The organism is Gordonia sp. B8661-1 (assembly GCF_059427765.1).
Genome location: NZ_JCAHRL010000002.1, coordinates 455,071 through 512,741, shown reverse-complemented (window position 1 = coordinate 512,741; position 57,671 = coordinate 455,071). Strand labels below are relative to the sequence as shown.

At 67.8% G+C, this 57,671-nt stretch carries 53 protein-coding genes (1 of these 53 running past the window's edge); 17 read left to right on the top strand and 36 right to left on the bottom strand.

Translation table 11 applies throughout. From position 1 onward, the window contains the following. A protein-coding gene (locus AC4JJG_RS06390) for an MFS transporter (protein ID WP_495400091.1) crosses the window boundary here: on the top strand, positions 1–433 show its 3' portion. Its footprint begins 767 nt before the window's first position; 433 of the gene's 1,200 nt are visible here — the last part of the coding sequence; the start codon falls outside the window, past its left edge; its stop codon occupies positions 431–433. Here the strand turns inward: AC4JJG_RS06390 and AC4JJG_RS06385 are convergent. From AC4JJG_RS06385 to AC4JJG_RS06375, 3 genes are read right to left on the bottom strand one after another with little or no spacing between them, the layout of a single operon-like run. After that, a complete protein-coding gene (locus AC4JJG_RS06385) occupies positions 381–1,412 on the bottom strand; it encodes a hypothetical protein (protein ID WP_495400090.1) in 1,032 nt (343 codons plus the stop codon). The genes AC4JJG_RS06390 and AC4JJG_RS06385 overlap by 53 nt on opposite strands. Next, positions 1,409–1,762, bottom strand: coding sequence for a GntR family transcriptional regulator (locus AC4JJG_RS06380; RefSeq protein ID WP_495400089.1), 354 nt, complete (start codon positions 1,760–1,762; stop codon positions 1,409–1,411). The genes AC4JJG_RS06385 and AC4JJG_RS06380 overlap by 4 nt, the downstream gene beginning before the upstream one ends. A gap of 43 nt (positions 1,763–1,805) precedes the next feature. Then, complete coding sequence (locus AC4JJG_RS06375; RefSeq protein ID WP_495400088.1) at positions 1,806–2,981, bottom strand: NAD(P)/FAD-dependent oxidoreductase; 1,176 nt, start codon at positions 2,979–2,981, stop codon at positions 1,806–1,808. A 213-nt stretch (positions 2,982–3,194) separates the two neighbouring features. Between AC4JJG_RS06375 and sigJ the strand changes: the two genes are divergently transcribed. Together sigJ and AC4JJG_RS06365 are read left to right on the top strand one after the other, a co-directional pair. Then, on the top strand, positions 3,195–4,142 hold the full coding sequence (gene sigJ, locus AC4JJG_RS06370; RefSeq protein WP_495400087.1) for an RNA polymerase sigma factor SigJ: 948 nt from the start codon (positions 3,195–3,197) through the stop codon (positions 4,140–4,142). 83 nt (positions 4,143–4,225) lie between these two features. Continuing rightward, on the top strand, positions 4,226–4,618 hold the full coding sequence (locus AC4JJG_RS06365) for a nuclear transport factor 2 family protein (RefSeq protein ID WP_495400086.1): 393 nt from the start codon (positions 4,226–4,228) through the stop codon (positions 4,616–4,618). On the opposite strand, the gene AC4JJG_RS06360 is transcribed toward AC4JJG_RS06365, so the two are convergent. Continuing rightward, positions 4,615–5,628 carry a 3-isopropylmalate dehydrogenase gene (locus tag AC4JJG_RS06360; RefSeq protein WP_495400085.1) on the bottom strand — a complete coding sequence of 338 codons (1,014 nt, stop codon included), beginning with the start codon at positions 5,626–5,628 and terminating at the stop codon, positions 4,615–4,617. The two genes, AC4JJG_RS06365 and AC4JJG_RS06360, sit on opposite strands and share 4 nt — an antisense overlap. Beyond that, positions 5,625–7,220, bottom strand: a complete 1,596-nt coding sequence (gene serA, locus AC4JJG_RS06355) for a phosphoglycerate dehydrogenase (RefSeq protein ID WP_495400084.1) — start codon at positions 7,218–7,220, stop codon at positions 5,625–5,627. The genes AC4JJG_RS06360 and serA overlap by 4 nt, the downstream gene beginning before the upstream one ends. Positions 7,221–7,608: 388 nt before the next feature. On the opposite strand from serA, the gene AC4JJG_RS06350 reads away from it, so the two are divergent. Further along, on the top strand, positions 7,609–8,274 hold the full coding sequence (locus AC4JJG_RS06350) for a chymotrypsin family serine protease (RefSeq protein WP_495400083.1): 666 nt from the start codon (positions 7,609–7,611) through the stop codon (positions 8,272–8,274). A gap of 356 nt (positions 8,275–8,630) precedes the next feature. Here the strand turns inward: AC4JJG_RS06350 and ilvC are convergent, their stop codons facing one another. The 3 genes from ilvC to AC4JJG_RS06335 all read right to left on the bottom strand — a co-directional run bounded on the left by ilvC (position 8,631) and on the right by AC4JJG_RS06335 (position 12,145). Continuing rightward, the gene (ilvC, locus tag AC4JJG_RS06345; protein ID WP_495400082.1) at positions 8,631–9,644 is read right to left on the bottom strand and encodes a ketol-acid reductoisomerase; all 1,014 of its coding nucleotides are present in this window, start codon (positions 9,642–9,644) and stop codon (positions 8,631–8,633) included. A 78-nt stretch (positions 9,645–9,722) separates the two neighbouring features. Further along, complete coding sequence (gene ilvN, locus AC4JJG_RS06340; RefSeq protein WP_495400081.1) at positions 9,723–10,226, bottom strand: acetolactate synthase small subunit; 504 nt, start codon at positions 10,224–10,226, stop codon at positions 9,723–9,725. After that, entirely contained in the window at positions 10,223–12,145 is a 1,923-nt protein-coding gene (locus AC4JJG_RS06335; protein WP_495400080.1) for an acetolactate synthase large subunit, read from the bottom strand. The genes ilvN and AC4JJG_RS06335 overlap by 4 nt, the downstream gene beginning before the upstream one ends. Before the next feature lie 275 nt (positions 12,146–12,420). Here AC4JJG_RS06335 and AC4JJG_RS06330 point away from each other — a divergent pair, with 275 nt between their 5' ends. Together AC4JJG_RS06330 and ilvD are read left to right on the top strand one after the other, a co-directional pair. Further along, positions 12,421–12,912 carry a PH domain-containing protein gene (locus tag AC4JJG_RS06330; protein WP_495400079.1) on the top strand — a complete coding sequence of 164 codons (492 nt, stop codon included), beginning with the start codon at positions 12,421–12,423 and terminating at the stop codon, positions 12,910–12,912. 195 nt (positions 12,913–13,107) lie between these two features. After that, positions 13,108–14,952: a dihydroxy-acid dehydratase gene (ilvD, locus tag AC4JJG_RS06325; protein ID WP_495400078.1), complete on the top strand. Its 1,845-nt coding sequence runs from the start codon at positions 13,108–13,110 to the stop codon at positions 14,950–14,952. Positions 14,953–15,197: 245 nt separating this feature from the next. Here the strand turns inward: ilvD and AC4JJG_RS06320 are convergent, their stop codons facing one another. Next, positions 15,198–16,355, bottom strand: coding sequence for a DoxX family protein (locus tag AC4JJG_RS06320; RefSeq protein ID WP_495400077.1), 1,158 nt, complete (start codon positions 16,353–16,355; stop codon positions 15,198–15,200). A 160-nt stretch (positions 16,356–16,515) separates the two neighbouring features. Here AC4JJG_RS06320 and AC4JJG_RS06315 point away from each other — a divergent pair, with 160 nt between their 5' ends. The 3 genes from AC4JJG_RS06315 (at position 16,516) to gap (ending at position 19,323) form a co-directional block, all read left to right on the top strand. Beyond that, positions 16,516–17,616 (top strand): PQQ-dependent sugar dehydrogenase, encoded by a 1,101-nt coding sequence (locus tag AC4JJG_RS06315; RefSeq protein ID WP_495400499.1) that lies wholly within the window; start codon positions 16,516–16,518, stop codon positions 17,614–17,616. 101 nt (positions 17,617–17,717) lie between these two features. Continuing rightward, positions 17,718–18,296, top strand: coding sequence for a TetR/AcrR family transcriptional regulator (locus AC4JJG_RS06310; protein ID WP_495400076.1), 579 nt, complete (start codon positions 17,718–17,720; stop codon positions 18,294–18,296). 31 nt (positions 18,297–18,327) lie between these two features. Next, complete coding sequence (gene gap, locus AC4JJG_RS06305; RefSeq protein WP_495400075.1) at positions 18,328–19,323, top strand: type I glyceraldehyde-3-phosphate dehydrogenase; 996 nt, start codon at positions 18,328–18,330, stop codon at positions 19,321–19,323. 5 nt (positions 19,324–19,328) lie between these two features. Here the strand turns inward: gap and gatB are convergent, their stop codons facing one another. Continuing rightward, positions 19,329–20,834, bottom strand: a complete 1,506-nt coding sequence (gatB, locus tag AC4JJG_RS06300) for an Asp-tRNA(Asn)/Glu-tRNA(Gln) amidotransferase subunit GatB (RefSeq protein WP_495400074.1) — start codon at positions 20,832–20,834, stop codon at positions 19,329–19,331. Between the two features lie 161 nt (positions 20,835–20,995). On the opposite strand from gatB, the gene AC4JJG_RS06295 reads away from it, so the two are divergent. Then, the gene (locus tag AC4JJG_RS06295) at positions 20,996–21,241 is read left to right on the top strand and encodes a PspC domain-containing protein (protein WP_495400073.1); all 246 of its coding nucleotides are present in this window, start codon (positions 20,996–20,998) and stop codon (positions 21,239–21,241) included. Positions 21,242–21,501: 260 nt separating this feature from the next. Here AC4JJG_RS06295 and AC4JJG_RS06290 read toward each other — a convergent pair whose 3' ends face one another. The 3 genes from AC4JJG_RS06290 to AC4JJG_RS06280 form a co-directional block, all read right to left on the bottom strand. Further along, entirely contained in the window at positions 21,502–22,536 is a 1,035-nt protein-coding gene (locus AC4JJG_RS06290) for a 6-phosphofructokinase (RefSeq protein ID WP_495400072.1), read from the bottom strand. Positions 22,537–22,654: 118 nt separating this feature from the next. Continuing rightward, positions 22,655–23,308 (bottom strand): response regulator, encoded by a 654-nt coding sequence (locus AC4JJG_RS06285; RefSeq protein ID WP_495400071.1) that lies wholly within the window; start codon positions 23,306–23,308, stop codon positions 22,655–22,657. Between the two features lie 10 nt (positions 23,309–23,318). Next, positions 23,319–24,593 (bottom strand): sensor histidine kinase, encoded by a 1,275-nt coding sequence (locus AC4JJG_RS06280; RefSeq protein WP_495400070.1) that lies wholly within the window; start codon positions 24,591–24,593, stop codon positions 23,319–23,321. Between the two features lie 237 nt (positions 24,594–24,830). Here AC4JJG_RS06280 and AC4JJG_RS06275 point away from each other — a divergent pair, with 237 nt between their 5' ends. Then, positions 24,831–25,433, top strand: a complete 603-nt coding sequence (locus AC4JJG_RS06275; RefSeq protein WP_495400069.1) for a hypothetical protein — start codon at positions 24,831–24,833, stop codon at positions 25,431–25,433. Next, a complete protein-coding gene (locus tag AC4JJG_RS06270) occupies positions 25,430–26,638 on the top strand; it encodes an alpha/beta-hydrolase family protein (protein ID WP_495400068.1) in 1,209 nt (402 codons plus the stop codon). The genes AC4JJG_RS06275 and AC4JJG_RS06270 overlap by 4 nt, the downstream gene beginning before the upstream one ends. 79 nt (positions 26,639–26,717) lie before the next feature. Here AC4JJG_RS06270 and gatA read toward each other — a convergent pair whose 3' ends face one another. Together gatA and gatC are read right to left on the bottom strand one after the other, a co-directional pair. Continuing rightward, on the bottom strand, positions 26,718–28,205 hold the full coding sequence (gatA, locus tag AC4JJG_RS06265; protein ID WP_495400067.1) for an Asp-tRNA(Asn)/Glu-tRNA(Gln) amidotransferase subunit GatA: 1,488 nt from the start codon (positions 28,203–28,205) through the stop codon (positions 26,718–26,720). Next, entirely contained in the window at positions 28,202–28,516 is a 315-nt protein-coding gene (gene gatC / locus AC4JJG_RS06260) for an Asp-tRNA(Asn)/Glu-tRNA(Gln) amidotransferase subunit GatC (protein ID WP_495400066.1), read from the bottom strand. The genes gatA and gatC overlap by 4 nt, the downstream gene beginning before the upstream one ends. A 116-nt stretch (positions 28,517–28,632) precedes the next feature. Here gatC and AC4JJG_RS06255 point away from each other — a divergent pair, with 116 nt between their 5' ends. Next, positions 28,633–29,295 carry an ACT domain-containing protein gene (locus tag AC4JJG_RS06255; protein WP_495400065.1) on the top strand — a complete coding sequence of 221 codons (663 nt, stop codon included), beginning with the start codon at positions 28,633–28,635 and terminating at the stop codon, positions 29,293–29,295. On the opposite strand, the gene ligA is transcribed toward AC4JJG_RS06255, so the two are convergent. Beyond that, positions 29,296–31,404 (bottom strand): NAD-dependent DNA ligase LigA, encoded by a 2,109-nt coding sequence (gene ligA, locus AC4JJG_RS06250; protein ID WP_495400064.1) that lies wholly within the window; start codon positions 31,402–31,404, stop codon positions 29,296–29,298. It lies immediately after the preceding gene. Between the two features lie 44 nt (positions 31,405–31,448). On the opposite strand from ligA, the gene AC4JJG_RS06245 reads away from it, so the two are divergent. Continuing rightward, the gene (locus tag AC4JJG_RS06245) at positions 31,449–31,838 is read left to right on the top strand and encodes an MmcQ/YjbR family DNA-binding protein (RefSeq protein ID WP_495400063.1); all 390 of its coding nucleotides are present in this window, start codon (positions 31,449–31,451) and stop codon (positions 31,836–31,838) included. A gap of 241 nt (positions 31,839–32,079) precedes the next feature. Here the strand turns inward: AC4JJG_RS06245 and AC4JJG_RS06240 are convergent, their stop codons facing one another. The 3 genes from AC4JJG_RS06240 to AC4JJG_RS06230 are packed head-to-tail and all read right to left on the bottom strand — an operon-like array spanning position 32,080 to position 35,434. Then, entirely contained in the window at positions 32,080–33,099 is a 1,020-nt protein-coding gene (locus AC4JJG_RS06240; protein ID WP_495400498.1) for a uroporphyrinogen decarboxylase/cobalamine-independent methonine synthase family protein, read from the bottom strand. After that, positions 33,096–34,232, bottom strand: a complete 1,137-nt coding sequence (gene mnmA, locus AC4JJG_RS06235) for a tRNA 2-thiouridine(34) synthase MnmA (protein WP_495400062.1) — start codon at positions 34,230–34,232, stop codon at positions 33,096–33,098. Before mnmA ends, AC4JJG_RS06240 begins: the two co-directional genes overlap by 4 nt. Then, positions 34,232–35,434, bottom strand: coding sequence for a cysteine desulfurase family protein (locus AC4JJG_RS06230; RefSeq protein WP_495400497.1), 1,203 nt, complete (start codon positions 35,432–35,434; stop codon positions 34,232–34,234). The genes mnmA and AC4JJG_RS06230 overlap by 1 nt, the downstream gene beginning before the upstream one ends. A 137-nt stretch (positions 35,435–35,571) precedes the next feature. On the opposite strand from AC4JJG_RS06230, the gene AC4JJG_RS06225 reads away from it, so the two are divergent. Next, complete coding sequence (locus AC4JJG_RS06225) at positions 35,572–36,114, top strand: hypothetical protein (RefSeq protein ID WP_495400061.1); 543 nt, start codon at positions 35,572–35,574, stop codon at positions 36,112–36,114. A 21-nt stretch (positions 36,115–36,135) separates the two neighbouring features. On the opposite strand, the gene AC4JJG_RS06220 is transcribed toward AC4JJG_RS06225, so the two are convergent. Next, positions 36,136–36,405: a Rho termination factor N-terminal domain-containing protein gene (locus AC4JJG_RS06220; protein ID WP_495400060.1), complete on the bottom strand. Its 270-nt coding sequence runs from the start codon at positions 36,403–36,405 to the stop codon at positions 36,136–36,138. A 101-nt stretch (positions 36,406–36,506) separates the two neighbouring features. Beyond that, positions 36,507–37,493, bottom strand: a complete 987-nt coding sequence (locus AC4JJG_RS06215) for a TIGR03557 family F420-dependent LLM class oxidoreductase (protein WP_495400059.1) — start codon at positions 37,491–37,493, stop codon at positions 36,507–36,509. An 87-nt stretch (positions 37,494–37,580) separates the two neighbouring features. On the opposite strand from AC4JJG_RS06215, the gene AC4JJG_RS06210 reads away from it, so the two are divergent. After that, a complete protein-coding gene (locus AC4JJG_RS06210; RefSeq protein ID WP_495400058.1) occupies positions 37,581–38,252 on the top strand; it encodes an HAD family hydrolase in 672 nt (223 codons plus the stop codon). A gap of 97 nt (positions 38,253–38,349) precedes the next feature. Here AC4JJG_RS06210 and AC4JJG_RS06205 read toward each other — a convergent pair whose 3' ends face one another. Genes AC4JJG_RS06205 through AC4JJG_RS06185 form a run of 5 tightly spaced genes read right to left on the bottom strand, consistent with a single transcriptional unit; the run spans position 38,350 to position 43,761 of the window. Next, on the bottom strand, positions 38,350–39,318 hold the full coding sequence (locus tag AC4JJG_RS06205) for a ketopantoate reductase family protein (RefSeq protein ID WP_495400057.1): 969 nt from the start codon (positions 39,316–39,318) through the stop codon (positions 38,350–38,352). Further along, entirely contained in the window at positions 39,315–40,481 is a 1,167-nt protein-coding gene (locus tag AC4JJG_RS06200; protein ID WP_495400056.1) for an enolase C-terminal domain-like protein, read from the bottom strand. Before AC4JJG_RS06200 ends, AC4JJG_RS06205 begins: the two co-directional genes overlap by 4 nt. Further along, the gene (locus tag AC4JJG_RS06195) at positions 40,478–42,046 is read right to left on the bottom strand and encodes a class I adenylate-forming enzyme family protein (protein WP_495400055.1); all 1,569 of its coding nucleotides are present in this window, start codon (positions 42,044–42,046) and stop codon (positions 40,478–40,480) included. The genes AC4JJG_RS06200 and AC4JJG_RS06195 overlap by 4 nt, the downstream gene beginning before the upstream one ends. Beyond that, positions 42,043–43,176 (bottom strand): alpha/beta hydrolase family protein, encoded by a 1,134-nt coding sequence (locus AC4JJG_RS06190; protein ID WP_495400054.1) that lies wholly within the window; start codon positions 43,174–43,176, stop codon positions 42,043–42,045. The genes AC4JJG_RS06195 and AC4JJG_RS06190 overlap by 4 nt, the downstream gene beginning before the upstream one ends. Positions 43,177–43,182: 6 nt before the next feature. Beyond that, positions 43,183–43,761 carry a VOC family protein gene (locus AC4JJG_RS06185; protein WP_495400053.1) on the bottom strand — a complete coding sequence of 193 codons (579 nt, stop codon included), beginning with the start codon at positions 43,759–43,761 and terminating at the stop codon, positions 43,183–43,185. 113 nt (positions 43,762–43,874) lie between these two features. Between AC4JJG_RS06185 and AC4JJG_RS06180 the strand changes: the two genes are divergently transcribed. Then, positions 43,875–44,498: a TetR/AcrR family transcriptional regulator gene (locus AC4JJG_RS06180; protein ID WP_495400052.1), complete on the top strand. Its 624-nt coding sequence runs from the start codon at positions 43,875–43,877 to the stop codon at positions 44,496–44,498. A 10-nt stretch (positions 44,499–44,508) separates the two neighbouring features. Here the strand turns inward: AC4JJG_RS06180 and AC4JJG_RS06175 are convergent, their stop codons facing one another. The 10 genes from AC4JJG_RS06175 to AC4JJG_RS06130 all read right to left on the bottom strand — a co-directional run bounded on the left by AC4JJG_RS06175 (position 44,509) and on the right by AC4JJG_RS06130 (position 57,635). Further along, positions 44,509–45,522, bottom strand: coding sequence for an NADP-dependent oxidoreductase (locus AC4JJG_RS06175; RefSeq protein ID WP_495400051.1), 1,014 nt, complete (start codon positions 45,520–45,522; stop codon positions 44,509–44,511). A 136-nt stretch (positions 45,523–45,658) separates the two neighbouring features. Further along, positions 45,659–47,029: an FAD-binding oxidoreductase gene (locus tag AC4JJG_RS06170; RefSeq protein ID WP_495400050.1), complete on the bottom strand. Its 1,371-nt coding sequence runs from the start codon at positions 47,027–47,029 to the stop codon at positions 45,659–45,661. A 56-nt stretch (positions 47,030–47,085) separates the two neighbouring features. Then, a complete protein-coding gene (locus tag AC4JJG_RS06165; RefSeq protein ID WP_495400049.1) occupies positions 47,086–50,580 on the bottom strand; it encodes an ATP-binding protein in 3,495 nt (1,164 codons plus the stop codon). Between the two features lie 77 nt (positions 50,581–50,657). Beyond that, positions 50,658–52,103 (bottom strand): MFS transporter, encoded by a 1,446-nt coding sequence (locus tag AC4JJG_RS06160; RefSeq protein WP_495400048.1) that lies wholly within the window; start codon positions 52,101–52,103, stop codon positions 50,658–50,660. A 119-nt stretch (positions 52,104–52,222) separates the two neighbouring features. After that, positions 52,223–53,308, bottom strand: a complete 1,086-nt coding sequence (locus AC4JJG_RS06155; RefSeq protein ID WP_495400047.1) for an NAD(P)-dependent alcohol dehydrogenase — start codon at positions 53,306–53,308, stop codon at positions 52,223–52,225. Positions 53,309–53,312: 4 nt separating this feature from the next. Further along, entirely contained in the window at positions 53,313–53,795 is a 483-nt protein-coding gene (locus AC4JJG_RS06150; protein ID WP_495400046.1) for a DUF4334 domain-containing protein, read from the bottom strand. 105 nt (positions 53,796–53,900) lie between these two features. After that, entirely contained in the window at positions 53,901–54,779 is an 879-nt protein-coding gene (locus tag AC4JJG_RS06145) for a lysophospholipid acyltransferase family protein (RefSeq protein WP_495400045.1), read from the bottom strand. Next, a complete protein-coding gene (locus AC4JJG_RS06140) occupies positions 54,776–55,627 on the bottom strand; it encodes a GNAT family N-acetyltransferase (protein WP_495400044.1) in 852 nt (283 codons plus the stop codon). Before AC4JJG_RS06140 ends, AC4JJG_RS06145 begins: the two co-directional genes overlap by 4 nt. 184 nt (positions 55,628–55,811) lie before the next feature. Continuing rightward, positions 55,812–56,762, bottom strand: a complete 951-nt coding sequence (locus AC4JJG_RS06135) for an electron transfer flavoprotein subunit alpha/FixB family protein (RefSeq protein ID WP_495400043.1) — start codon at positions 56,760–56,762, stop codon at positions 55,812–55,814. A 90-nt stretch (positions 56,763–56,852) separates the two neighbouring features. Continuing rightward, on the bottom strand, positions 56,853–57,635 hold the full coding sequence (locus tag AC4JJG_RS06130; protein WP_495400042.1) for an electron transfer flavoprotein subunit beta/FixA family protein: 783 nt from the start codon (positions 57,633–57,635) through the stop codon (positions 56,853–56,855). Positions 57,636–57,671 lie beyond the last annotated feature (36 nt).

Below are 57,671 nucleotides of genomic sequence, written 5' to 3'. Positions count from 1 at the left end.
TGCCCTGATCACCGTCACGCAAATCCTTGGCGCCCTGGGCCGGATCGCCGCGGGACGGTGGTCGGATGTCTGGGGATCACGCATGCGCCCCGTCCGCGTCATCGCGCTCGCGGCCGGTGTGGCGATGGTAGTCCTGGCGATCACGGACTGGCTGGACAGCCCGATCGCACCCGCGGTGATGGTGGTCGCGTCGGTGATGTCGGTGGCCGACAACGGTTTGGCGTTCACCGCCATCGCCGAGTTCGCCGGTCAGTCCTGGAGCGGCCGCGGGCTCGCCGTGCAGAACACCGCACAGTTCCTCATGACGGCCGGATCGACACCGGTGATCGGTGCGCTGATCAGCGCGACGAGCTTCCCCGCCGCGTTTGCGGTCACCGCTCTCACTCCGTTCGTCGCGATCCCGTTGATTCCCGGTGACCCCGAACGCGATTGACCAGTGCCGCCGCCGTCTCGGAGTCGTCGACGACGACGATCTCGCGACGCCCGTCGTTCCGCTGCAGCAGTAGCCCCTTGCCGGAACGAAGAACAAACCCCTTGGCCCCCTTCAGATCACCGAAGACCGCGAGCCGGTAGCCGAATCCACCGAAGTCGCGGATGGCACGTACCGGAACGACCGACGCATGGTCGATGTCCGCCGTCGGTATCCGGATACGCGGCCATCCGAGCGCGCCGCGGACGGTGACCGCCGAACGATCCACCGTGACCCGCACGGTCGACAGCATCGCGATCGGGAGGCCCACCAGTGCGACGATCAGCAGGACCGGCCACGCACCGCTCACCAATGCCAGTGTCACACCGACGATCACGACCACCGCGAACACGACGAGCATCGGTACCGGCAGCGACACCGACCGCACCCAGTAGAAGCGTTCGTCGTCGCCCATCCGCATCGGCTCGGGGCGCTCACCGGTATCCGGTGCCGGTGCCGTCCGGTACGCCGGAACCGCCGCCGCCACCAGCGCCGCGACGATCAGGCCGGCGATCAGCGAGCCGACGATCTGCGTGCTGGGAACACGCACCGACTCCGCATCGTCGATCCCGCGCTGCACCCAGGTGGTCGACACCGCGATCGCGACCACCGAAACAGACAGTCCGGCAAGGGTTCCCACGATGCTACGGGTCAGCGTCCGATCGAGTATCCGGAACGTCAGGGCCGCACCGGCCACCACGCCGACGAGCCCGATGATCGCGGGTATCCACAGCACCGTGTGCAGCGAGCTGAAACCGTCGGCGGAGTCCGTGGTCCAATGCGTGGCAACGGGATCCGGCAGATCGTCTCGCGATGACGCCAGTAACCCACTGCCCACCACGCCGGCGATCGCCGGCGGGATGACGGCGAGCGCACGGACCCACCATCGCACACCCACCGCCGGACCATAGGGTTGCCGGCCATCGTCGGGCCGTCCACTCATCGCGTCCACCTTTCGGTCATCTCGGCGGCCACCGCCTCCGAGGAAAGCCCCAATCGTCGTGCGAGACCGACCATCCGGTCGATCGCCTCCACGAGCTCCGCACGATCGGGCGCCTGGCCCGTGACCACCGCCCCACGGCCACGCCGCAGCTCGACGAGTCCTTCGTCGCGAAGCAGCTGGTAGGCGCGCAGCACGGTGTGCACGTTGATGTCCAGCGATGCCGCGAGCTCACGCGCAGGCGGCAAACGGTCCCCCGATGCCACCTGACGATCGACGATGGCGGCCCGCACCGACGCGGCCACCTGCTCGAAGAGCGGCGCCGTGGAGGTCGGGTCGATCCGGATCAACACCTCCTCATCGTATAGTTCTATTTCAACTAGAACAAGTGTGACGTTAGGCCGTCACCGTGTCCGCGGCCACCGAACGGCGGACTGCGAACGCCGGACCGGAATGACGGAACAGCGTCTTCGCTCCCCCGAGGACGACATTCTTGTAACCGATGGCCGAACGGCCCGTCAGCACGAAGGGCTTCGGCGATTGGTCGGCGTTGAGGAACTGAATGAGTCCTCGCCGTCGTCCCATGCTGATGCATTCGTGAAAGTACCGGTAGGAGAACGGCTTCACGTCTCGACCGCACAGCCTGGCCGCGATGATGTCGGCGACGACCGGACCGGTGAAACCCCCGGAACGACAGCCCATGGCGAGTGCGTCTCCCCATGCGCCCGGAACGGCGGCGGCATCACCGATGACGTACACGTCCGGGTGCGAGACCGATTCGAGCGTCGCAGTCACCAGCGCTCGGCCCGACTCATCGACGGCCAGGCCGCTCGTCCGGGAGAGTCGGGGAACACCGAATCCGGCCGCCCAGACACACATATCGAACGGAACCCGGTCGCCACCGTCGAGCACGAGCGATCCCGGTTCGGCCCGCTGCACGCGCGCACCGCTCCGGACGTCGACGCCCAGGGTGTCGAATGTACGTGCCAGATACTTCTGGCCGCGGTCCGAGAGTCGGCTTCCCGGTGCGGCATCGGAGACCAGCCGGGTACGAATACGTGGAAACGCCTCGGCGATCTCGGCGGCGACCTCGATTCCGGTGAGGCCGCCGCCACAGACGGCGACCGTCGCACCCTCGCGATCACAGTCCGCAAGTGGCCCCCGAAGCCGTTGCGCCGCAGCTACTCCGGTGAGCGCCGCACAGTTCTCCGCGACACCCGGCACGGATTCGACGTCGGTATTGCTGCCCAATGCGTAGACGAGCGTGTCGTACCGGATGATCCGGTGACCGGCCCCGGGGCCGGTCACCGTCACCTCCCGCGACTCCACATCGATCCCCGTGACGGTCGCGATGACGAGTTCCACTCCACTGCCCCGCAGAAAGTCGGCGAGCGGCACCTGCTCGACCGACTGGCCGACCGCGATCTGATGAAGCCGGGGCCGCTCGACGAAATTCGCCGAGGCATTGATCAGCGTCACGGTGACCTCGTCCGGCCTGATCTGCCGCGCGAGTCGCCGGGCGGCGGGAATACCGGCATAACCGGCCCCCACGATGACGATCCGGTGTGTCATTTCTCTTCCTCCCATCCCAGGTGCCGCTTTCCGGCACTTGACACCATCTGGGACGCGCGAGAAACGTCGGATGTGACGACGTCGATCGGCTCGGGCACCGCATGGGGGCACCGAGTCACAGATCGGGCCCGTCAACCGTCTCCTATACGGAAGGCCGATACCCGGGCGTCGCAGACGGCGAACCCCGGTGGCCTCGGCGCAAAGGAGAAGACGATGACCGATCAACGAACGCCCGGACGTGACGTCGGCGAGGCCTTTCAGGATCTCCGCCCGCTGCTGATGTCGATCTCGTACCAGATGACGGGAAGTGTGGCGACCGCCGAGGACATCGTCTCCGACTCGTACCTGCGTTTGCGGAGATCCGTTGACGACGGGCGTGAGGTGCGCAACCTCAAGCCGTACCTGGCCACCACCGTGACCCGGCTCAGCATCGATCACCTACGCAAGGAGCACCAGCGCCGGGAAACCTACATCGGCCCCTGGCTTCCGGAGCCGCTCGTGGATCGGGGCAGTCCGGCGGCGTTCGAGCGGGCCGAGCTGGCCGACACCATCTCGATGGCGTTCCTCGTCCTGCTGGAAACCCTGACTCCGGCCGAACGCGCGGTCTTCCTGCTCCGCGAGGTGTTCGAATTCGACTACGAGCAGGTGGCCGGAATACTCGACAAATCCACGAGCAATTGCCGGCAACTACTGCGCCGTGCCAAACAACAGGTCGAGGCACGTCGGCCGCGATTCGACGCCGACGCGGCCCTGCGCGCCGAACTGTCGTCGCGGTTCTTTGCCGCCATCACCGACGGTGACCTCGGTCCTCTCGTCGAACTGCTGGCCGATGACGTCGTCCTGGTCGGCGACGGAGGCGGCGCCGGACCGTCACTGCCTCGACCGATCAACGGCCGGGACAAGGTACTCCGATTGCTCGAGACTCTCGCGCAGATGCGCCGGGATCTGGACCTGCGCCTGATTCCGACCACGGTCAACGGTCAGCCGGGCGCTCTGGTCCGCACATCCGACGGCCTGCTCCTGAACGTGCTGGCCCTCGACATCGTCGACGGCGCCGTCCAGACGATCCGGTCGGTACTCAGTGCCGACAAACTGCGGCACCTGGGCCCGCTGGCCGACCCGCGGGAGCTGATGGCCCGCCAACGACACATGCGTTCCTGACGACCGATCCACGCGAATCACGCCGCCACGTCCGGGAGTTCGCACCCACCGTCGACACGACCACACCCAAGAAGGAGTTCACGATGCACCCATTCGGCGAAGCCCTCGCGGCGCACGATGCCCAGGCCGCAACCGCTCTACTCGCACCCGACGTCGAGTTCCGCAGCCCCGTGGTCTTTCGGCCCTATCACGGCGCCGAGCAGGTCGGACCGATCCTGGACGCGATCGTCGATGTGATCACCGACTTCCGCTACCGCCGGGTCATCTCCGACGGCGCCGACGCCGCCCTCGTGTTCACGGCGCGGGTCGGCAACCGGGAGATCGAGGGATGCGACTTCATCCACACCGACGCCGACGGACTCGTGGACGAGTTGTTCGTGATGATCCGCCCGATGTCGGGTCTGATCACCCTGGCCGAACTCATGGGTGCGGCTCTGGGCGGACCTTCTGCCGGTCCGCCCCATCCGCGCCGCTAGAGACGGGCGCGGATACTCGCGCCGATCTCCTTGGTGCCCAGGGTTTCCGAACCCCGCGCGGCGAGATCGGCGGCCACCGCCTGCTCGACACGCTGCGCGGCCTCGGTCTGCCCCAGATGATCGAGCAGCAACGCCACCGACAGGATCGCAGCGGTCGGATCGGCCTTGCCCTGGCCCGCGATGTCGGGCGCGCTGCCGTGCACCGGCTCGAACATCGACGGATTGGTTCCGGTGGCGTCGATGTTGCCCGACGCCGCCAGGCCGATACCGCCGGCCACCGCGGCCGCGATGTCGGTGATGATGTCGCCGAACAGATTGTCGGTGACGATCACGTCGAAGCGTCCGGGATCGGTGACCAGATAGATGGTCGCCGCGTCGATGTGGCAGTAATCCGTTGCCACATCCGGGAATTCGGGTGCGATCTCGTCGACGGTCCGCTGCCACAGTGAGCCGGCGAAGGTCAGCACGTTGGTCTTGTGCACCAGCGTCAGCTTCTTGCGGCGCGACTGGGCTCGCTCAAAGGCGTTGCGCACCACTCGTTCCACACCGAATCGGGTGTTCACGCTGACCTCGGTCGCCACCTCGTGCGGGGTGCCCACACGAAGAGCTCCGCCGTTACCGGTGTACGGACCCTCGGTGCCCTCGCGAACCACCACGAAGTCGATCTCCGGGTTGCCCGCCAGCGGCGAGGTCGCACCGTCGTAGCGCTTCGCGGGCCGCAGATTGACGTGATGGTCGAGCGCGAAACGCATCTTCAGCAGCAGCCCACGCTCCAGCACCCCTGCGGGCACCGAACGCGGATCGCCGATGGCGCCCAACAGGATCGCGTCGTGTTCACGCAGCGAGTCGAGATCGGCGTCGGTCAGCAGTTCCCCGTTGCGCAGGTAACGGCGTGCACCGAGGTCGTAGTCGGTGGTCTCCACGTCCGGGACAACGGCGCGCAGTACATCCAGCGCCTCGTCGACGACCTCGGGACCGATGCCGTCTCCGGCGATGACCGCTAGCTTCACGAGAGGTCCACCTGTTCGATCAGGGTGGCGTCGACCGACTCGCCGATGGCCGCGACGAGCTCGTCGTCGAGTTCCTTGCTGACGCGCAGCATGACGGTCGCGCCCGAGCCCTCGGCGTCCTGCGACAGACCGGCAGCGAGGATGTCGATGCCTGCATTGCCCAGCACGGTGCCGATCTTGCCCAGCGAACCCGGCTGATCGGTGTAGCTGACGAGCACGTTGTGGCCTTCGGCGCGCAGGTCGAAGTTGCGACCGTTGATGTTCACGATCTTCTCGACCAGACGCGGTTCGGTCAGGGTGCCGGACACGTTGTGCACGGTGCCGTCGGCGAACACCGCACGGACGTCCACGACGCTGCGGTGATTAGGGCTCTCCGGCGCGGTGGTCACCTCGCTGGTGACGCCGCGATCGGCAGCGACCGACGGCGCGTTCACGAAGGTGACCGGCTCGTCGAGGACGGCGGAGAACAGCCCACGCAGTGCTGACAGACCCAGCACCTCGACGTTCTTCGCGGCCAGCTCACCACGAACATCAACGGCCAGCGAGGTCGGCGGCTCGTTGCTGATCGCACCGACCAGGACACCCAGCTTCCGCGACAGCTCCAGCCACGGGGCGACCTCCTCGTCGACCGCACCGCCGGTGATGTTCACGGCGTCCGGGACGAAGTGACCGGCCAGTGCCAGACGGACGCTCTTCGCGACGTCGGTGCCCGCACGGTCCTGCGCCTCGCTGGTCGATGCACCGAGGTGCGGGGTCACCACGACCTGCGGCAGTTCGAACAGCGGCGAATCGGTGCAGGGTTCGGTGTTGAACACGTCGAGACCCGCAGCGCGCACCTGGCCCGAGTTGATCGCGTCGGCGAGCGCCTGCTCGTCGATCAGGCCGCCACGGGCGGCGTTCACGATGACGACACCCTTCTTGGTGCGGGCCAGCTGCTCGGCGCCGATGAGGCCCAGGGTCTCCGGGGTCTTCGGCAGGTGCACGGTGATGAAGTCGGCACGCTCGAGCAGTTCGTCGAGCGAGAGCAGCTCGATGCCGAGCTGTGCGGCGCGGGCCGGCGAGACGTAGGGGTCGTAGGCGACGATGTGGGTTTCGAAGGCGGCGAGACGCGCGGCAACGAGCTGACCGATGCGACCGAGGCCGACGACACCGACGGTCTTGTCGAAGATCTCCACACCGTTGAAGGAGGAACGCTTCCAGGTGTGCTCGCGCAGGGTCGCGTCGGCGGCCGGGATCTGGCGCGACGCCGACATCAGCAACGCGATGGCGTGCTCGGCTGCGGTGTGGATGTTCGAGGTGGGGGCATTGACGACCATCACGCCGCGGGCGGTGGCCGCCGGGACGTCGACATTGTCGAGGCCGACACCCGCACGGGCGATGATCTTCAGCTTCGGGCCCGCGGCGAGCACTTCCTCGTCGACGGTGGTCGCCGAACGCACCAGGATCGCGTCGGCATCGGCCACCGCTTCCAGCAGCTTCGGGCGATCCGGGCCATCGACCCACCGCACCTCGACATCGTCGCCCAGGGCTTCGACGGTCGAGGGGGCCAGTTTGTCGGCGATCAGGACGACCGGACGGCCTGCTGAGGTCACAGTTATCTCCAAGCTCGGGGGTGGGTGCAGTCATCTGGGTGATGCAAAAGTCGACCCGCTCCGACGCGGAGGAGAGTCGACTTCCGCGACCAGCTTAGTGGTCGGGCGTGTGCACGCTTACAGCAGGTAGGGGCCGTCTGGGCGTCCCATCCGCCGGGGCCAGGTGGATTGTGGCGGGCATTACAGATATGTTGCTGTCCGTACCGTGTGGCTTACGTCCACATGGTCACGGTTTGCTTGCAAACGGAACCCGGGACCATTCCGCATACTCCAAGGTGAGTGTGACGGCATGTAGCGTGTCACCGTCGAGCCGTATCGGGGTCGGCGATAACCGATTGCGTACCTGCGCCTTCTCCGGCGCCGGTACGACAAGGACTTGGAGTTGTGGATGATGAGGAAGCTGACGGCAATGTTGGCGGTTCTGGCTGCGACATTGCTTGCCGGCTGGGGGGCAGGCTCCGCGGTTGCCGCACCGGCGAAGATCTACCTGGGCGGTGGCTCGGGCATCCTGGTCGCGAAGGGTGGGACCACCGCGTCCGCCTGCACACTGACCACCATCGGCCGTTCGAAGACCGGCAAGCTCATCGGCGTCACCGCGGGCCACTGCGGCAAGCCGGGACAGCGCGTCTTCTCCGAGACCCAGCAGAATCGCGGTCTCGCCGGCACCATCAGCTACTCGGCGAGCGACCTCGACATCGCGATCATCGAGTTCAACGCCGCCAAGGTCGTGCCGCTGCGCTCCGTGCGCGGTCTGACGATCCGCAGCGTGGACACCCGCCCGGTGAGCTTCCCCACCGTCTCGTGCAAGGTCGGTCGCACCACCGACAAGACCTGCGGCGTGAACTGGTTCTCCGACGGAGACGTCCACTTCAGCCAGATGTGCGTCGTCGAGGGTGACTCGGGCAGCCCGGTGGTCGTCGGTGACCGCCTCGTCGGCATGGTGAATGCCTACTACTTCGCGGCCTGCATCGGCCCGGAGACCGGCACCAACATCGGCCCGATCCTCAAGCGCATCTCGTCGCTCGGCCAGTACGGCGGCTTCAAGGTCGCGTAACCGATCCTCCACGGATACGGCCCCGAGGCACTCGCCTCGGGGCCGTATTTCGTTGCCGCGACGCCTGTTCCGGCTGATGCCCCACACGGATTTCACGTGACAGACAAGCGAACTGGATTATCCAGTCGGCGCCTCTGAGCGGTGAAGAATTTGTGGACTGTGGCGGCCGGAACCGATAAGGCATCGGGCCGCCACCTTCTGCCACGAGCGGTCGCTGTTCCGACGATCAGTCAGCGGGCCGCGCCCCGAACCGTGCGGCATCGTCGATCAGTGTCCCGTCGCGAAGTCGAGCCAGCGCCCGTACGACGATCGGCCCCCGGGACGAATCCCGGGGGCCGATCGTAAAGTGCTGAAACTCAGGCGGTTTCGGTGATGGGCCGGTCGACCCAGCTCATCAGGTCGCGCAGCTTCTTGCCGGTGACCTCGATGGGGTGCTCGGCGTTCTGCTTACGAAGACCCTCGAGTTCCTTGTTGCCGCCCTCGACATTCGCGACGAGACGCTTGACGAAGGTGCCGTCCTGGATGTCCTTGAGGATGGCGCGCATGCGCTCCTTGGTGTCGGCGTCGATGACGCGCGGTCCGGACAGGTAGCCACCGAACTCAGCGGTGTCGGAGACCGAGTAGTTCATGCGGGCGATGCCGCCCTCGTACATCAGGTCGACGATCAGCTTGAGCTCGTGCAGCACCTCGAAGTACGCCATCTCCGGGGCGTAGCCCGCCTCGACCATGACCTCGAAGCCGGTCTTGACGAGTTCTTCGGTGCCACCGCAGAGGACGGCCTGCTCACCGAAGAGGTCGGTCTCGGTCTCTTCCTTGAAGGTGGTCTTGATGATGCCTGCGCGGCCGCCGCCGATGGCGGAGGCGTAGGACAGCGCGAGGGCCTGGCCCTCACCCTTCGGGTCCTGGTCGACGGCGATCAGGGCGGGCACGCCCTTGCCGTCGACGAACTGACGGCGCACGAGGTGGCCGGGGCCCTTCGGGGCGACCATCGCGACGGTGATGTTCTCCGCCGGCTGGATGAGATCGAAGTGGATGTTCAGGCCGTGGCCGAAGAAGATGGCGTCGCCGTCCTTCAGGTTCGGCTCGATCTCCTCCTTGAAGATCTGTGCCTGGCTGGTGTCCGGTGCCAGGATCATGATGACGTCGGCCCATGCGGCGGCCTCGGCAGCGGTCATGACCTTGAGGCCCTGCTCCTCCGCCTTCGCCCGCGACTTGCTGCCCTCGCGCAGGCCGATGACCACGTCGACGCCCGAGTCACGCAGCGACAGCGAGTGCGCGTGTCCCTGGCTGCCGTAGCCGATCACCGCGACCTTGCGACCCTGGATGATCGACAGATCGGCGTCGTCGTCGTAGAACAGTTCGATCGCCACAGTTGGTTTCCCTTCGATTTCTTTTGTCTCCCAAGGCCTTCGATGACGCTTGAGAGTCTGTGTTCTTACGTACCTACGTCAGCGGTTGGCCGACATGCTCTTGGGTCCGCGGCCCAGCGCCACCGCACCGGACTGCGCGATCTCGCGGATACCGTACGGGTCGAGCATCCGCAGCAGTGCTTCCAGCTTCTCACCGGTGCCGGTGGCCTCGACGGTCACCGATTCCGGTGAGACGTCGATAACCTTGGCGCGGAACAGGTTCACCACTTCGATCACCTCGGAGCGGACCGTTGAGTCGGCCCGCACCTTGATGAGCATGAGTTCGCGCGACACCGAGGTGGCCGGCTCCTGCTCGACGATCTTGATGACGTTGATCAGCTTGTTGAGCTGCTTGGTCACCTGTTCGAGGGGGAAGTCCTCGACGCTGACCATGATGGTCATGCGCGAGACGCCCTTGATCTCGGTGGCGCCCACCGCGAGTGACTCGATGTTGAAGCCGCGGCGCGAGAACAGACCGGAGACGCGGGCGAGCACGCCCGGACGGTCTTCGACGAGAACGCTCAGCGTATGGGTGGTGCTCACTTGTCTTCCTCTGCATCGGGCGCGGCATGGTCGGGCTTGGCCATCACGTCGTGGATCTCGACCGGGTCACCCGCCGCCTCGTCCTCGTCGAAGAGCGGACGGATATCGCGGGCGGCCATGATCTGGTCGTTGCCGGTACCGGCGGCGACCATCGGCCACACCTGGGCGTCGGCGCCGACGATGAAGTCGATGACGACCGGGCGGTCGTCGATCTCCCGGGCCTGCGCGATCACGCCCTCCACGTCCTCTTCCCGCTCGACACGGAATGCCGCGCAGCCCAGCGCTTCTGCGAGCTTCACGAAGTCCGGGATCATCCGCGAATGGGTGGACAGGTCGGTGTTGGAGTAGCGCTCCTCGTAGAAGAGCGTCTGCCACTGGCGCACCATGCCGAGGTTGCCGTTGTTGATGAGTGCGACCTTGATCGGGATGCCCTCGATGGCGCAGGTGGCGAGTTCCTGATTGGTCATCTGGAAGCAGCCGTCGCCGTCGATGGCCCACACCTCTTTGCCCGGGTCGGCCATCTTGGCGCCCATCGCGGCGGGCACCGCGTAGCCCATGGTGCCCAGCCCACCGGAGTTGAGCCAGGTGCGCGGCTTCTCGTAGGAGATGAACTGCGCCGCCCACATCTGGTGCTGACCGACGCCGGCGCAGTACACCGCGTCGGGTCCGGCGGCCTTGCCGACGGCCTCGATGACGAACTCGGGCGACATCGGGCCCTCGGGCGAACGGTCGTAGCTCAGCGGGTAGGTCTCACGAAGACCGTTCAGGTAGCTCCACCACGCGGTGAGGTCCGGCGTGGCCGAGGTGGTGGCCCGCTCATTGCGGATGGTCTCGGTCAGGTCGGCGATGACGGCCTTGCAGTCACCGACGATCGGGACGTCGGCGTGCCGGTTCTTGCCGATCTCGGCGGGATCGATGTCGGCATGGATCACCTTGGCATTGGGCGCGAAGGTGTCGAGCTGACCGGTGACGCGGTCGTCGAAACGCGCACCGAGCGTGATCAGCAGATCGCTCTTCTGCAGTGCGGCGACCGCCGAGACCGCGCCGTGCATACCCGGCATGCCACAGTGCAGCGGATGACTGTCGGGGAAGGCCCCGCGCGCCATCAGCGTGGTGACCACCGGGATGCCGGTGAGTTCGGCGAGCTCCCGCAGTTCCTCGGAGGCGTTCGCCTTGATGACGCCGCCGCCGACGTACAGGACCGGCGACTTCGCGGCATCGATCATCCGCGCCGCTTCGCGCACCTGCTTGCCGTGCGGCTTGGTGACCGGACGGTATCCGGGCAGATCGATCTGCGGAGGCCACGAGAAGGTGGTCTGGGCCTGCAGGATGTCCTTCGGGATGTCGACGAGAACCGCACCGGGACGGCCGCTCTCCGCGATGTGGAAGGCCTCGGCGATCACGCGCGGGATGTCGATCGCGTTCGCCACGAGGAAGTTGTGCTTGGTGACCGGCATGGTGATGCCGGAGATGTCGGCCTCCTGGAAGGCGTCGGTGCCGATGAGGGACCGACCGACCTGGCCGGTGATGGCGACGACCGGAACGGAGTCCATCTGGGCGTCGGCCAGCGGGGTGACCAGGTTGGTCGCGCCCGGACCGGAGGTGGCCATGCAGACGCCTGCGCGACCCGCGACCTGCGCGTAGCCGGTGGCGGCATGGCCCGCGCCCTGCTCGTGGCGGACCAGGACGTGCCGGACCTTCTGCGAGTCGAGCAACGGATCGTAGACGGGCAGCACGGCGCCGCCCGGAATGCCGAAGACCACCTCGACACCGAGTTCCTCGAGCGATCGGACCACGGACTGGGCACCGCTGACGCGTTCCGGTGCGACCGTGTTCTGTCCGACGGACCGCAGTCCCCCACCTGCCGGGGACGGCTGTCGCGGCTGGCCCGACGGGTCTGTGCGAGATGGTGCGCTCACTGCACGTACCTCAACTTCTGGCTTGATCTGGCTGCTGACAAGAAAAAACCCCCGACAGCTGGGCTGCTCGAGGGTGGCGCGTCGTTGCTGGAGGGTCTACGAAGTGACCGGTCAGGCGATGACGCGCCGACCGAGTACTACGAGAATCTCGTGCTGGATCACGCCCTAACGGTAGGACCGTCGCAGGTCAAGAGTCAAACCACCTCTAGCGTCGTCCCACATTCTGAGAAACCCTGGATTATCCAGCGGGATGACCCGGATGACAGAATGGTGGGGTGTCTACCCCATCCGACGGACCCGACGACCCGAACACCGGCAGCGATCCGCAGGCCGTAACCGCCGACGACGCCGCCTCAGCAGCACCTTCGGTGCCGCTGCCCCAGGTCTTCCGCATCTCGAAGGTCGGCTACATCGCCGTCGGAATGATGTTCGTCGCGACGGTCATCCTGGCCGGCGCCTCACTGGTCTGGCTGGGCTGGACACTGCTGCTGCCCGTGGTGCTGGCGTGGTGGATGACACATATCCGCACCATCGCCGACGAGCCCGGACTGCGGGCCGTACACACCTTCTCCAGTCGCGACATCCCCTGGGCGGACATCGACGGCCTCCAGTTCCCGCGCTGGGGTTCGGTACGTGCGGTCCTCACCGACGGTTCACGGGTTCGCCTGCCCGCCATCTCCTTCGGTGACCTGCCCCGCCTGGCCGCGGCCAGTGGCGGGCGCATTCCCGACCCCTATGCGGCGGCCGCCGCGGCCGACGCTCTCTGATCCACACGCACCGGAGTAGCCTCGAAGAACGCCTGATGCGCCACAGCGCGTCCCGCCTCCCGGACGACCTCGGTGACGATCACATCGAATAACCGACCGTCGTTCCGCGTTGATCGGACACGTTGATCGGACACACCGTGCACACCAACCTCCGCCCGGCCCGGCGGAGTGACGAACCAGTATCGAGGTAATGCGATGCCAGCTCTGAGGTCCCGTACCACCACCGTCGGCCGCGAGGCCGCCGGAGCACGCGCGCTCTGGCGCGCCACCGGCATGACCGACGACGACTTCGGCAAGCCGATCGTCGCGATCGCCAACTCGTACACCCAGTTCGTTCCCGGCCACGTGCATCTCAAGGATGTCGGCGAGATCGTCGCCGACGCGGTCCGCGAGGCGGGCGGCGTCGCCAAGGAATTCCACACCATCGCCGTCGACGACGGCATCGCGATGGGGCACGGCGGCATGCTCTATTCGCTGCCCAGCCGCGAGATCATCGCCGACTCCGTCGAGTACATGGTGAACGCACACACCGCCGACGCCCTGGTCTGTATCTCCAACTGCGACAAGATCACTCCCGGCATGCTCAATGCCGCGATGCGCCTGAACATCCCCACGGTCTTCGTCTCCGGCGGCCCGATGGAAGCGGGTACGTCGGTCGTCATCAACGGCGTCGTCCGGCCCGGTACCGACCTGATCGACGCGATCTCGGCGTCCGCCGACAGCAACGTGAACGACAAGGAACTCCTCGAGGTCGAGCGATCCGCCTGCCCGACGTGCGGATCGTGCTCGGGAATGTTCACCGCCAACTCGATGAACTGCCTGACCGAGGCGCTGGGCCTGTCGCTGCCCGGCAACGGCTCGACGCTGGCCACCCAGGTCGCGCGTCGCGACCTGTTCACGCGCGCCGGTGAGTTGGTCGTCGACATCGCGAAGCGCTACTACCAGGACGACGACGAGTCGGTCCTGCCGCGCAACGTCGCGACCCGCGAGGCCTTCGAGAACGCGATGGCGCTCGACGTCGCCATGGGCGGATCGACCAACACCGTTCTGCACATCCTCGCCGCCGCGCAGGAAGGTGAGATCACCTTCGACCTGCACGACATCGACCGCATCTCGCGGAACGTCCCGTGCCTGGCGAAGGTCGCACCCAACTCGCCGAAGTACTACATGGAGCACGTCCATCGCGCAGGCGGCATCCCGGCGATCCTCGGTGAGCTGAACCGGGCGGGGCTGCTGAACACGAACGTCCACCCGGTGCACGCGCCGTCGCTGGAGAGTTACCTGGCCGACTGGGACATCCGCAGCGGCACCGCGACCGACGAGGCGATCGAACTGTTCCACGCCGCGCCCGGTGGTGTGCGGACCACCGAGCCGTTCTCCACATCGAACCGCTGGGAGTCGCTGGACACCGACGCCGCCGACGGCTGCATCCGCGACAAGGAGCACGCCTACACCGTCGAGGGTGGTCTGTGCGTGCTGCACGGCAACCTCGCCGAGAACGGTGCGGTCCTCAAGACCGCGGGCGTCGACGAATCACTCTGGCACTTCCAGGGACCGGCGCGCGTCGTCGAGAGCCAGGAGGACGCCGTGCACGCCATCCTGTCGAAGGAACTGCAGGCCGGTGAGGTCCTGGTGATCCGGTACGAGGGACCCGCGGGCGGTCCGGGAATGCAGGAGATGCTGCATCCGACCGCGTTCATGAAGGGCACCGGCATGGGCAAGAAGTGCGGCCTGGTCACCGACGGCCGGTTCTCCGGTGGATCGTCGGGTCTGGTCATCGGTCACGCCTCCCCCGAGGCCGCGTCCGGTGGCGTGATCGGACTCGTCGAGAACGGTGACGAGGTGCTCATCGACGTCGCCACGCGCACACTGAAGGTGCTCGTCGACCCGGAGACCCTGGCCGAGCGCCGCGCCAAGATGGAGGCGTCCGAGCATCCGTGGCAGCCGGCGAATCGTCAGCGCCCGGTCACCAAGGCCTTGCGCGCCTACGCGAAGCTGGCCACCTCGGCCGACAAGGGCGCTGTCCGCACCGTCGACTGACTCCCCGATCTCGATACGCGGGCTCGCTGCGCTCGCACGCTACTCGATCAGCGGTGATCGCCCGCTGATCGAGTAGTTCGAGGCGGCGGCCCAACCGCTGATCGAGTAGTTCGGGGCGGCGGCCCAACCGCTGATCGAGTAGTTCGAGGCGGCGGCCCAGCCGCTGCTCGAGTAGTTCGAGGCGCCAGCCCAACCGCTGATCGAGTAGTTCGAGGCGCCAGCCGAGAACGTATCGAGATACCGCACTACGAATTCGGGCTGAACGGGTTGGTGCCGTTGAAGAGCAGCCAGATCGCGGCGGCCGCGGCGACACCGACGATCAGCAGGCCGAGCGATCCCCACGACGGCCTGCGCGCCCACCCTCGGGTCGCATCCAGGGACAGCCGTCCCGGGCCGGCCAGCAGAATGGCAACGGCGCACAGCACGAGGAGCAGTTCGTACTCGATACCGGCTCCGCCACCGCCCGACGCGAAGAACCACACGCCACCGGAGAGCGTCGCCTTGTAGGCGGCGGCGATCAGCATCACGCCGAGGACCGCGGCCGCGGCGAGCGGTGTGAACAGCCCGACGATCAGCATCAGGCCACCCAGCGTCTCCGACAGTGCGCCGAGGATCGCCAGCGGCTTCACCACGCCCGAGCTGAAACCGATGTCCGGGTTCTGCGGGTTGGCCAGCATGTCCTCGAACCCCGACAGACGGGGTCCGTTCCACCAGCCGAAGAGCTTCTGGCATCCGTGCAGCACCATGATCACGCCGACACCCACGCGCAGCACCAGCAATCCGATGTCGAGTGTGCCGCGGCGGGCGCGGCGCTCGGCGTCGACGAGTTCGTCGCGGTCGATGGTCGATTCACGGGCGAGATCGGTGTCGTCGTCCGCCGAATCGCGGCCCCAGCGCCGCTTCTTCCGGGGCAGCTCCGTGGTGGCCGCGGTGGGGGCCTCGTCCGCTGCCTCGACGTCGGCGTCGCGGGCCTCGAGCCGCGTCGTTTCCGGTGCTTCGAATCGGGTCGTCGGCACCGTGTCCGGGTTGTCCACCGCGGCGGCGTCGTCGGCGGTCACCCGTCCTCGCGGCACCCTGCTCGGACGGCGCGCGTCGGGTCCGTCGACGACCGGTGACCGGGTCGTCGCGGTCGCATCACCGGGACCGCCGAGGTCGTCGAGATCGTCGTCCAGATCGTCGACACGCGTCAGACGCGAATCGTCGTCGGATGCGCGGTCGCCACGTGCGTGCCGTGCGAAGAAGCTGTCGCGATCGGGGTCGGTCGGCCGGGCGCGTCTGCGCATCGACGGTGGCGCCTCCGCGGTGTAGTCCGCGCCGGCCTTGCCGGGGTCGGGGATCACGCCGGTCGGTTCGTCGTCGTACGGACTCGAACCGCCTCCCGCAGTCATGTCACGTTCGCTCACCTAACCGACTCTATGCGGCGCCGGACGCTGATCGCCCGACCGCGACGAGGTGAGTCGCATCCCGTCGCCGCACGCTGGACATATCCGGCCATCCCCTACTGTGGTGGGCATGTTCAAGGGATCGCCGGGGGTGTCGCGACGCGGACTGTCGCGTATCGGGATGGTGGCTGCGGCCACGGCGATCGCGGTGGCCACGGCCGGCTGCGTCAACTTCTCCGATCAGGATCGGTCCGCCAATGCGGGACAGTTCAGTGCCAACAACGAATCGATGGCGCAGAAGGCACCTCCACCTCCGCAGTCCCCCACCGAGACACTCGTGCCCCCACCGCCCGGGCCCTGCGTCGATCCCGATCCCGCCGTCATCGCGACGTGCCTGCAATCCACCGGTTCGGTCATGGTCGGCGACGACAAGGGCGATGTCACGGTGGTCGCGGAGCGGACGACCGGCAAGGTCATCACCACCAAACGCTATGCCCCGCACCGGGTTCTGGCCACACTGCCGGTCGACGGTTCGGGTGACGGCGGCCTGATCGACTTCGCGATGTCGCCGTCGTACGCGCAGGATCAGTTGATCTACGCGCTCATCACCACGCCCACCGACAATCGGGTCGTGCGGATCGCGCCGGGCGACGTCCCCAAGCCGATTCTGGTCGGAATCCCCAAGGGCGCCAACGGCAACATGGGCTCCATGCTCTTCCGGTCCCCCAACGAACTCATCGTCGCCACCGGCAACGCGGGCAACCCGGGAGCCGCGGCCGACCCCGCCTCCCTGGGCGGGAAGATCCTCGCGATCACCTCCCTGACCTCGGGCAGCAATGCCCGGCCACGCGTCCTCGCGTCGGGACTCGGGTCCACGGTGTCGTTGTGCCCGAGCGTCGGATCCGGCGCGCTGTACGTCGCCGATCAGACGGCCACCGAGGATCGCGTTCAGGCCGTCGAGAAGTCCGGACTCAAGCCGTTGTGGACGTGGCCGGACCGTCCCGGCATTGCCGGCTGCGCCGCGGCATCGGGCAGCATCTACGTCTCGACGACCCGCACCCGCCACATCGAGGCCATCAACGAACCGACGCGGGACAAGCCGGCCATCACCCCACCGACGGTCGTGCTGGAGAAGAAATACGGCGCGCTCGGCCGAATGGCCGCCCTGGACAACGGGCTTCTCCAGTTCGCGACGGTGAATCGCGAGTCCGGCAAGCCCGTCAGCAGCGACGACCGCGTCGTCAAATGGCTGCCACCGTCGGCCAGCGAGGATCGCACGTAGCCGCAGCCTCCACCTTCTGACAATGCCCGCGCCGCCCATCGGCGCGGGCATTGCTGTTTGGCCCTCTAGCATCTGTACATACTAGTTGTTACAGTCCCCTTGTGAGTTCCCGAGATCAATTGACCGAAGCAATGGCGGACCTCCTCTGGGAGCGGGGATATGCGGCGACGAGTCCCCGCGATGTCATGGCGCGCGCGGGCGTCGGTCAGGGCAGCATGTATCACCACTTCAGCGGGAAACACGAGCTGGCAGTGGCCGCATTGTCGACCGTCGTCGACGAGATGACGGAGAACTCACTCCTGGCGAGCACCGATGGTTCCCCTCTCGAACGCATGAAGAGCTATCTCGCCTCGCCGCGGCCCGGGACGCGCGGATGCCGCGTCGGACGCATGACCCAGGACCCCGAGGTCGTCGCGGATGCCGAACTTCTCACCATCGTCGCCGCCGCGTTCGGCACGGTCCTGAACCTGTGGGAGCACACGATTTCCGCCGCCATCGCAGCGGGCGAACTGCCGCGGTCCATCGTGCCGGGCGACCTCGCGCGAACCCTGGCCGCAGTTCTGCAGGGCGGCTACGTGCTTGCCCGCGCCCAGAGCGATCAGGCACCGATGGACGCCGCGGTCCGCGGCGCCATCTCGCTACTCGATGCCGCGCATCTCGCTGCCGACGCAACGCACTGACCTCTCTCGATCACATCGCAAGGAGCACATCATGCCCACTCGAATCGGAATCAACGGCTTCGGCCGGATCGGCCGCAGCTACCTGCGTGCGGCACTGCGCAGCGAACGAGACGTCGTGGTGGTCGCCATCAACGACATCGCCGACGCCACCACCCTTGCGGCACTTCTGGAATGGGACTCGATCTCCGGGCATCTCGACGGCGTGCGGGCAGAAGGCGACGCAATCATCGTCGGGGACAAACGAATTCGCGTCACCCAGGAACGAGAACCGGATCGGATTCCCTGGGCGGAGGAGAACGTCGACGTCGTCGTCGAGTCGACGGGACTGTTCACGAACTCGACCGATGCCCGTCGGCATCTCGTGGCGGGGGCCCGCAAGGTCATCATCTCCGCCCCCGCCGACGACGACATCCCCGCAATCGTGTTGGGCGTCAACGACGATGCCATCGACACCACCACCGACGTCGTCTCCAACGGCTCGTGTACGACCAACTGTCTCGCACCGATGGCCAAGGTGTTGCACGACGCGTTCGGCATCGAGTCGGGTCTGATGACGACGATTCACGCCTACACCAGCGACCAACGGCTGCAGGACGCACCTCACGGCGATCTTCGTCGCGCCCGGGCCGCGGCCATGTCCACGATCCCGACGTCGTCAGGAGCGGCGCGCACCATCGGACGGATCATTCCGGAACTCGACGGCACACTCACCGGCCTGGCGCTCCGCGTGCCGGTGCCGGTCGGATCCATCACCGACCTCACCGCACGGCTGTCGACCCCTGCGACCGCCGACGAGGTGAACACGGCATTCCGGAACGCCGCCGAAACCCCGGAGCTCGCGCCCTATCTCGCGTACTCGGAGGCACCGCTGGTGTCGGCCGACGTCGTGGGCAATCCCCACTCCGCGATCTTCGACGCGCCGCTGACCCAGGTCGTCGGCGACCAGGTGAAGATCTTCGCCTGGTACGACAACGAGTGGGGATTCTCCAACCGCCTCGTCGAACTGTCCGAACGCGTCAGCGCCTGAGCCCCTCAGCTACAGGCCGCGATCACCAGTTCCTTGACGCGCGCAGGGTCGGCCTGTCCGCGAGTGGCCTTCATGACGTCACCGACGATCTTGCCCGCGGCCTGGACCTTGCCGGAACGGATCTTGTCGGCGATGTCCGGGTTGGCGGCGAGTGCTTCGTCGACGGCCTTCTGCAGTGCGGAATCGTCGCGCACCACCTCGAGGCCACGATCGGCAACGACCTGAGCGGGTTCGCCCTCGCCGTCGAGCACGCCGACGGCGACCTGCTGCGCGAGTTTGGTGGTCAGCTTGCCCTCGTCGACCATGCCGATGATGGCGGCCACCTGCGCCGGCGTGATGGACAGTTCGCCCAGCTCCACACCGCGTGAATTCGCCTGCTGCGCAAGGAAGGACACCCACCAGCCACGGGCGGCCTCGGGCGTCGCGCCGGCGTCGACGGTCTCGATGATCAGGTCCACCGCACCGACGTTCACGAGGTCGCGCATGACCTCGTCGGACACGCCCCACTCCTCCTGGATGCGGGCGCGCCGCACCCACGGCATCTCCGGCAGAGTCGAGCCCAGTTCGGTGATCCACTCCGAATCCGGCTGCACCGGAGGCAGATCCGGCTCCGGGAAGTAGCGGTAGTCCTCGGCCGTCTCCTTGCGACGACCCGCGGATGTGGTGCCGTCGCTCTCGTGGAAGTGCCGGGTCTCCTGGACGATCTCGCCACCGTCGCGGAGCACCGCGGCCTGGCGGCGCATCTCGTAGCGGACCGCGATCTCCACGCTCTTGAGGGAGTTGACGTTCTTCGTCTCCGTGCGCGTACCGAATTCCGTTGCGTCCTTGGTCTTCAGCGACACGTTGGCGTCACACCGCAGCGACCCCTGATCCATACGGACGTCGGAGACATCGAGCGCCTTGAGCAGATCACGGAGCGCGGTCACATAGGCCCGTGCCACCTCGGGTGCGCGCTCACCTGCACCCTCGATCGGCTTGGTGACGATCTCCACCAGCGGCACGCCGGCGCGGTTGTAGTCGAGCAGCGAATGGCTCGCGCCGTGGATGCGTCCGGTCTCGCCGCCGATGTGCAGCGACTTGCCGGTGTCCTCCTCCATATGGGCGCGCTCGATGTCCACGCGCCACGGCGTGCCGTCGGGCAACACCACGTCGAGATACCCGTCGAACGCGATCGGCTCGTCGTACTGGGAGATCTGATAGTTCTTCGGCTGATCGGGATAGAAGTAGTTCTTCCGCGCGAAGACGCTCGACGGCCGGATGCTGCAGTTCAAAGCGAGTCCGATGCGGATGGCCGACTCGATGGCCTTCGCGTTGGCCACCGGCAGCGAACCGGGCAGCCCGATGCACACCGGGCACACCTGCGTGTTGGGTTCGGCGCCGAAGGTCGTCGGGCAGCCACAGAACATCTTGGTGGCAGTGCCCAGCTCGACATGCACCTCCAGGCCCATCACCGGATCGAATTCCGCGATGACCTCGTCGTAGTCGACCAATTCGGGAGCAGCGGCAGTCATGCATCCCATCTTATGTGCCCGACGGCACGCCGCCCGTGACGGGGCGGGACTCCCCGCACGGAATCCCGGGACGAGTTCAGGGTGAACCCCGATGCCGCCGATCGTCGCCGTCCGTAGCGTTGATGTCAGAGAGCAAACACCCAGTGAAAGGGGCCGCCACCATGACCACCTCGACTCCCGCACGCCTGACTCGCTCCCGCGACAATGCCTGGCTGGGTGGTGTCTGCGGCGGCATCGCGAAGCGTTTCGGCTGGGATCCGACGCTCGTCCGGGTGCTGTTCGTCCTGTCGATCGTGCTGCCCGGCCCGCAGGTGCTCCTCTATCTCGTGCTGTGGCTCGTCATCCCGCGTGAACCGCTGCCGGGCTCCTACAGCCCCGCGAATCCGACGACACCGGCCGGCTTCTGAACCCGGTGTCGAGTAGCCCGCGAGCACCCGCCCGCTGATCGAATGGCCCGCGCGCACCCGCCCCCTGATCGAGTAGCCTGCGAGCGCAGCGAGCATGCGTATCGAGATCTCTCGCGTGTGATCTCGATACGTTCTCGGCTGGCGCCTCGAACTACTCGATCAACGCACCACGTTCCGCGGGCGCCTCGGACTACTCGATCAACGCACAACGTTCGACCCGCCTCGATCAGCAGGGGCTCATCGGGTTCAGGGGCGCTCACTCAGCCGAAGATGACGCGGATCTCCTGATATTGCGCGGCAGGAACCTGCTTCGGGTTGGCGAGGGCCTCGTCGAAGGTGATGCGGACGATGTCGGTGCCGCGCAGGGCGACCATCTGTCCCCAAGCCTTGTCGGCCACCAGATCACTGACCGCCATACCGAAACGGGTGGCCAGGACACGGTCGAAGGCACTGGGCACGCCGCCGCGCTGGATGTGGCCGAGGACGGTGGATCTGGTCTCGATACCGGTCCGCTCCTCGATCATCGGCGCCAGCACCTCGCCGATGCCACCGAGACGCGGACGGTTAAAACCGTCGAGCCCTTTGTCGGAGTAGGCCTCGTCCATGTCGGGCAGCGTGAAGCCCTCCGCGACCACCACCATCGGCGAACGTCCGCGCTTCTTCACACTGGTCACCCAGGCGCAGATCTGGTCGAGGCTTTCCGGCTGTTCGGGGATGAGGATCGCGTGTGCTCCGCCCGCGATGCCCGAATGCAGTGCGATCCAGCCGGCGTGCCTGCCCATGAGTTCGAGGACCATGCACCGCCGGTGTGAGTTGCCGGTGGTCCGCAGCCGGTCGATGGCCTCGGTGGCGATCTCGACCGCCGTGTTGAAACCGAAGGTGTAGTCGGTGGCGTCGATGTCGTTGTCGATGGTCTTCGGCACACCGACGATGTTGATGCCGTCGCCGAAGAGTCGTTTCGACGCGGATGCGGTGCCCTCGCCGCCGATGGCGATGACACCGTCGATCCCAAGGCGCTCAAGGACTTTCTTGATGTTCTCGGGTCCGCCGTCGGGTTCGCTGTACGGGCCGAACCGGCTGGTGCCGAGAATCGTTCCACCCTGATTCGACAGACCTCGGACCGCGGTCCGGTCAAGATCCATCACGTTGCCGTACACCAGGCCGTGCCAGCCGTCGAGGAAACCGACGTACTCGTGGCCGTAGACGGTCTGACCCTTCAGCACCGCGCCGCGGATCACCGCGTTCAGTCCGGGGCAGTCGCCCCCCGCGGTGAGAATGCCAAATCTCTTGGCCATGATCGTCGGACCTCCGTTACGTCGATCACCGGATGCGAATCGGTTGCAGACCCAATCTAGTTGGCGCTCACGGTCCGTGCCGGATGTACGACGGTCCGGATGTCGTTCGTACGGCTCATCATTTCAGCCCGTTCTCGTATGCGAAGACCACCGCCTGCGCCCGGTCGCGCAGCGACAGCTTGCCCAGCACGCTGCTGACGTGCGTCTTGACCGTTTGTTCCGAGACGTGGAGTTCGCCCGCGATCTCGCCGTTGGACTTGCCGTCGGCCACCAGATCGAGCACCTCCCGCTCCCGTGGTGTGAGTATGTCCACGGCACGGGAGCGCGGTGACCGCACGCGGCGGGACGTGACCTCCTCGATGAGCCTGCGGGTGATCGACGGCGCCAGCAAGGCCTCCCCGGCCGCGACCACGCGGACCGCCCGCACCAGTTCGTCGGCGGGCGCGTCCTTCAGCAGAAATCCCGACGCACCGATGCGCAGGGCCTCGTAGACGTAGTCGTCGAGGTCGAAGGTGGTGAGCATCAACACTTTCGGCGGATTGTCACCGCTGTGACGGCCGAGGATCTCCTCGGCCGCACGCAGCCCGTCCTTGCGCGGCATGCGGACGTCCATCAGCACCACGTCCGGCCGGACGCGCTGACACAGTTCGACGGCCTGCACGCCATCGGCGGCGTCACCGAGAACCGAGATGTCGCTCTGCGCCGCCAGCAATGCGGAGAACCCCTGACGCACCATGGCCTGATCGTCGACGATCACTACGGTAATGGGCACGGGGTCGAGCCTAGGCGAGGCCGCCGGGCGGCACCGTGTCGACGGCCGACACCACCGCGACACCGGTCTGCGCCGGAATCAGGGCGTGCACCCGGAACCCTCCCCCGTCGACGGGGCCCGTGGTGACCACACCGTTCACGGTCGCGGCCCGTTCGGACATGCCGAGGATGCCTGCGCCCGCGCCCGGGATGCGGACCGGCTCGCCGATGGCGGGGCCGTTGCGCACCTCGATCTCGATGAGATTGTCGGAGACCTGGGCGAGTTGTACATCGATCGTGCCGCCGGGCGCGTGCCGGGTGGCGTTCGCCAGGCTCTCCTGGATGATCCGGTAGATCACCAAACCTGATGTGTCACCGACAGTTTCGACGTCGTTGATGCGGTTGGACAGGGTCACCTCCGCACCGGCCATGCGAGTCTGCATGACCAGCGTCGCCAGATCGCCGAGTCCCGGATTGGGTGCCGCCAGGGTTTCGCCGTCGGTACGCAGGACTCCGAGCATCTGCCGCACCTCGTCGAGAGAGGCACGGGCGGCAACCGCTATCGAGTCGAATTCGGCGGCCGCCGCATCACTTACATCGTCGAGGCGGTAGCGGGCGGTCTGCGCCATCACCACCACGACGGACATCCGGTGTGCCACCACGTCGTGCAGATCCCGTGCGATGCGGGCGCGTTCGGACAGGATCGCGTTCGCCGACTCGGCGAGCTCGGTCTGTTCGGTGCGTTCGGCGAGCTGGCGCCGCGACTGGGCGAGAAAGCGCACGAGGGCGATCACGACGGCCAGGAAGGTCAGTCCGAAGACCCAGCCGCCGCGCTGATCGGAGGGGGCGGCGATGAAGAACACCAGCGATGTCGACGCCCAGACGAGCGGGAGCCACCGCAGGTGGCATCGCAGATAGGCGAAGAAGGTGAGGACCAGCAGCGAGATGATGTGCGTGACCTGAATTGTCCAGATCCAGCCGTGCGCGGTGGGCACCACGATGCCGATGAGTTGCGCGGACACCACCGAGATCGCCCAGCCCAGCAGCGGTGCCGACCAGGCCAACGCGATCGGGAGCGCGGCGAAGGCCGCACACACCGGCAGGACATAGGCGGGCATCGAGTGGGTGAGCGTCAGCGTCGGCCACGCGACCGCGTACAGGATCAGCGCGAACAGCAGGAAGAACCAGTTCACTCCCGACGAGAAGTACCTCCGCACCGCCGGATCCTGCGCGGCAGGCAACTCCTGCACCCCGCGCATCACCGCGGTGCCGGCTATCTCTGCCGACCGTCTGACGAATCGGAACATGTCACATCACCTCGTCATCCACGGTAGGTCGGCACCGGTGACGGTGTCGTCATACCGGCGAGCGATTTTCCCCTCACCCCGTGGGGTGAGGCCCACAGCCGTTAGCCACCCTGTACGGTCGACTGCAATTCGCCGTCTGGCGCGATGACGTGCGGCGACACCCATTTCTACGTTGGAGCCATGAGCACACCACACAGTCGGGACCACCTTCGGCGTCACCCGATTCTCTTGCGCGCCATGGCAATAGCGATCTTGTCCGTCAGCGCCGTCATTCTCGGCGGCATACTGATGCCGCCCGCGACGGCGACCCCCGCACCCGGCGACACCATCGGCATCCGGGCGGATCCGGCAGATCTTCGCACCCCGGCCGGCCGGGTCGTCCTGGATCTCACCAACGGCCACTTCGACCGTGTACCACGGGAATTGCCTGCCGATTTCGCCTCCACCATGGGCTATCTGCCGATTATGGATCACGGACATCCGGCAAACCCGACAGGCGACTGCTCATCCCCGATTCCGTTGCCGCAGCAGTTCACTGCGTCCTGCCGCACCCATGACTTCGGATACGACGTACTCCGCTACGCCCAGCACACCGGACATCCCCTGGGCGGTTGGGCACGTCTACGCCTGGACCGGATGCTGGTGAATGCGATGTCCGAATCGTGCGATACGCCATGGTGTTCGGCAGCGGCCTCGATGGCGGACATCGGTCTGCGCGTCAACACCTGGCGGCAGTTCGACGGACCGCCGGTCGCCGAGTCGGATGCGACGATGCTGACGTCAGGTATCACCCGCGGCATCGACGAGCTCGCGGAACTCCGTTTCGGTTCACGCCGATGATCCGCGCCCCGCAGGACGGGGACGCCGCACCGCGCCATCCACGGCGCGCGCCCCTGCCCCATCCCCTCGTACCCGTCTGCGCCCTGGCCGGCGCCGTCGTCGCCCTGTGGCCCTCCGGATTACCGCGACCGACGGTGATCTCAATGCTCCTCACGCTGGGGGCGGTGGCCGTCGCAACCGTCGGCGGAATGCTCGCCACCCGGAACCGGCGCCCCGCCGCTGCTCGCACCGCTGCGATCACACTGATCGTCGCGGCCGGTGCGCTGGTGATCCTCGGACTTGTCGCGACCGCCTGGCAGAACACGATCCGGGCCGAACTCGGCGCGCCGGAGGTCGGCTGGGAGTGGACCGCGGCAGCGGTGATCCCCGCCGCCGCAGTATTCGCTGCCATCACCCGCATCCCGCGCACCACAGCCGTGACGTCGGCGATGATCTTCGCCCTGCTCGCGGGATATCTGCCTGCGGCACAGGCCGATACACCGAAGACCTCACCGACCGTGCCCGCGAAGGTTCTCTACGAACCGTTGAGTGACAGTTCGTCATCGGTTCGCGCACAGCATCTTTCCGATCGCTGGGTGCGCGCCGGCGGGTTGGACCGCAGGGCCGTGGTGATCGCCGTGCCGACGGGTTCGGGATGGGTTGACTCCTCCGCGATCGACGGATTCGGCGACCGGTTCGCGGGCGACGTCGACGTCCTCGCGCTGCAGTACGCGCAACAACCGTCGTGGCAGGCGTTCGTCGGTGACCGCAGCGCAGCAGGTCGCAGTGCGATCGCTCTGCTCGACGCGGTCGTCACCCGCACTCGGCAGGACCCCACCCCGCCGCGGATCTACCTGTACGGACAGAGCCTCGGAGCGATCGGCGCGGATACCGCCCGCGACTGGGCCGAGACCCATCATCCGAATGCGGTGACCGAGACACTCCTCTCCGGAGTGCCGGCCGACAGCATCGCGCCGGATATCCGCCCCGGCGCGAAACGCAGTGTGCACGGCAACGTTTCGGACCCCGTGACCCGATGGTCGCCATCGCTGCTGTGGCGTCCGGCGCACACCGTCCCGGACACCTCGCCGACGGGACGCGACACACATCGCGCGCCATGGCTTCCGGTCCTCACCTTCGTCGCCACCTCCGTCGACCTGCTGTCCGCGCTCGACGGCTCGGCGGGCGTCGGCCATCGCTACGGCCCCGAGCAGGCCTGGCCGTAGTCGTGCCGCGACCTCACCTCGCTCCCGCGACTTCGGCTGAGGTCGCGGGGGCGAAATGAGGTCGCGAGAAGAGCGGTGGCTAAGCGATCGGTCCGCGCGCCGCCTCGTAGGCGGCACCGACACGGTAGAGCCGATCGTCGGCGAGAGCGGGTGCCATGATCTGCAGACCCACCGGCATACCGTCGTCGGTGGACAGGCCGGACGGCACCGACATCGCACCGATACCGGCGAGGTTCACCGGCAGGGTGCAGAGGTCGAAGAGGTACATCGCCAGCGGATCGTCGACCTTCTCGCCCAGGTTGAAGGCGGTCGTCGGGGTAGTCGGTGAGACGAGCACGTCGACCTTCTCGAACGCCGAGTCGAAGTCCCGGGAGATCAGGGTGCGCACCTTCTGAGCCTGACCGTAGTAGGCGTCGTAGTAGCCCGACGACAACGCGTAGGTCCCGATCATGATGCGGCGCTTGACCTCCGGGCCGAATCCGGCCTCGCGCGTCAGTGCCATCACCTCGTCGGCACTGTGCGTGCCGTCGTCGCCGACGCGCAGTCCGTACCGCATCGCGTCGAAGCGCGCCAGGTTCGACGACACCTCCGACGGGAGGATCAGATAGTAGGCGCCAAGCGCATAGGTGAAGTGCGGGCACGACACCTCGACGACCTCGGCACCCCGATCGGTGAGGACCTTCAGCGCCGCACGGAAGGAGTCGAGGACACCTTCCTGGTAGCCCTCACCCTGCAACTCGGTGACGACGCCGATACGCACACCGGCCAGATCCTGCTGCGCACCCGCGCGGGCTGCCGCGACCACGTCGGGCACCGGGGCGTCGATCGACGTCGAGTCGCGCGGATCGTGTCCGGCGATCACCTGGTGGAGCAGTGCGGTGTCGAGCACGGTGCGGGCGCACGGTCCGCCCTGATCGAGGGACGACGCGCAGGCGACGAGCCCGTACCGCGATACCGTGCCGTAGGTCGGCTTCACACCGACCGTCGCGGTGACCGCGGCCGGCTGGCGGATCGAACCGCCGGTGTCGGTACCGATGGCGAGCGGCGCCTGATACGAGGCGAGGGCTGCGGCACTACCGCCACCGGAGCCGCCGGGGATCTTGTTCGTGTCCCAGGGATTGCGGGTCACCTGGTAGGCCGAGTTCTCCGTGGAACTGCCCATGGCGAACTCGTCCATGTTGGTCTTGCCGAGAATCGGGATACCCGCGGCGCGCAGCCGCTCGGTGACCGTGGCGTCGTACGGGGGCACCCAGCCCTCGAGGATCTTGGACCCGCAGGTCGTCGGGGCGTCGGTGGTGGTGAAGACGTCCTTGAGCGCGATCGGCACACCCGCCAGGGCGGACGTTGCGGAACCGGACGCGATGGCGTCGTCGGCGGCCTTCGCGGCGACCAGCGCCTCGGCGGCGCTGACGTGCAGAAAAGCGCCGAGTTCGCTGTCGATCTCGGAGATCCGGTCCAGGTGCGCCTGGGTCACCTCGACCGAGGACACCTCGCGGGCGGCGATCTTCTCGGCGAGTTCGGCCGCCGAGAGACCGGTGATCTCATTGCTCGCGCGGGTATCGCTCACTGTTCCTCTCCCAGGATCTGCGGCACCGAGAAACGGTCCTGTTCCACGGCGGGTGCACCGGACAGCGCCTCCTCCGGCGTCAGTCCGGGCGTCACCTCGTCGGCGCGCAGGACGTTGGCGAGGTCCGCCGGATGCGCGGTCCCCGGCACGTCGTCGGCCGCGACCTCCGACACCTGGGCGACGTGCGCCAGGATCGAGTCGAGCTGCTGTGCGTACTGATCGAGCTCCGCGTCGGTCAGCGCGAGCCGGGACAATCGAGCCAGGTGTGCGACCTCCTCGCGGGAGATCGCCGACTCCGATCCGCTGGACATGCGCAGATCCTTTCTCGCCGTCGTGCAGGGTCGCCCACCAGCCTATGTGAGCAACGACGGGCGGCCGCCACCAGCCACGTCATCTGCCGGTGACATGGCGGTGGAACAATGACGGGGTGTCCTACCTGCTGCGGGTCTTCCTGAATGATCGTCCCGGTAGTCTCGGCCTGCTCGCCGTGCAGCTCGGTTCCGTCGGCGCCGACATCCTGTCCCTGGAAGTCGTCGAACGCGGCGAGGGATATGCCGTCGACGACCTGGTGGTCGACGTCGCACCGGGTGCCCTGCCGGACACCTTGATCACGGCGGCCGAGAACGTCGACGGTGTCCGGGTCGACTCCATCCGCCCCTACGCCGGTCTCCTCGACACCCACCGTGAACTCGAACTCGTGGACCAGGTGGCGACCGCCAAGCGACGCGAACGCCTGCAGGTGCTCGTCGACAACGCCCCCCGCGTCTTGCGGGTGTCCTGGGCGACGATCGTCACCTCGGGCGGCAGCGGGGTGCTGCAACTCTTCGGCAGTTCGGGCGCCCCGGAAACCCAACTCACCCGGGCCGACTGGTTACCGATTGCCCATGCCGCACAACTCGATTCCGACGCCGAATGGGTGCCCGAACCCTGGCAGGCGATGGACATCCGGCTCGCCGCGGCGCCGATCGGCAAGGGCGAGAAGGCAATTCTTCTCGGCCGGGTCGGCGGCCCCGACTATCGCCCGTCCGAGGTCGCCCGACTCGGCTACCTCGCCGGCATCATCAGCACGGTGCTGCGTTCGGACGAGTAGTCAGCTTTCCGGGTCCTCCGCATCGTCGAGACCCGGATCGCCCGTCTCCAGAAGGAGTTTGAACGCCTCCTCGTCGAGGACGGGCACGCCCAACTGTTCGGCCTTGTCGGCTTTGCTGCCCGGCGAATCGCCGACGACCACATAGTCGGTCTTCTTCGACACCGATCCGGAAGCCTTGCCGCCGCGGACGAGGATCGCCTCCTTGGCGCCGTCGCGGGAGAAATCCTGCAACGAGCCGGTGACCACCACGGTCTTGCCCTCCAGGGTTCGCGCGATGGATTCATCGCGCTCGTCCTCCATGGAAACGCCTGCGGCGCGCCACTTCTCGACGATCTCGCGATGCCAGTCGACGGTGAACCAGTCATGGATGCTCTGGGCGAGGGTGGAGCCGAGACCCTCCACGGCCTCGAGTGCCTCGGCGTCGGCGTCCTCGATGGCCTGCAGCGATCCGAAATGGCCGGCCAGGGCACGGGCCGCGGTGGGGCCCACATGTCGGATGGACAGCCCGACCAGCACCCGCCACAACGCGACGTCCTTGGCGCGGTCGAGATTGGCCAGCAGCCGTTTCCCGTTGGCGGACAACGCCCCCGCCTTGGTGGTGAACAGCTCGGTGCGCACCAGGTCGTCGGAGGTGAGGCCGAAGAGGTCGCCCTCGTTGTGGATCACCCCGGACGTCAGCAGCGCGGATGCCGCCTCGTACCCGAGGGCCTCGATGTCGAAGGAACCGCGGCCGGCGAGATGGAACAGGCGCTCCCGTAGTTGCGCCGGGCAGGTTTCGGCGTTGGGGCACCGGATGTCGACGTCGCTGTCCTTCTCGGGGCGAAGGTCGGCACCGCATTCCGGACATTTCTCCGGCATCACGAAGGCCCGCTCGCTCCCGTCCCGGACATCGACGACCGGTCCGAGCACCTCGGGGATCACGTCGCCGGCCTTGCGGATGGTGACGGTGTCGCCGATCAGCACCCCTTTGCGCACCACTTCGGACGCGTTGTGCAGGGTCGCCCGCGACACCGTCGACCCGGCGACCAGCACCGGACTCAGCACGGCGTACGGGGTCACGCGTCCGGTGCGGCCGACGCCGACGGCGATGTCGAGCAGCGTGGTGGTGGCCTCCTCCGGCGGATACTTGTAGGCGATGGCCCATCGTGGCGCCCGGGATGTGGAGCCGAGACGCCGCTGCAGGGTCACGTCGTCGACCTTGACGACGATCCCGTCGATCTCGTGCTCCACGTCGTGGCGGTGTTCGCCCCAGTAGTCGATCTTCGCCAGGATGGCGTCGGCGCCGTCGACCTTGGTGGTGTGCGTCGACACGGGCAGTCCCCATGCACCGATCGCGAGGTATGCCTCGTGCAGGGAGCCGGGCCGCCACCCCTCGGTGTGCCCGATGCCGTGGCAGATCATCCGGAGCCGACGCCGCGCGGTGACCTGCGGGTTCTTCTGGCGCAGCGATCCGGCCGCCGAATTGCGGGGGTTCGCGAAGGGCGCCTTGCCGTCGGCGACGAGGGAGGCGTTGAGCGCCTCGAAATCCTCGCCGCGGAAGAAGACCTCGCCGCGGACCTCGAGGACGTGCGGGATCGGGTAGTCGTCGGTGGCCGTGAGGCGTTGCGGGATGTCCTCGATGGTGCGCGCGTTGAGGGTGACGTCCTCGCCGGTGCGTCCGTCGCCGCGCGTGACCGCGCGGGTGAGCACCCCGTCCTCGTAGACGAGCGAGAGCGCGACACCGTCGATCTTCAGTTCGCACAGGAAGTCGATGCCCGTGCCGGTTTCGGTCTCGACCCGGCCCACCCACTCACGCATCTCGTCGGCGTCGAACACGTTGTCCAGCGACATCATCCGTTCCAGATGGTCGACCGGCGTGAACGCGGTGGAGAATCCCCCACCGACGAGTTTGGTGGGCGAATCCGGGGTGGCGAGCTCGGGATGCGCCTCCTCGAGATCCTGGAGTTGACGCAGCAAAGTGTCGAACTCACCATCGGTGATGATCGGCGAGTCCTTGACGTAATACCGGAACTGATGATCGCGGATCTGCTCCGCGAGTGCCGTCCACTCGTGGAGAAGTTCCGGTTCGGGACCGGTAGCAGTTACGGGCTCTGCTGACTCTGTTGCCACGTGACGAGCCTATCGGAGCCCTCCGACACGCCTATTCTGATGACATGCCGCATCCGATCATGTTCACCGACGACGATCCGGTCCTCGTACGTGTCCGCGAGATCGCGCTGTCCTTTCCCGAGGCCACCGAGAAGGTCGCGCACGGCAGACCCACGTTCCGCTGCGGCAAGATGTTCGGCAACTACGGCGGCAGCATCAAGGGCGGCGAACGCGTCGACCAGTGCATCCTGTTCATCCCCGACGAGGCGGAACGACCGGCGCTGCTGGATGATTCGCGATTCTTCCTGCCCGCATACGTCGGTGCGTACGGGTGGCTCGGACTGCGACTGACGTCAGCCTCGGACTGGTCCGAGGTGACCGAGCTCCTCGACGCCAGCTACCGCCAGATCGCCCCGAAGCGCTGCATCGCCGAACTCGACTCCCGGGCCGGGTGAGCGCCGGATCTCGATACGTTCTCGGCTGGCGCCTCGAACTACTCGATCAGCGACGAGGGGCGCCTCCAACTACTCGATCAGCGACGAGGGGCGCCTCCAACTACTCGATCAGCGACGAGGGGCGCCTCGAACTACTCGATCAGCAATGGGACCACTGATAAAGGAGCGCTCGCGCCAACCGCTGATCGAGTAGCGTCCGAGCCGCCAGGCGAGGACGCGTATCGAGATCCCCCGCCGACGATCAGAGCGCCTCGGGATCGGTCGCCAGCAGTTCCCCGGCGTGAGCGCAGATCCCGAGAGCAGTGGTCGCCCACGTCACCGTCGCACCGGCCAGGCCACAGGCCGGGCTGACGATCACATTGTCGGACAACACTTTCCGGTCGAGTCCGATTCGATCCACGACGGCTGCGAGTCGTTGCGCGACCTGCTCACCGGTCAGCGGCACGGGCGGGGCCGCGGTCGGCACCACGCCGGCCATCAGGACTCCGCCGCGGTCGATGAGGGCGCCGATGCCGTCGAGATCGGCCGGGGTGGGCGCCGTGACGTCCAGCGCGAACCCCAGACCGGGCAGGCGCTCGACCAAGTCCCATCGCGGCGTGGCACACGAGTGCAGGATGGTGGGCCGACCGACGACCTCGACCAGCCCCTGCAACGCCTCCGCGATGTCGGGAACCGGGATCGCACCGATCGGGTCATAACGTGTCAGCGGCTTCACCGTACCGTCGATGACCTGACCGATCATCGGCTCGTCGAGCTGTACGGCCACCTCGGCACCGAGGCGCCGGGTGACGTCGCCGACGAGGTCGCGCACCCCCTCCGCGGTCGACCCGACGATGTCCCGCCAGGCGCCCCGGTCACGGAGTGCCTTGTGCCCGTTGCGCAGTTCGACCGACGCCGCCAGCGTGAACGGGCCGCAGACCTGGATCTTGAATGGTCGTCCGAGACCGATGAAACCTGCTGTGTCCCACAGCTCTTCGACGGCATCGAGATCGGCGGACAGATAGTCGCGAGCGCGCCGGGAGAGTGACGATCCACCCGACGCGAATCGGTAGCCCGTGGCGGTGGTGTCCATCGGCAGGTCGACGAGAATCGTCGCCATCCGTCCGATCATGTCGGCGCCGAGCCCGCGGTCGGGAAGTTCGGCCAGGAACGAGAAGTCGACCTCGCCGCCGACGATCGCGGCCGCCTCACGCGGGTCGGTGCCCGGCATCGACCCGACACCCGTCCCGGTGCCGGTCGGCAATCGCGTCGATTCGGTCAGCGGACCGCTCCCGCTTCCAGGACGCCGGTGGCCGGGTCGGAGTCGGTGTCGAGGATGCGCCCGGAGCCGATCACCTGGTCGCCATATTCGGCATCGGGCAGGTACAGCACCGCGGCCTGCCCCTTTGCCACTCCGGTGAGAGGCTCCCTCAGCGCGATCTCGATACGCGCGCTGCCGTCGTCGGCGACGACCGGGGTCGCACGCGCCGGTGCGAGTCCGCCGTGGGCACGCACCTGGACGACTGCGTCGATCGGTCCGTCCGGCGCCGCACCGGACGTCCACACCGCCCGGTGGGCGGTGATGGACCACACGTTCAGATGATCGGCCGAGCCCACGGTGACCGTGCCCGATGCCGGATCGATCTCGGTGACGTACCGCGGTTTCCCGTCCTCTGCGGGAGCCTCGATGCCCAGGCCCTTGCGCTGGCCGATCGTGAATCCGTGCACGCCGTCGTGCTCGGCCAGCCGCTCCCCGGAGTCGGCATCGACGACCGCACCGGGCCGGATACCGATGTGGCTGCCCAGGAAGGCGCGTGTGTCGCCGGTCGGGATGAAGCAGATGTCGTGGGAGTCGGGCTTGTCGGCGACGGCCAGGCCGCGCCGGGCCGCTTCGGCACGGATCTCGCTCTTCGGACTGTCGCCGATCGGGAACATCGCCCGATCGAGTTGGTCGCGGGTGAGGACGGCCAGCACGTAGGACTGATCCTTGTCGTCGTCGACGGCCCGGCGCAGTTCGCCGTCGGCCAGACGCGCGTAATGTCCGGTCGCCAGCGCGTCGAAGCCCAGTGCCAGCGCCTTCTCCGCGAGCGCGGCGAACTTGATCTTCTCGTTGCAGGTCAGGCACGGGTTAGGGGTCTGTCCGGCCGCATACGCCTCGACGAATTCGTCGATGACGTCGTCCTTGAACCGGTCGGCGAAGTCCCACACGTAGAACGGGATACCGAGAATGTCGGCGACCCGACGCGCATCCGATGCGTCCTCCCGGGAGCAGCAGCCGCGGGAGCCGGTCCGCAGCGCTCCGGGCGCGGTCGACAGCGCCAGGTGCACACCGACGACCTCGTGTCCGGCATCCACTGCTCGCGCGGCGGCCACCGACGAGTCGACACCACCGCTCATCGCGACGAGTACTCGCATCAGCTCACCTTTCCCGACGGCGACGACACCAGGCCTGCCACGCGAGCCCGTTCGACGATCTCGCCGATCACCTCGGCGACCGCGTCGACATCGGCCTCGGTGGACACCGGCGCCAGGGAGAAGCGCAGCGATCCGCGCGCGGTCGGCATGTCGAGTCCCATTGCCAGCAACACATGGCTCGCCTGGGCGACCCCGGCGGTGCACGCGGAGCCGGTGGAGCACTCGACACCGTTCGCGTCGAGAAGCATCAGCAGCGAGTCCCCCTCGCACCCCGAGAAGGAGACGTGCACATTGCCGGGCAGCCGATGATCGCCGGTCGCGCCGTTGCGCGTGGTGCCGGGAATCGCCAGCAGAATGTCGAACAGCCGCTCACGTAGCGACGTCAATCGTTCGGTGCTCTCCGCCAGTCGTTCGACGGAGAGTCTCAGGGCGGTCGCCATGCCCACGGCCCCCGCGACGTCCTGGGTGCCCGAACGCACATCGCGCTCGTGACCGCCGCCGTGCAGCAGGGGCACACAGTCGACATCACGGCGCAGTAGCAGCGCACCCACACCCTGCGGACCGCCGAACTTATGGGCCGCGAGGCTCAGGGCCGACAGACCGGATTCCGCGAAATCGACCGGGATGTGCCCGACGGCCTGGATGGCGTCCGAGTGCACGGGCACGCCGAACTCGGCGCCGAGAGACGCGACCTCGGCGATCGGCTGGATGGTGCCGACCTCGTTGTTGGCCCACATGACCGAGATGAGGGCGGTCTCCTCGGCGTGGTCGGTCAGCTCCGCGCGCAGCGCGGCGAGCGAAACACTCCCGGTCTCGTCGACCGGAAGCACCACGAGCTCCGCGTCATCGGCCTCGGTCAGCCAGGTCGCCGGGTCCAGGACGGCATGATGTTCGACGGCCGAGACGATCACCCGGCGACGGGCCGGATTCGCTCGATTCCGGGCCCAGAAAATGCCCTTGACCGCGAGGTTGTCGGCCTCGGTTCCGCCACCGGTGAAGATCACCTCCGACGGGCGAGCCCCCACCGATGCGGCGATCGATTCACGGGCCTCCTCGAGATGTCGACGCGCCCACCGACCGGAACCGTGCAGGGACGAGGCGTTGCCGGGGTGCGCGAACACAGCGGTCATCGCCTCGATGGCTTCGGGCAGCATGGTGGTCGAAGCGGCGTGATCGAGGTAGATGGGGGCGCGATCGGGCATGGTCATGACGTTCCCCAGGATAAACGCGCGCACGATGGCGACCAATTCCCGCTGATACCAAATGACGACGAGGTGGCCAGGTCGTCTCAATTCGGTGACGCCGGTAACACGTGGGTACGGCCCCGCGACTGCTCAGCATGACAACCACATCAACGAACACCCGCCTGCTCACGGTCCTCCTCGGCATCATCGGCACCCTGTTGCCGATCGCGCTGATCGCTGCCCCGGCCACCGCCGCGCCCGTCACCAGCACACCACGCCCGGATTCCCACGGCACGATCTACTTCCACTCCCCGTCCGGCCGCTTCGCCTGCGCGGTCTATGACGGGGTCGGGTGGCCGCAGCTCGACTATCAGGCCGGCTGTCAGGGCGGCACGAACGTGACCAACCGGACCGAGCGGGCATGCCGCACCACCTGGGGGCCGAGCGGGATGTCCATGGTGCTCAACCGAAATCGCGCGCACAACGCCGTCGGACGATTCGTCTGCCAAAATCAGGGCGTCTTCGTCTACGCGACCACGGACCGGCGAGGACGCCTGGTCAAACCGGTTCTGCCCTATGGCCGTTCGGTCAAGGCAGGCAATGTCACCTGCACGATGCGGACCACCGGGGTGACCTGCCGTAACGGACGGACCGGGCACGGTTTCACGATCTCCGCACAGGCACACCGCGGATTCTGATCGTCGCCGGACGGTCCGACCTCAGTGATGACGCAACTCGTCGATGAGCTGCGCCTTGCGGAGCGACGAGTAGCCGGAAATCCCCAGCTCTTTCGCGCGCGTGCGCAGTTCATCGACGGTCCACTCCTCGTAGGGCAGCGACGATCCGCCACTCTTGCCGACGGCTGATCTGCCCTCGTTGGCCGCGGCATTGGCGATTCGGGCGGACTTCTCCTTGGAGTTGCCCTCGTCCCGAAGTCGTTCGTAGAGTTCGTCGTCCTTGACCGACGGACCCGGATCACGTTTCGGCACGGTAACACCTCACTCCCATCGGGCGGGCCGTGACGGCCCGCGTTCGCGGTGCATGAACGTGTAACGGCGTTCAGTCTACGCTTCGATGCGCATACCGTGAATCATGCTGCCGCCCTGAGCTTTTCCAGGAGAGGGCCGGCAGCGTCGGACAGGAAGGTATCCTGCTGCTCACCGCCGATCTGGACGAGTGCGACGTCGGTGAATCCCGCTTCGGTGAACGTCAGGATCGAGTCCGCGATCATGTCGAGGTCCGGTCCACACGGAATCGCCTGTGCCACATCGTCCCGCGTCACGAACCGTGTCGCCGCAGCGAATCCGGCGGTCGTCCGTAGGTCGGCGTTGACGTCCCATCCTCCGGCGAACCACCGGAACTGGTCATGCGCGCGGTCGATGGCGGCTTCGCGATCGGGGTCCCAGCAGATCGGTATCTGCCCGATGGCGCGGGACGACTCACCGATCCGTCCTGTCCCCGGATTGTCGTTCCACATATCGATCAGGTCCCGGCGCGGCTCGACCGCGATGAGGTGATCGGCCTCCGGGCCGAAGGTGTTGATGCCCCGCTCGCCGGTGACCGCGACCCCGATCGGGATCGCCGTTTCCGGTACATCCCACAACCGCGCGGCGTCGACCTGGAAGTACTCACCGCGATGATCGACCAGACCGCCCCGGTGCAGCGCACGGATGATCTCGATGGCCTCCGCCAGCATCGCCTGCCGGTCGGGCACCGCGGGCCATCCCTCCCCCACCACGTGCTCGTTCAGGTTCTCGCCGCTGCCGAGGCCCAGGGTGAACCTGCCATCGGCCAGTATCTGGATCGTTGCGGCCTTCTGCGCCACCACGACCGGGTGATACCGCATCGTCGGACAGGTCACGTAGGTCATCAACTCGATGCGCTCGGTGGCATGGGCCACCGCGCCCAGCACCGACCAGGCGTACGGTGCGTGGCCCTGCGACGACAGCCACGGCGAGTAGTGATCGCTGCACACTTCGAAATCGAACCCCGCCTCCTCGGCGCCGGTCGCGTAGCGAATGAGGTCCTTGGGTCCTGCCTGCTCCGTCATCAACGTGTACCCGAACTGGGTGGTCATGGCGCTCCTCCTCGGCACTCGACAACATCGCATTTCCTGCGACACTGGAATGAGCATGTTCGGCAACCGAATTCGGAGGTACTACTCATGAAGGCGGTCACGCATCCGTCCTCCGCGGTCGACACCGTGCTCCTCGACATCGACGGTACGCTTGTCGACACCACCTACCTGCACGCGTTGGCGTGGACGCGGGCCTTCGGCAGATTCGGCCTGTACCCGCAATGGTGGCGTGTTCACCGGACTATCGGCATGGGCGGCGACAAACTGGTGTCCGAATTGTGCGGCGCCGCAGTAGAGGACGAACACGGCGATGCCCTACGCACCGCCTGGTCCGAAGAGTATCGCCCCCTGGCCGCCCACATCCGCCCGTTCGACGGCGTACATGCTTTCACCGGCCACCTTCTGTCCCAAGGGTTTCGGGTCGCACTCGCCTCGTCGGGCAGCGCCGAGTTCACCGACGCCGCTCTGGATGCCCTGATGATGACCCGCGACGACTTCAGCGCGGTGACCACCGCCGACGACGTCGATCGGGCCAAACCTCACCCGGACGTTCTGTCCATCGCACTCGAGAGCGCCGGCGGGACGCGCGCCGTGCTGATCGGTGACACCACCTGGGATGTCGAATCCGCCCGGCGCCTGCCCGCGGACTGTATCGCGGTGCGCACCGGGGGATTCGGGGCCGACGAACTCACCGAAGCGGGGGCGGTACTGGTCGTCGACGAGATCGCCGATCTCCTCGAACGCGAGTGGCACCCATAATCGAGAAACTCAACAGGCCCACAGAAAATTCACGCCACAGGGGCGCCGACCGGATTATCCAGTCGGCGCCCCTCTCCTGTGAAGTTTCTGTGGGCGTCTATGCGGAATCAGCCGTCCCGAAGGCCCGTTCGGCAACCCGGACGAGCGCCGTCAGGGTCGCATTCACCGGCGCATCACGACCGACGGCAGCGGCCTCACGCGGGATCGCTCCGTTGATGACCCCGATCTCGCTCGGCCTGCGTGCCAGATGATCCAGCAGCGCAGACGGTTTCGCGTCGGGCATCCGGCTCCCGAAGTCGGTGACCAGCGCGACCGGGTCGTCGACGTCGATGGCGATCCCCCGGGCCCGCGCGATCTGCCACGCCTCGGTCGCGGCAGCGCGGCTCACCGGTCCGATATCCGGATCGTCGATGACCTCGCCGACCGTCAGACCGGTCAGCGCGCACGGCGCACTGTAGGCCACATTGCAGATCAGCTTCTCCCACTGCATCGCCGCGATGTCGGGCACCGCTTCCGCGTCGAACCCGCCGCGACGCCAGGCGCGGACGACGGCGTCCAGACGCCCATCCGACCGATCCGCCGCCGGGCCGGCTCCGGGGTAGGCGCCGAAACGTATGGCGCGCATGGCATTGTGATGCACCCGGCCCGGCGCGGTGACCGCGGCGCCGAACCCGCTGGCGATCCCGACCATCAACCTGTCGGCTCCGACCTCGTCGGCCACGATGTCCGCGGAACCCAGGCCGTTCTGAATCGTCACCACCACGGTCTCCTGCCCCAGGAGTGGTGCGAGCGACCGGGCGGCCTCGGGCACCGACGCCGCCTTCACGGACAGGATGACCAGATCGACGATCTCGGCGGGCACCCTGTCGAATGCCCTCAGACGAACGGTCCGCTCACCGTCCGGGCCGTCGAGCCGCAGTCCGTTACGAGCCATCGCTCCGACGTGGTCGCCGCGTCCGATCGCCAGCACGTCGAGACCCGCATCGGCCAGACGCGCCGCATAGACCGATCCCATTGCCCCGCAGCCGACCACCGCCACCCGCTCGATGCGTGGAGGTTCGGTCATGCCAGCAACTCCTTGATCTCCGCGTCCAGGCCGCGCTTGCGTTCCAGTCCGAAACCCGGTGCGTCCCCGGCAAAGATCCGGCCGTCGGCGACGACGCAGTCCGGGCTATATCCGCCGAAGGGTTCGAAGACTCCCGGATAGGCCTCACATCCGCCGAGTCCGAGCCCGGTCACCACATGGAGGTTGATCAGGTGGCCACCGTGGGGTCGGGCGTCGGCACGGTCGAATCCGTGGTCGGCCATGAGCTCGAGCATGCGGGCATACTCGGTGAGCCCGTAACCGAGTCCCGGATCCATCTGCAGGATGTCCAGTCCGCCTCGTAACCCGGCGAAGTTCAGCAGGTTACGCACATCGGGTGCCGAGAAGAGATTCTCCCCGGTGGCGAGTGCACCCGAATACGACTCGGCCAGTTGCCGATACGCGGCGAAGTCGAGCGGATCCACCGGCTCCTCGTACCACCGAAGGCCGAACGGGTCCAGCGCCTCGGCGTAGTCGAGTGCCGCACCGATGTCGAAGCGGCCGTTCGCGTCGACGGCCAGCAAGCCGCCGTCACCGAGAGCGTCCACCACCCCGGCGACGCGATCCACATCCTCGGACAGACTCGCACCGCCGATCTTGATCTTCACCGCCTCGTACCCGGCATCCCGATAACCCTGCACCTCGTCCACGAGCATCTCGACGGTGCCACCGGCCCGGTAGTACCCTCCCGCCGCGTACGCGGGCACGCCGGCCAGATTCGCCTGCCTGCCGAAGGCGCCCGCAATCGAGACGTGCGCCGGCTCATCGGCCAGCTTGGCGAGCAGATCCCAGCACGCGAGTTCGATCGCGGCGGCGGCCGCCGCACGGTCCCCGTGACCACCCGGCTTCTCGTCGCGACAGGCCGCGGCCAGGACAGCGGCCGGGTCGATTCGCCCGGTGTCCGGATCGAGGAGCTGATCCGGCTCTGCGGCAAGCACTCTCGGAATCATCCGATCCCGGAGGATGCCACCCTGGGCGAATCGGCCGATGGAGTCGAAGGCGACACCAGTCACCGGCACCCCTCCGCGGATCACATCGCTGACCACCGCGACCAGCGACACGGTATGTCCGGCGAAACTGACCACCGAATTCGCCACCGGGCCGTCGAGCGGCACCGTGCGCTCCCGGATCTCGACGATCCTCATCCGGCTGACCGCCGATCGCCGGCGAGTTCGGCGCGGAGCGTCTTCTTCAGGATCTTGCCGCCCGCGTTGCGCGGCAGTTCATCGACCAGCAGCACACGGGTCGGACTCTTGTAGTGGGCTATCCGAGACCGGCAGTACTCGATCAGATCGGCGGTCTCCGGATGTGTTCCGGCCTTCGGGACCACCACGGCCACAACGGTTTCACCCCATCGGTCATCCGGTGCACCAACCACCGCGACATCGTCGACGAGGGGATGTTCGGCGAGGATGTTCTCCACTTCCACGGGGTAGACGTTCTCGCCGCCGGTGATGATCATGTCGGCCATCCGGTCGGTGAGATACAGGTAGCCGTCGACATCGAGATGTCCCAGATCGCCGGTGCGGAACCAGTTCTCGGAGTCGAAGGCGGACCGGTTCTGTTCGTCGTTGTCCAGATAGCCCGGGGTCACCAGTGCGCTGCGGGTCCACACCTCACCGGTCTCCCCCTCCGTCGCGAGCCCGTCACCCCCGGGCGGCCGCACCTGGAGCTCGACACCGGGAGCGCTACGCCCGGCGGAGGCCAGTCGTTCGCCCCCGGCCCGGTGGTCCTCCTGGGTGAGGAAGCTGATCGGTCCGCAGGTCTCGGTCATCCCATAGCTCTGGACGAGATCGCATCCCAGCACCTGCCGTGCCTGTGAGATCAGGGCCGGCGGCATGGGCGAACCGCCGTAGATCACTGTGTGCAGATCCGGTAGGCCCTCGTCGGCGGCCCCCGGCATCCGGATCAGGGTCTGCAGGATCGCCGGGACGGTGAGCATGTGGGTGGCCCGTTCCCGGCGCAAGACGTCGAAGACCTCCGCGGGTGACACGTTGGCCGTCGCCACGAAATGCGCGCCCCGACCGAGGCAGTAGAACACCCACCCGGTCCCCGAGACGTGGAACAGTGGCGCCGGAACACCGACGGTCGCCTCGGTGTCCACCTCCCAGGGGGCCGGAGTGGCGAGGTTGGCCGCGATATTCGCATTGGTCAGCGCCACCGCCTTGGGCATCCCCGACGTGCCGGACGTGAAGACCAGCAGCGCCACCCCCTCCGGGTCGGGAGCCAGTGTTTCCCGGGCCGGTTGATGCGCGGTGACCCAGTCCTCGTATGCCGCGATGACCTCCCGGTCACTGCCGCGAACCACCGTCGTGCCGCCCGTGTCGCCGGTCCGCGCAGTGATGAGCGAGCCGAACTCGTTGTCGCACACGATGACCGACGGCTTCGAATGTGCCAGCAGCCGCTCGAGTTCCGGCGCCGACAGCCGCCAGTTCAAGGGCAGTGCGGGCACTCCCCGCCGGCTCGCACCGACCATCAGCGTCGCCCAGGTGAGTACATCGTGCCCCAGGAACGCGACGGGCCCGGAGCCGTCGAGTGCCGCTGCCACCCGCGCACCACGCTCGTCGAGCTCTGCGAAGGTCAGGCTTCGTCCGTCCGCCGTGGTCAGCGCGGGACGGTCCCCCTGCACCTCGGCCCAGTGCTCGGCCATCGTCGCAAGCGATCCCCAATACGGCTGGAGCGGTCCACGCTCGTGCGTCGTCGCGGTCATCGCACTTTCCTCTCGATCCACCCGGCGACCAGATCGGCGAGTTCGACGCGGGCACCGTCGCCGTCGGGGCGGCGGAAGTAGTGGTCACCCGCGATCACGTGATCTTCGATGTCGGTGGAGCCCAACGCCTCCACGATGGCCGCGGCATCGCTCGGGAACACTCCGGTGTCGCCGTCGGCGTTGACCACGAGTGCCGGTTCGGTGATCCGTGCCAGATGGGGTGTGGCGCGCGTCTGGGAGTCCTCCAGACTCCACAGCGACAACCAGGTCCGCAATGTGCTCGTTCCGGCGATACCGAAGACCGAGTAGTTCGCCCGGGCGGGCACACCGGCGTAACACGAATTCGGTTCCCGATTCGTCGGTTCGATACTCGGGTCCACCATCCGCGGGTCCGCCCACGCGCGATACAGGTTGAACAGTCGATCGGGTACGTCGGCGGCTCGGAGACGCTCGCGTTCTTCCTTGACCCACGCGGTGATCCGATGATTGCGGTCGACCTGGGCCGCCCGGTACCGGGCCACGAATTCGGGATCGAAGGGCGTGGTGCGCTCGGGACGGAACAGGCTCAACTCGGGATCGGTCGACGCCGGATCGGTTTCGTCGATGACCGACGGATCGAACCAGTTGGTCAACACGTCCGGGCGCCCGAGATGGGCCGCGGTCGACACGTAGGCATCACCTGCCGGGAGATCGTCGAGGCCATGAGCGGGCCGCATCCCTTCCAGCGGGGTGACGTTCGGTTCTTTGGCCTGGGACTGGTAGGCCGCCATCAGCGATCCACCGCCGGAGTTGCCCAGCAGCACAACCGTGTCCACACCGGCCTGCTCGCGTAGCCAGCGCACGCCCTGTCCGATGTCGACGAGTGCGTGATCGAGCAGGAAGGTGTGCTCGGCACCCCGGAATCGGGTGTTCCACCCGAGGAAACCGATGCCACGCTCGGCCATGTAGCTGCCGAGATAGTGCTCGGAGAAGTCGATCGCGTAGTGCGTCGCGATCATCGCGACCGTGGGCCGCTGCCCGGCGGGTCGGTAGTAGATCCCTTGGCAGGGATGCCCTCCCGCTCCCGCACGCGGGGCCGTTGGCGATGCCAACCCGACGAACTCGCGCTCCACCGGCGCCAGTGCCTCCATCGTCCGCTACCCGACCGGGTGCGCTGCCGGCCGACGCCGCTCAGCGGCGGTACGCGGGGTGTGCGCCACGTCCTCAGGGGTGAATTCCCTGAGCCAGCAGGCGAATTCGAGAAGGACTCCGTCGGGATCCTGGAAGTAGAACGAGCGCACGTACACGCCGGGATGCATCTCGGTCGCGACCTGGGTCTCGCTGTCATCGTGGTTGACGATCGGGCCCACGCGGACGCCGGCCTCCTTGAGGCGCTTGCGGTAGTCGGCGAATTTCTCGGCGGGGACGTCGAAGGCGAGGTGATTCATCGAGCTGATCGCGCTGATCCACTCGCCGAAGCCCGGCTTCTCCTGCGGGGCGGAGATGCCCTCGACACCGTCGGCGGCCTCGGCGAACCAGAAGAAGGCCAGCGAGTTTCCGTTTCCGGCGTCGAAGAAGAAGTGCTGCCCGATGCCGTCGGGCAGTTCCACCGTCTTGGTGAGCTTCATGCCGAGCACGTTGCTGTAGAAGTCGACGGTTCGCTCCATATCGGAGCAGACCAGTGCGACGTGATTGAATCCGCGGATCTCGAAATTGGGTTCTGTGACCATCGTCATACCTTTCGTCTAACCTGACACTAACATCGGATTCGGATTTGAGCCATAGCGTGGCGCCCCATTTCCGACCCGAGTGTTAGATTCGGGGACGAATTCCCGTCCTGGAGGTGGCGATGATCGACCGTGAGCCGGCCGGCCCCCGGCCGACCGTGCGTGGTCGCGAGACCGTCGCGGCCATCGACGCCGCAGCCCGGAAGGTCATCGCGGAGAAGGGCGCACTGCGCGCCACCGTCGCGGACATCGCCAAGGAGTCGGGGCGCTCCCCCGCGTCCTTCTACGGCTACTACACGTCCAAGGAAGATCTGCTCAAACGCTGGGCGAGCGAATTCCGGGACGATGCCGCGCGCCGGGTGCAGCCCGCCTTCTCGAGCGGGCTGAGCCACCACGAACGGATCGAGCGGTCCGCCCGGGCACATTGGGAGACCTACCGGGACCGCATGGCCGAGATGATCGCAGTCACGCAGATGGCGATGGTCAACGACGACTTCGCGCAGTACTGGCATGACTTGTGCCAGAACGCGATCGACAGCATCGCGGACACCATCGTGCGCGCCCAGCGGGAGGGCTATTGCCCCGGCGTGACCCCCCAGGTCACCGCATCGGCCATCGTCGCCATGCTCAACCAGTTCTGCTACGACCAGTTCGCCAACAGCCGCTCCGGGGACCCGGTCGACGACGACGAGGCCGTCCGCGCACTCACCGACATCTGGTACCGGGCGATCTACTGGACGGAGTGACGAGCCGCCGTCAGGGAAGGAGAACGGTCTTCCCGGACAAGCCCTCGTCCAGCACACGATGGGCGTCGCCCGCCTCGTCGAGGGAACGCACCTGCGTGATCCGTGGACGTATCACGCCCTGAGCGAGCAGGTCGATCACCGGCCCGCGCGCCGAGTTTCGCAATTCCATGGTGTTCGGGTTGCCATGCCCCACCCACACCACACCATCGTTCTGCACCGTTTCCATTGCCGCACAGGTCACGACGCGGTGCGCACCGGGTGTCAGAGCGATCGCGGCGCGGACGAGTTCGGTATCGCCGGTGGTGTCCACCACGGCATCCACACCCTGCGGCGCGAGCGCCCGTACGGCCGCGGCCACGTCGTCGTTGCGATCGATCGGTTCCACGCCGATGGATGTCAGATAGTCGAGGTTGGCCGCACTCCCGGTGCCGATGACCCGCAGGCCCCGACTCCGCGCGATCTGGGCGACCATCGATCCGACGCCACCGGACGCCCCCAGCACCAGCAGCGTGCGGATATCACCGTCCGCGGGAAGGTTGGCCAGCAGATCCCACGCCGTGCAACCGACGGCCATCACCACGGCGGCCTCACGCCAGTCGACCTGCTCGGGCTTCGGCGTCAGCATCCACTCCGAGCACACCACGTAGTCCGAGTAGGTGCCGTGCGGATTCGAGATCTTGGTCTCGAGGATCTCCGAGGTCGGGTACACGACCACCGAGGTGCCGACCGCGAACGCAGGCTCCGATGCACCGGTCGCCACGATCGTCCCGGCCGCCTCGCTCCCCAGGTGCAGCGGAAGATCCGCGGCATCCTCACCGAAGAAGCCGCCGTAGCGTTTGTAGTCCACCGGGTTGACGCCGATGGCCTCGACGCGGACCAGGTACTCCTCGGGCTGCAGCGTCGGCACCGGCAGGCTCACCTCCTCAAGCACGTCGAACGACCCGTACCGAGCGGCGACCACCGATCGGATCTCGGTGGGCGACTGCGTATCTCGAACGGTGGCGGCGGCGGTCGGGTCGGTCACGGTGACTCCTCGGACGGTGACGGCGGGATCAGCGATCGATGCAGCCTGTGATGGCCGTCACGTTCACTGTGAACCTGACACTAACATCGGATTCGGATTCGGTCCAGATGTCGGTCGAACCCCACCACGCCGCGGGCTACCGTGCGACGGCGCCGACCTTGAGCACACCAGCCGGATCATGTTGTGCGCCAAGGGCGGCCAGCCAGGCATAGGTGTCGTCGTCATAACAACGACGCAGCCGTCGCGGATCGGCGGACGCCGCCCCGAAGTTCGGTAGTTCACCACCGGTACCCCACGGTTGCAGCGCCGTGATGACGGCGTCGGCGTGCGCGGTCACCGCATCCGCGATCGGCGGGGCGAGCGGCCCTGTCACCAGCACGTTCGCGGCCGCGTCGCGGTGGCAGAACGCGCTGGGCACCGAAGGCCGGTCGGAGAGCGCACCTCCGAGCAGCCGGATCTCGACGATGACCTGCGGCGAACCCGAACCGGGGCCGGCGACCCGCAGTAGTGCACCCAGCGCGTCGGGTGTCAGTTCGGAGAGCAGCAGACTCCGCTCATGGGCCAGCATGGGATCCACCGGATCGGCATGCACCACCCCCAGCGCCGCGTACGGCATCGTGCCGATCCCGTCGAGCAGCACCGTGCCGGCCGACCGCACGGGATCGAGCAGTGCCGCGGCCGACGCTTCGTCGCCGAGTGCGGTGAACCGCACGGCGACGGTCGATCGCCCGGCCAGCATCGGCGGGACGCCCGGTGCGTCGGGCAGTTGCAGGATCGCGAGGGACGTACTCACCGACTGTGGCAGATCTGCACACATCCCCAGCCACGCGGCACAGACCGACGGCGCATCAGTGCCGTCGAAATACAGTGCACCCCCGTAGAATTCGTCGATGGGCAGCAGATCGATCACCACTTCGGTGACGATGCCCAGCGTGGCCCGGCCGCCACGCAGGCCCCAGAACAGGTCAGGATCCGATTCGGCGGTCACGCGGTGGATACGACCGTCCCCGGTCACGATCTCGAAGGAGCGGACGTGGTCCGACGACGCGCCGACCGCGCGGACGAACGGCCCGATACCGCCACCGGTGAGAAAGCCGACGACTCCGACGCCCGGCGCGGAACCGGCGAGGGGAGCCAATCGGTGTGGTGCGGCCGCGTCGAGGACCGTCTGCCACCGCACTCCGGCGCCGATCCGCGCCGTCCGGCTCGCCGGATCGATCTCACACCGATCGAATCCACCGGTCCGGATGAGCAACGACGTGCCATCGATGTCCGCGCCGCCGTGGCCGGTGTTGTGGACCGCGACCGTGAACGCGTTCCCGGCCGCGAAGCGCATCACCTCGGCGATGTCCGCAGCGTCCACCGGGTCGATCACCGCCCACGGGCGACGGGATACGGCGAGGTTGAAACCGGTTGTCGCATAGCCGGGGTCACGCGGCCGGGACACGGCGCCGCGCACCCGGGCCCGCAGGTCGGCGATGTCGGCGTGATCGATCGAGGTGGTCATGACGGTCTCCTTCGGAGCGGGACACGGGGCGACCCGGTCGAGCCGCATCCCCACCATCACGACCGGTGCTTGGCGAATCCTTGGCGGCCACTTGGCACCGCGCTCATACCGTCACGGGCACGCCCCGCCACCTGGACGAGGCCGAGCGCGACCGCAGCCCGTTCGACATCGCGCAACACCTGGTCACGTCCCGGCCCACGAGGCTTACCGAGCGCACGCAGGAGATCGCACCGCACCACCGCCGGCGCGCCGCCGGTGCGCTCGGCGTGGGCGGCGACCTCGTCGACGATTCGTCCGGCCTCGTCGACGCGGCCGAGGAGAAGCAGCAGATCGGCGAGCGCGAGCCCGACCGGCCCCACACATCCCACCTGTCCGACGGTCGCGACCATATGCCGGAACGGCATCAGGTAGTCGACGAATCGCTGTGCGTAGGCCTCGAGTTCGAGCTCGGCGACCACGTGGCCGAGAAGGACGGCCTGGGCGAGGGACGTCCACACCATCGGCCGGTCGTCGGCGAGCCACACCTCGATCATCGTCGTCGCCAGGTCGACGTCGCCGGCCCGCCCGGCGATGGCGGCCACACCCGAGGAGAGCAGCATCGCCACCTGGTTCTCGGAGAACTCGGCGGCCATCGACCGGGCCCAGCCGACCGAATCGAGGTCCCCGCTGTCCACGACGTCGTCCAGCAGACCCTGCTCGGTGGCCAGCGCCATCATCGCGATCGCGCCGCTGCCCGCGACGTACAGTTCGGTCTCCTGGTGCACGGCAACGGCCGTCCGGTAATGGTCGGTGGCCAGATCGAACCGGCCTCGCCACACCGCCAGGGTCACCTCCATCCACCGCAACTGCGCGCGCAGGATGGGCAGACGCAGCCGCTCGCTGCCGACGATGCCGCGTCGCAGACGCAGATCGGCGCCCGCGACGTCGCCCGCCGCCATCAGCGACATGGTGAGCACCGAATCGGCGATGACCCGGTCCACCGGCGACTGACGATGATCGAGTTCGGTGAGGCGGGCGGCGACCCTGAAGGATTCGTCAACATGATCGGCCACCCCCGAGTACGTGATGAGGTGCGCCAGAAGCACATCGGCGGTCAGGTCGGGGTCGTCCACGGCCGCTGCCAGATCGGTGGCACGCCGGAGGAACTCGGCGGGTATGCCGCCATCATGGTGATAGCAGTGGCCGATCGCCAGCGCGGCGAGGACCCGGGCGCGACCCGCCGCGTCATCGATGACCGCGTGCTCGGCCGTTTCCAGTGTGGTGTGTAGCGTCCCCGGCTCCCCCCACGGAGCCATCCACGGCCATCCTCCGCCGGACCGGATCAGCGCGCTGGCCAGCCGTCCGATGGTGGCGGCCGAGTCGCTGCGCACCGCCTCGTTCAGCCGGGCCTCGACGGTCTCGAGCACCGACTGGGCCCGGCCGGCACGCGATCGGGCATCGAGCAGATCGATGAGGAGGGCATCGCGTTCGGACACCTGCTGCTCGGCGGACGGCATCGCCTCGTACGTCCGCAACGCGGCGTCCAGCCAATAGGCAGCATTCTCCGAATCCCATTGTGCGGTGGCCTCATCCGCAGCCCTGCGGCACGCCGTCACGACGTCGCGGGGTTCGGTGACGGCGACGGCGGCGAGTAGATGTCCGGCACGGCGGGGCGCGACATCGGGCACCGCCATCCGCTCCAGTACCTCCGCGGCTCGGGCGTGAATCCGCGCCCGCCGCAAGGGCCGGATCGTCGCGACCGCCTCGTCACGTACGAGAGCGTGGACGAAGCCGATCCCCTGGGTCGGGGTCGTGACCACGATCCGCTCATCGGCCGCCTCGTCCAGACAGTCGGCGATGGAGTCCGCGTCCCGTCCCATCACCTCGGCCAGCATCGGGACGTCGATCTCACCGCCGAGGACCGCGGCGTGCGCGACGACCTCGAGAACTGACGGATCCAGCGCGGCGAGCCGGCGATCGAGAACCGAACGCACCGCCGATGGCACCACCCGGCCGAATCGCTGGGTTCGCGGCAGGCGCGCGTATTCGGAGACGAAGAGCGGATTGCCGTCCGTGCGTTCTGCGAGTGTGCGGGCGTCCGCGTCGGTGATGTCCTCTCCGGCGATCTGCCGGACCAGATCGGCCACCTCCTGCGCCTCAAGACGCGGCACGTCGACCACCAGTCCGTCCGCTCGGGCGACGGCGGCCCGCAACCGGTCGGTCTCGGCAACACGCTCGTCGTCCCGGATCGTCGCGATCACGCACACGGGCGCCTCCCGGAGCACACCGGTGAGGTAGGCGAGAAAGCCGAGGGACATCGCATCCGCCCACTGGACGTCGTCGACGATCACCGTCAGCGGACCGCGCGCGGCCGCGTCCTCGATCAGATGCTGCAGACGCTCGTACACGACGAACCGCGCGGTGTCGGCGTCCGTGCCGGGCGGGACGGACAGCACGTCGGGAGCCGGGGCGCCGAGTTCCCGGCAGAGTTGCCGCATCGGCCACCAGGCGGGGATGCCCTCCGCATCGGGACATCTCACCCAGACGACACGATTACCCGCATCGGCCGCCAGTTCCGCCGCCGCCTCGGCCAGCCGGGTCTTCCCGATCCCGGCGGGCCCCTCGAGGATCACCCAGCGGACCGAGGTGTTCATCTCGGCGTCGAATCGTGTTGCGAGAGCCGCATACTCGGCGTGCCGCCCGACCATCGGCCGCGCCGATGACTCGACGGCCCGCTCCGGGACCGATTCCGGCGCCGGTACCCCGGGCGCGGACATGGTGACCGCCCCGGTCCATCGGGGTGTGCGGGGCCACGCGGCGATCGCCGGGTCATGGCGAAGGATCGCGGCATGGAGATTCCGCAGTTCGGCTCCGGGGTCGAGCCCGAGTTCGTCGGCGAGCGAACGCACATGCGCGGCATGGATGTCCAGCGCCTCGGTGGTCCTCCCCGCCCGATGCAGGGCCATCATGTGCAGCCAGGCGCCCCGGTCGCGCAGCGGATCGTCGGCACGCAACACCCCGATCTCGGCCAGGGCGCCGGCCGTGTCACCGTGAGCCAGCAGCGCGGACACATGGGTGTCCCGGACGGAGTCGCGCACCTCGCCCATCGCGGCCGCGGCCACTGCGACCCAGTCGTCGTCGGCGAACTCCGCCAGCAGCGGACCACGCCAGAGCGACAGTGCCGCTTCGCTTTCGGAGAGCGCCGCCATCCAGTCCGACGCGGCGGCCGCTCGGCGGGCGGATTCGGCGCGAGCCGCGAAGTCGGCGACATCCACCCGGTCGCCGGCGAGATCGAGCCGGTAGCCGGGGCTGACCCGCTCGATCGGCGACGGATCGGTGCCGCCACCCCGGAGCGCGCGCCGCAGGTTCGAGATGTAGGCCTGCAGGCTGGTCGTCGCGGCCTGGGGTGGCGACTCACCCCACACCGCGTCGATCAACCGGTCCGTGGACACCACCGCACCCCGGGCCAGGATCAACGCCGCGAGGACGGCGCGCTGTTTCGGCGACCCGAGGTCGACCGGCACGCCGTCCCGACGGACTTCCATCGTCCCGAGGACGACATATTCGCGCACTGAGTGGCTCCTTCACCGGTTCCCCGACAGCAGTCCCGTGGGGCTGCGGTCACCGGATCTTCAGAAGTGTAGTGGCACTACGCCTCCCGTAGGCCGCCCGACGGGTTTCGCATGGCGACGGCACACACGATCGCCCCCGCGAGGGCCACGGCCACGCCGATCCACAGGGCGATGTGGAGGGCCGAAACGAACTCCGCGGCGGAGCCTCCGTGCAGTACCGACCGGGCCGGGAAGACCGCGCCGAGTGCAGCGACCCCGAGCGCGATGCCCGACTGCCGGAACACATCGTTGATGCCTGCCGCGAGGCCTGCGTCGTCGTCGGGACTCTCCTGCAGCACCAGACCGCTGACCACCGGGTTGAACACGCCGGCTCCGACACAGGCCAGCAGGAATCCGGGAGTCAGGCCCCAGCCCGAACCCTCTGTGCCCCCGGTCGTCATCCAGGCGAGTCCGCCCGCCACCGCCGTCATCGCACCGGCGAGCAGCACACCGGTGGGGACGCGTCCGACGATCCGGTCGGTGAGTCCTGCGACGACGAGCATGGTCATCGTCCCGGGCAGATAGATCAGCCCCGCCTCGATCGCGGAGAGTCCCAGAACACCCTGCAGGTAGAGCGTGGTGTAGACGAACAGCGCGAACATCGACGCCGAGATCGCGAAGGTCGCCACGTTGGCACCCGCGAACCGCGGATTGCCGAACATGGTGAGCGGGAGCATCGGCTCGGGCACCCGGACTTCGACGACGACGAAGGCACCCGATGCCGCGGCGGCGAGGATCAGGGCACCGAGGGTGACGGGGTCGGTCCAGCCACGGTCGTTGGCGCCGATGAGCCCGAAGGTGAGGGCGCCGAGTGCGAGGATCACCAGGATCTGGCCGGCCCGATCACCGCGGCGCGGGGACGTGCTGACCGATTCGCGCACCCATCGGGTCCCGAGCAGCATCACCGCGCCCACCGGCAGATTCAGGGCGAAGATCGCGCGCCAGTCGATGGTCTGGGTCAGCACACCGCCGACGAGCGGGCCGATCGCGAAGGATGCGCCGATGGTCGCGCCATAGGCCGCCAGCGCCCGGGTCCGTGCGGCGGGCGCGGGGAAGGCATCGGCCAGGACCGCGAGCGACGACGCGAACAGCAGCGCACCGCCCACCCCCTGGATGATACGGCCGCCGATGAGGATATCCATGCTGCCGGCCATCGCACACACCGCCGACGAGGCCGTGAAAATGGCTGCGCCACAGATGAACACCAGTTTCCGACCATAGCGGTCGGCCCAGACCCCCGCGCCGAGCACCAGTGCCGCCAGCGTGACGGTGTACCCGTCGACCACCCATTTGAGTTCGGACATCCCCGCACCGAATTCGCGCGCCATCGACGGCAGCGCGGTGTTCACGACGGCGATGTCGAGCATGAGCATCGCGGTCGCCAGGCAGACCACGGCAAGGGTGATGCGCCGCGCCGCCGGGCCGGGCGACGCGGCCGTCACGTGCGGCGGTGACAGCTGTGTCGAGTGCAGGGTTGGTGGCATGACGGAACAGTCCTTCGCAGATCGCCGAAAGGTGCGACCGGACGGCCGGCACCGGGGAAGACGAGACCCACGATGGCGGCGCGTGCTTGGCGCCTTCTTGCGATCCGCTTGGACCGCCGTCAGTCGACGACCAGCACCGGCTTGATCGTCCGGCCCGCCAGCGAATCCGCGGCGGCACGTTCGATGTCGACGAAGGGATAGGTCGTGATGAGATCGTCGAGCGGCAGGTCGCCGTCGAGGTAGAGGTCCGCCAATTCCCCGATCACCTCGTCCGGCACCACATCGCCCTCGATGACGCCGCTGATGGTGAGGCCCTTGTAGAGCACCCGCATGACGTCGAACTCGAGCCGTCGGCCGATGCCGACCAGCGCGATGCGCCCGCGCGGTTCGGCGGCGGCGACCGCGGCATCGAGGATGTCCTGCCGTGCGGTGGTGTCGACGGCATGACGGGTGCCCGCGCCGCCGTGCGCCGCGGTCACCGCCGCGGCGACCTTGTCGACGGCCGTCGGGTCGACGGTGCCGATCGCCCCGAACTTCTCCGCCATGGCACGGCGCTCGCCGATGGGGTCGACGGCGACCACGCGAGCACCGAGGCGTGCGGCCGCGTACACCGCGCACAGTCCGACGCTGCCCGCCCCGTACACCGTGAGCGTCTCACCGGACTCCGGACGCAGCACTCGCGTGACGGTCCCGTAGCCGGTCTGTACTCCACATCCGAGCGGCGCCGCGACGGTCGGCGGTAGGTCCGCGGGAACAGGAATCGTGTTGTCCTCGTGGGCGATTGCGTAGGTTCCGAAGCTGGACTGCCCGAAGAAGCCGCCGTACACGGGTGCGCCGTCGCGGCTGAGTTCCGTCGATCCGTCCGGTCGTCCCGCGGTGTTGAGGCCCGCGACGCAGTACGCCGGGTGTCCTGATGCGCACTGATCGCAGCGCCCACAACTGCGGAACGTCAGGCACACCGAGTCGCCCGGCCGCACCCGGGTGACCCCGGGACCGACCGACTCCACGATGCCCGCACCCTCATGGCCGAAGACCTGCGGACACCGAGCGGCCGGCCACGTCGCCCGCATACCGAGGTCGGTGTGGCAGATGCCCACCGCTCGCATGCGGACGCGCACCTCACCGTCGCGTGGTTCGTCGATGTCGACGGCTTCGATCTCGAAGGGGCCGCCCGGTTCCGCGACGATCGCGGCGTCGATGCGCACGCGGTCAGACGCGGTCGAGGTAGAAGTACAGGTGGCGGCCGTCGACCACGCCGCCGGTGCCGTTCATGATGCCCATCAGGGTCGTCGGGCCGACCCGCTTGAAGTGATCGATGACGGGCTGGCCGTCGTAGACCATCGACGCCGTGATCTCCCCGCGGAACTCGACGGACCACAGACTGGCCTCACCCTTGCCGAGTTTCTTGTTGGAGAACAGCTTTCCGTCCTCGTCACGACACATGAGCGGCTGGACGTCGGTGCGCGAGGTGAAGGTCTTGCCGAACCACCCCGCCTTCTCCAGCATGCCGTTCACCGGGTGACCGGTGGTGAACTCGCCGCCCTGCCAGGCACCGAAGATCTCCTCCGGTCGCACGGTCTCCAGCCCGGCCCACACGGCGTCGAGTTCCGCGTCGTCGACGAGCCCGTCCACCTCCCGGAGTTCGGAGAATCGCTGCTGCGCCTGCTCATGGGACAACGTGGGTGCGGACATCGGGTGCCTCCCTGGTCGGTTCGGTTCCGGACATCCGGGTCGTCGGCCGATCGGCGCGGCACCCCTGTCCTGAACGGATCAGAGACAACATATATGAGATATGGGTCAGGCTGCCACGAGCCTCTCGCACCGCCCCGCCAGCGCACGCCGGTCCGTCCCCGGCAACTGCACCTCGTGCACGCGGATATGCACCGTGAGGCCACGCATGCGCAGGACGCGCGCGAGTGTGTCAGCGGGACCGTCGTCGCCGATGAAGCTGGGCACGGCCGTCGTCTCGTCGCCGGGAGTGGTGAACCGCAACCGCACCGGGATCACCGGCACACCCGCGTCGATGGCCGCCTGGAAGAACGCGGGCCGGAAGCGGCCTGCCTCGCGACCGCACCAGGTGGTGCCCTCCGGGAACACCGCCACCGAGGAGTCGCGGTGCAACCCGGCGACCGCCGTGTCGATCACGGAAGGCAAGGCGCGCAACGAATCCCGGTCGACCAGGATGACGCCGAGCCGCCGCGCCAGACCGGACACCACCGGCATCCGGCCCACGTCCGACTTGGCCACGAAGTGTGCGGGGTTGATCACGGCCAGCGCGAGGATGTCGAGATAGGAGATGTGGTTCGCGACGACCAGCCCGCGGGTGTTCCCGGCGAACGGCCGATGATCGTCGATGCGGATGCTCACCCCGATCGCCGTGAGCAGGCTGCGGGCCGCGCGCTGCAGGAACCGTCGCCGCACCACCCGTGGCAACACCGAGACCATCGTCCCCGCGACCACCAGCCAGCAGGCGATCACCGTCAGCCGCACCACCCGGAAAGCCACAAGGCACCAGCCCGCCGCCTCGAGATGCCGGTCGGCAGCCAGGCAGTGGTCGCCGCACGGGCTCGTCGGAAACCAGGCGTGCCGGACCGGTGACGGTTCGACGCGGACCGCCGGTGCCGAACCCGCCACCGGAACCGTTCCGTCGAAGGGCCCGGCCAGCACGCTGGTCATGCGGGCACCCCCGCTTCCGGCTCCGGACGCAGTCGCGTGATCGCCGCTCTCAGACGACCGAGGTAGCGCGCGTTGAGGTTGTCGCGGTCGAGGACCGTCACGAAATCACCGACACCGAAGACCTCGTCGACCGCCGGCTCGCCGCACACGCGCGCACCGAGTCGCAGATAGGCACGCAGCAGCGGTGGCATCGGGAACGACTCGGGCGCTTCGATGTCGTCGAGGAGCCGTCCGTCGATGCGCGCGCGCCGGTGCGGATACACCTGCCACGGCGCTGCATGCCGGTTCCGCACCTCGTCGCGCACACCGCGCAGCACCGAACCACGCCCGGAATCGGTCGCACCGTCGAGCGGCACCGACACGCAGCCGAGGAGATGGTGGTAGTCCCCCATCTCGAGGTACCGCAGCAATGCGGCCCAGATGAGCGCGGTCGTGGAGCCCTGCCGGTGATCGCGGTCCACGCAGGCCCGCCCCATCTCAACGGTGCTCGCGCGGATGCCGTCGAGTTCGGCGACGTCGAACTCGGTGCTCGTGTACCACCCGCCCGCGGCGATGGCCCGCGGGGGCGGCAGCAGCCGGGCGCACCCGATGAGCCCGCGGCCGGCGGTGATTTCCGCGTGACGGACGACCAGATGTTCACAGAACTCGTCGAATCGGTCGGCGTCGCGGCCGGTGGCGGCGTCCCCGATGGTGTCGGCGAAACCGGGTTCGTCGGCGAAGACCCGGTAGCGCAGACGCTGCACCTCCGCGATGTCCTCCGGGTCGTCGGTGAGCTCGACCGTGACCGGACCGGCGACCAGGATGGGCCCGGCCGCGAGATTCGTCCCCGATGTCGTGGTGATCGTCATGACACGAATGAAATCCACGGCGGACGACGCCACGGCGACCGCCGCGTGTCGTGTCGGTACTCGGTCGGTGAACTCCCCTGTCCGCCGTTCGGACACCACACGTCCGGGGCAAACGGCGACAGACCCCCGAGCCGAACGGCTCGGGGGTCTGTCGGTGTGGATCAGCGGCGGATGCCCGCGGGCATCACTTGCGCTTCTTGATCTCCTCGGTCAGCTGCGGTGCGACGTTGAACAGGTCGCCGACCACGCCGTAGTCGCTGATCTCGAAGATCGGGGCCTCTTCGTCCTTGTTGACGGCCACGATGGTCTTCGAGGTCTGCATGCCCGCACGGTGCTGGATGGCGCCGGAGATGCCCAGCGCGACGTACAGCTGCGGCGAGACGGTCTTGCCGGTCTGACCGACCTGGAACTGTCCCGGGTAGTAGCCCGAGTCGACTGCCGCGCGCGAGGCGCCCACGGCCGCACCGAGCGAGTCGGCGAGTTCCTCGACGACGGAGAACTTCTCGGCCGATCCGACGCCGCGGCCACCGGAGACGACGATCGACGCCTCGGTGAGCTCGGGACGATCGCCGCCGACGTTCGGCTCCACCGACAGCACCTTCACGGCGTTCTCGGCGGGTGCGGGCACCTCGACGTCGACGCGGGTTCCCGCGCCGGCCGCCGGTGCGGCGTCGACCGCGCCCGGACGCAGGGTCGCGATGACGGTGCCGTTCACCTCGGCGTCGACGGTGTAGGCGCCACCGAAGATCGAGTGGACGCCGCCACCCGGCTTGACCTCGATGACGTCGGCGAGCACGCCGCCGCCCAGACGCACGGCCAGGCGGCCCGCGATCTCCTTGCCGTCCGCGTTGGCGGCCAGCAGGATGCCTGCGGGTGAGGCGGTTTCGGCGATCGCCGACAGGACGTCGACCTGCGGGCTCAACAGGTAGCCGGTGTTCTGATCGGACTCGGCGACGTAGATCTTCTCCGCGCCGGCCTCGGTGAGAGCCGGGATGACCGCATCGGCCGAACCGGACTTGCCGACGACGACGGCCGACGGCTCGCCCAGTGCGCGGGCGGCGGTGATGAGTTCTGCGGTGACCTTCTTCAGCTCACCTTCGGCATCTTGCTCGACGAGCACGAGTACTTCTGCCATGGTTTCTCTCCTGGGATCTGTGGTGCGGACGACGGGCCGCGGCCTGTGGCGCTGCGGCGCATCCGCCCGGGTGACGAATGTGGGTGGGAGTTAGATGATCTTCTGTCCGACCAGGTACTCGGCCACCTTGGTGCCGCCGTCGCCCTCGTCGACGACGCGCTCGCCGGCTTCCTTCGGGGGCTTCGGGGTCACCGCGGTGACCTTGCTGCCCGCGTTGGCCAGTCCGACCGTGTCCGGCTCGACACCCAGATCTGCCAGCGTCAGGGTCTGGATCTCCTTCTTCTTCGCGGCCATGATGCCCTTGAAGGACGGGAAGCGCGGCTCGTTGATCTTCTCGTTCACACTCACGATCGCCGGGAGGGTGCCCTCGACGGTGGTGATGCCCTCGTCGGTCTCGCGCTCACCGGTGACCTTCTCGCCGTCGACGGTGACCTTGCGCAGCGAGGTGAGGTGCGGCAGCTCGACGTACTCGGCGATCATCGCGGGCACCGCGCCCACGCGGCCGTCGGAGGCCTCGTTGCCGGCGAGGACGAGTTCGACGCCCTCGACCGTGCCCAGCGCGGCGGCCAGCACGTAGGCGGTCTGCACCGCGTCCGAACCGTGCAGGAGTTCGTCGCTGATGTGGATGGCCTTGTCGGCACCCATCGACAGCGCCTTGCGGATCGCGTCGGTCGCGCCGGCGGGACCCGCGGTCAGCACGGTCACCTCACCGCCGTTGGCCTCCTTGATCTGCAAGGCCTCCTCGACGGCCTTCTCGTTGATCTCGCAGATCACCGGATCGATGGAGCGATCCAGGGTGAAGTCCGAGTCGTTGAGCTTGCGTTCCGACCCGGTGTCGGGAACCTGCTTGATCAATACGACAATGTTTGTCATGGGTCTGCGTCGACCTCCTGCGTCGGTTTCTCCACC

Bases quoted from the DNA above. Each gene is read 5' to 3' on its own strand.
- AC4JJG_RS06270 (WP_495400068.1), top strand. From the start codon at position 25,430: ATGATCCGCGCCCCGCAGGACGGGGACGCCGCACCGCGCCATCCACGG.
- AC4JJG_RS06195 (WP_495400055.1), bottom strand. From the start codon at position 42,046: ATGACCGCGACGACGCACGAGCGTGGACCGCTCCAGCCGTATTGGGGA.
- ilvD (WP_495400078.1), top strand. From the start codon at position 13,108: ATGCCAGCTCTGAGGTCCCGTACCACCACCGTCGGCCGCGAGGCCGCC.
- AC4JJG_RS06225 (WP_495400061.1), top strand. From the start codon at position 35,572: ATGACAACCACATCAACGAACACCCGCCTGCTCACGGTCCTCCTCGGC.
- AC4JJG_RS06140 (WP_495400044.1), bottom strand. From the start codon at position 55,627: ATGACGATCACCACGACATCGGGGACGAATCTCGCGGCCGGGCCCATC.
- sigJ (WP_495400087.1), top strand. From the start codon at position 3,195: ATGACCGATCAACGAACGCCCGGACGTGACGTCGGCGAGGCCTTTCAG.
- AC4JJG_RS06200 (WP_495400056.1), bottom strand. From the start codon at position 40,481: ATGAGGATCGTCGAGATCCGGGAGCGCACGGTGCCGCTCGACGGCCCG.
- AC4JJG_RS06205 (WP_495400057.1), bottom strand. From the start codon at position 39,318: ATGACCGAACCTCCACGCATCGAGCGGGTGGCGGTGGTCGGCTGCGGG.
- AC4JJG_RS06275 (WP_495400069.1), top strand. From the start codon at position 24,831: ATGGCAATAGCGATCTTGTCCGTCAGCGCCGTCATTCTCGGCGGCATA.
- gap (WP_495400075.1), top strand. From the start codon at position 18,328: ATGCCCACTCGAATCGGAATCAACGGCTTCGGCCGGATCGGCCGCAGC.
- AC4JJG_RS06350 (WP_495400083.1), top strand. From the start codon at position 7,609: ATGATGAGGAAGCTGACGGCAATGTTGGCGGTTCTGGCTGCGACATTG.
- AC4JJG_RS06290 (WP_495400072.1), bottom strand. From the start codon at position 22,536: ATGGCCAAGAGATTTGGCATTCTCACCGCGGGGGGCGACTGCCCCGGA.
- AC4JJG_RS06315 (WP_495400499.1), top strand. From the start codon at position 16,516: ATGGTGGCTGCGGCCACGGCGATCGCGGTGGCCACGGCCGGCTGCGTC.
- AC4JJG_RS06385 (WP_495400090.1), bottom strand. From the start codon at position 1,412: ATGAGTGGACGGCCCGACGATGGCCGGCAACCCTATGGTCCGGCGGTG.
- AC4JJG_RS06365 (WP_495400086.1), top strand. From the start codon at position 4,226: ATGCACCCATTCGGCGAAGCCCTCGCGGCGCACGATGCCCAGGCCGCA.
- AC4JJG_RS06295 (WP_495400073.1), top strand. From the start codon at position 20,996: ATGACCACCTCGACTCCCGCACGCCTGACTCGCTCCCGCGACAATGCC.
- AC4JJG_RS06160 (WP_495400048.1), bottom strand. From the start codon at position 52,103: ATGCCACCAACCCTGCACTCGACACAGCTGTCACCGCCGCACGTGACG.
- mnmA (WP_495400062.1), bottom strand. From the start codon at position 34,232: ATGCGAGTACTCGTCGCGATGAGCGGTGGTGTCGACTCGTCGGTGGCC.
- AC4JJG_RS06150 (WP_495400046.1), bottom strand. From the start codon at position 53,795: ATGTCCGCACCCACGTTGTCCCATGAGCAGGCGCAGCAGCGATTCTCC.
- AC4JJG_RS06245 (WP_495400063.1), top strand. From the start codon at position 31,449: ATGCCGCATCCGATCATGTTCACCGACGACGATCCGGTCCTCGTACGT.
- AC4JJG_RS06135 (WP_495400043.1), bottom strand. From the start codon at position 56,762: ATGGCAGAAGTACTCGTGCTCGTCGAGCAAGATGCCGAAGGTGAGCTG.
- AC4JJG_RS06375 (WP_495400088.1), bottom strand. From the start codon at position 2,981: ATGACACACCGGATCGTCATCGTGGGGGCCGGTTATGCCGGTATTCCC.
- gatC (WP_495400066.1), bottom strand. From the start codon at position 28,516: ATGTCCAGCGGATCGGAGTCGGCGATCTCCCGCGAGGAGGTCGCACAC.
- gatB (WP_495400074.1), bottom strand. From the start codon at position 20,834: ATGACTGCCGCTGCTCCCGAATTGGTCGACTACGACGAGGTCATCGCG.
- AC4JJG_RS06185 (WP_495400053.1), bottom strand. From the start codon at position 43,761: ATGACGATGGTCACAGAACCCAATTTCGAGATCCGCGGATTCAATCAC.
- AC4JJG_RS06280 (WP_495400070.1), bottom strand. From the start codon at position 24,593: ATGTTCCGATTCGTCAGACGGTCGGCAGAGATAGCCGGCACCGCGGTG.
- AC4JJG_RS06130 (WP_495400042.1), bottom strand. From the start codon at position 57,635: ATGACAAACATTGTCGTATTGATCAAGCAGGTTCCCGACACCGGGTCG.
- AC4JJG_RS06145 (WP_495400045.1), bottom strand. From the start codon at position 54,779: ATGACCAGCGTGCTGGCCGGGCCCTTCGACGGAACGGTTCCGGTGGCG.
- AC4JJG_RS06180 (WP_495400052.1), top strand. From the start codon at position 43,875: ATGATCGACCGTGAGCCGGCCGGCCCCCGGCCGACCGTGCGTGGTCGC.
- AC4JJG_RS06170 (WP_495400050.1), bottom strand. From the start codon at position 47,029: ATGACCACCTCGATCGATCACGCCGACATCGCCGACCTGCGGGCCCGG.
- AC4JJG_RS06190 (WP_495400054.1), bottom strand. From the start codon at position 43,176: ATGGAGGCACTGGCGCCGGTGGAGCGCGAGTTCGTCGGGTTGGCATCG.
- AC4JJG_RS06230 (WP_495400497.1), bottom strand. From the start codon at position 35,434: ATGCCCGATCGCGCCCCCATCTACCTCGATCACGCCGCTTCGACCACC.
- AC4JJG_RS06215 (WP_495400059.1), bottom strand. From the start codon at position 37,493: ATGACCACCCAGTTCGGGTACACGTTGATGACGGAGCAGGCAGGACCC.
- AC4JJG_RS06210 (WP_495400058.1), top strand. From the start codon at position 37,581: ATGAAGGCGGTCACGCATCCGTCCTCCGCGGTCGACACCGTGCTCCTC.